Raw genomic sequence first — 55757 nt, 5'->3', positions numbered from 1 at the left:
TGCGGGGGAGCATCCCGGCGAGCGCGGGGCGGACCTCGGCACGGGCAGCGGCGTTGTCGCGCTGCTCATGAGCGAGAGTGCGCGCTTTGCCCACATGACGGGGCTTGAACTCCAGCCGGCCTACGCCGACATGGCGCGCCGCTCGGTCGAGGCAAACCGCCTCACCGAACGCATCACGATTGTACAGGGCGACTTGCGGCGCATCGACGAGTATCTGCCGGCGGGTGAATTTGACTTTGTCACCGGCAACCCGCCCTTTTACCCGGTGGGCACGGGCCGCGCAAGCCCCGATGAGGCCCGCCGCACGGCCATGACCGAATGCGCGGCCACCCTCGCCGACTTCGTGCGCGCCGCGGCTTTTTTGCTCGCGCCGGGCGGGCGGCTCTACCTTGTCCATCTGCCGGCGCGGCGCGCCGATGTGGAGACTGCCCTCGGCGCCGCCGGTCTTGCGCCGCGCCGGCTTCAGAGCGTTCTGCCCCGGCGGGGCGCAGCCGCCTCGTTTCTCCTGTTCGAGGCGATGCGCGGCGGCGGCCCCTGCCGCACAGAGCCGGAAATCATCCTCAACAGCTAGGAGGTCCCTATGGAAATTCTGCCCGGTACCCTGTATCTGGTCGGCACGCCCATCGGCAATCTGTCCGACTTCTCGCCGCGCGCGGTCGAGGTCCTCTCGGGGGTGTCGTTCGTCGCCGCAGAGGACACGCGCGTGGCGGTGAAGCTGCTCAACCACTTCTCAATCAAAAAGCCTCTCGTGAGCTACTACGAGCACAATCTTCGCGAGCGCGGCGCCGAGATTCTCGCCCGGCTGCGCGCCGGCGAGAGCTGCGCGCTCGTCAGCGACGCGGGCATGCCCGCCATCTCCGACCCCGGCGAGGATCTGGTGCGCCAGTGCCGCGAGGGGGGCGTCGGCGTCTACGCCGTGCCCGGCCCCACGGCCGTGACGACGGCCGTGGCCCTGTCGGGGCTGCCGTCGGGGCGCTTCACGTTCGAGGGCTTTCTGAGCACAGCGAAGAAGAGCCGCGCCGAGCACCTGCGCGAGATCGTCGGCGAGCGGCGCACCATGGTCTTCTACGAGGCCCCCCACAAGCTGCGCGCCACGCTTCACGATCTGTGTGAGACGCTCGGCGGGTCGCGGCGCATCGCCGTGTGCCGCGAGATCACAAAGCTCTACGAGCAGACCCTCTTCACCACCCTCCTCGAAGCTGCCGCCCACTTTGACGAACAGCCGCCAAAGGGCGAGTTCGTGCTGGTGATTGAGGGCGCCCCCGCCCCGGCCGAGGCGCCGCCCGACGAGGACGCGCTCGTCGGCCAGGTGCGCGAGCTTACGGCAGGCGGCGTCTCGCGAAGCGAGGCCGTCAAGACCGTTGCAAAGAGGGCGGGCGTGCCGAAAAATCAGCTCTATGCCCTGTGTCTGCAAAGAGATGCAATCGAAAAAGAGGACCGGCCTTAAAAAGGCCGGTCCTCTTTCTCTGTCTTAAAAGCTCCCGGGCCCGGCCAAAATCCCGCACGGCCCACAAAATCTTTTTCCAAAAGAGCCTTGACAAAGTAGAGCGATCGGTGTACTATTGTATTAATCGCTTAGTACAGTGACACAGTTTCTCCGGGAGGTGAGAATTTGAGCGACGGCTTCAACCCCAATCTTCCTATCTATTTACAGATGGTCAGCGACATCAAGCTGCGCATCGCTTCTGGGGCGCTTGCCCCGGGCGAACGGCTCGAATCGGTGCGGGACATGTCCAAGACCTACGGCGTCAACCCCAACACCGCGCAGCGCGCCCTGTCGGAACTCGAGCGCGAGGGTCTCGTCTACAGCGAGCGCACCAGCGGCAGATTTATTACAGAGGATGTGGTTTTGATCAAAGCGATCCGTGAAGATCTGGCCAACAGCCAGGTCACCCAGTTTTTAGACCAGATGGCAAGTCTCGGCTTCACCGCCGAGGAGCTTCTTGCCATCATCGAACGCAAACTGACAAAGGAAGGAAAGTAACATGAACGAGACACCAAAGACCAATGACCTTGTGGCCATTGAGGGGGTGAGCAAGGCCTACGGGCCGCTCAAGGCGCTCGACAATGTGTCGCTGCGGCTCGCCGGCGGGCAGATCATCGGGCTGCTCGGCCCGAACGGCAGCGGCAAGACCACCCTCATCAAAATACTGACCGGCCTGCTCACCGACTACCAGGGCAGCGTGCGCGTGCTCGGCGCGCCGGTCGGACCCCAGTCCAAGGCGGCCATCAGCTATCTGCCCGACCGCAACTATTTCCCCGACTGGATGCGTGCGCGCGACGCGATCGCCCTGTTTCGCGACTTCTATGCCGACTTCAGCGACGCCAAGGCCTTTGAGATGCTCACGCGCCTGGGGCTTTCGGCCGACCAGAAGATCAAGTCCATGTCCAAGGGCATGATCGAAAAATTTCAGCTCTGTCTTGTGATGAGCCGCGCGGCGAAGCTCTATGTGCTCGACGAGCCGCTCGCGGGCGTGGACCCGGCGGCGCGCGACTTCATCCTCGACACCGTGCTCACCAACTATAGCGAGTCGAGCTCCATTCTGATCTCGACCCACCTGATCGCCGACGTGGAGCGCATCTTCGACTCGGCCATCTTCCTCAAAAACGGTCAGATCGTGCTGCACGACAACATCGACGCCATCCGCGCCGAACACGGCAAATCGCTCGATCAGCTCTTCCGGGAGGTGTTCAAATGCTAGGCAAACTCATCAAATACGACTTGAAGAGCAACCTGCGCACTCTGTTCTCGCTCTATCTGGTGCTCGTGCTCATGGCGGTCGCCCTGCCCATTGCCATCAAGTGGGAGAATCCCTATGTGCTCGGCATTCTCGGCGTCGCGGGCAGCGGCCTTGTGGTTGCCATTTTCGTAATCCTGCTGGTCTTCATTGTCGAGGGCTTCAACAAGGCCTGCTTCAAGAGCCAGGGCTATCTGACCATGACGCTGCCGGTCTCGCCCGAGATGCTCGTGCTCTCCAAGGTGATCTCGGTCGTCATCTGGCTTCTCTGCTCGCTGGCGGTGCTCTTTCTGTGCGGCGGCATCGTATTTGGGCTGTCGGGGCTGCTCTTCCCCGGCGACCTCATTCGCTTCAGCTGGGGCGAGCTCTTCGAGGCGCTGGGCCGCTTTTTCCAGGCCGACATCATCGGCCCTCTGCTGCTCTCGCTGCTGCAGATGCTCGTGGGGCTCGTCAGCGGCGTCCTGCTGATCTACTTTTGCATCACCCTGTCCCACATGGGCCTCTTTCGAAAGGGGCGCACCCTCACCGCCATTCTCAGCTTCTTCGCTCTGAGCGCTCTGACGAGCTATCTGCAGATTCTGGTTGCGGGCGTTGTCTCGGGGGCGGTTCCCTTCGGCGACATCACGATTGAAACAGGGGCGAGCGTAGCCGTCACATTCCAGCGCATCTCCCTCGGCGCCACCCTGTTCGACCTTGCGATGATCGTGGTGTTCTTCTTCGGCACTGTCGCGATCATGCGCCGCAGAATGGAGCTCGACTGAGCGGCGCTCACAGAACAGTATGAAAAAAAGCCGTCCCGAGGACGGCTTTTTTCTATTCAAATCGGGTTTCGATGAGCTTTTTGCAGTTCTCCGGCGAATAGCGAAAGACCGACAGGCGGCCCTCGTCGATAAAGTAGCGGTTCTGCGGCTTTGCCGGGGCCGCGTCAAAGCTGTCGACGATGATGAGCTTGAGCTTCATCTTCTCGGGGATGATGTTTTTGATGTACACCGCGGCGGTCTGGCCGACCGACACGCCCTCGCGCCACTCGGCGAGACCCGCGAGATTCGGCATCAGCTCGACAAAGATGCCGTAGGGCTCCACGCTTCTGACGATGCCGGCGGCCGTCTGGCCGGGCGAGAAGAGCGCGGCGTTCTGCTCCCAGGTGCCGAGAAGCTCCTTGTGGGTGAGCGTGACGCGCCCGCCCTCGACGGACTTGACCACGGCCTTGATCTCGTCGCCGATCTGAAAGCGGTCGCGCGGGCTTGCAATGCGCGACACCGAGATGTTGTCGATGGAGATCAGCGATACAAAGCCGCAGCCGATGTCCACAAACGCGCCGAATGGCTCGATGTGGGTGACTTTCGCGTCGATGATGTCGCCCGGGCGCAGGCGGCTGACATACTGCTCAACGCACTCGCGCTGCGCCGCGCGGCGCGACAGCTGCGCGACGACCCCGCCGTCGGGCTGCTGGGTGAGGGAGAGCACCTTGAAGCACACATGCTTTCCGACCCGCGTGATGATGGCGATGTTTTTGAAGTCCTCCCCGTCTGCGCCGAGGGCGACCTCGCTCTTCTCGATCACGCCGGTGACGCCCGGCGAGAGCTCCACAACAAGATTGTGCCGCTCGTCGCAGAGCTTGGCGCGCGCCTCCAAAATCGTTTTGTTCTCCAGGGCTTTGGCGAGATCGGCGGCCGTCAGTTCCCCCCGCGGGAACGCCGACTTCGCGCTGCCCTCCGGCGTGTAGCCTGTGGCACCCATACCTTGACCTCCTTTTGTTTTACTGCCAATTGAAAGCTGTCCTTTTATATATATTAGAAAGTTTTTAAATGTTGACAAGGATTTGGGAAAACAGTATAATTAAATACTGTTCCTTGCCTCCTCCACCGTGAGGAGGCCACAAGTCCAAAAGGAGGTGTCGAAAAAATGGAAAAGATTGTTTCCAAGTATGAAACCATCTTCATCGTCAGCCCCGAGCTGAACGAGGAGGAGACCACCGCTCTCATTGAGAAGTTCAAAAAGCTCATTGAGGACAATGGGACCATTGATGGCGTCGAGGATTGGGGCAAGAGAAAGCTCGCCTACCCCATCAATGACCTGACCGAGGGTACCTACACCCTTATCAATTTCACGGCCGGTCACGAGTTCCCCGCGGAGCTGGATCGTATCTACAAGATCACCGACGGGATTCTCCGCTCCCTGATCATCGCCAAGGAGTAGGAGGGGCGCTATGCTGAACAAAGCTATCCTGATGGGCCGGCTCACCGACAGTCCTGAGCTCAAGTACACCCCGAACAACATTGCCGTTTGCAGCTTTACGCTCGCCGTCAACCGCAGCTATGCGCGCCCCGGCGAGGAGAGAAAGACCGACTTCATCGACATTGTCGCTTGGCGGTCGACGGCCGAGTTTGTTTCAAAGTACTTTGCCAAGGGCATGCAGGTGGCTGTTGAGGGTTCCATTCAGACCCGCACCTATGAGGACCGGCAGGGCATCAAGCGCAAGGCGTTTGAGGTCGTTGCCAATGAGGTCTTCTTCGCCGACAGCAAGCGTGATAACGCACGGGCAGTGGAGACCGCCGCGCCGACGTTCACCTCGAGCTCGGGTTCCGACTTCGAGGAAGTGTCCAGCGACGACGAGCTGCCGTTCTAAATTGATAAGGAGGAAAAACTCATGGAGAGAGATCGTGTTGTCCGCGGACGCCGCATGAAGAAAAAAGCATGCAGCTTCTGCATCGATAAAGTCGAGCACATCGACTACAAGGACGTTGCCAAGCTTCGCCGGTACCTGTCCGAGCGCGCCAAGATTCTGCCGCGCCGCATCACCGGTACCTGTGCCAAGCATCAGCGCCAGCTGACCACCGCCATCAAGAGAGCGCGCCACATTGCGCTGCTCCCGTTCAGCGGGGAATAAACAGACAGGCGGGCAGCCAAAAGGCTGCCCGCTCTTTTTTTATCAGGGGGGATATCCATGCCAAACAGCGGCGAATCCGTCTGCATAGGCGGCCGGACCTACCGGTTCTGCAGCCGCATAGCCGGCGAGCCGAAACTGCTCGAGAGCTTTCATGAGCTGACGCAGAGGACCTTTCAGATTCACATCGACAGCGTAGGCGGGGACTATGAGCCCCACGTTCTCGCGCAGGGAGACACCGTCTGCGCCAATGTCTCGGTCAACAAAATCCCCTTTCTCGACCGGGGCCGCCGCCGGTTTTACATCCAGCTCGGCACGGTCATGACCCGCGAGGGATGGCGCGGCCGGGGGCTGAGCCGGTGGCTGATGCAGGCGGTGCTCGCCGAGTGGGAGGGGCGCTGCGACGCGCTCTATCTGTTTGCAAACGACTCGGTTCTCGACTTCTACCCCCGCTTCGGCTTTGCGGCGCAGGCGGAGCATGAATTTGTCTACGAGAGGCCCGGCAAAACGGCTTTCGAGGGCGTGAAGCTGTCGATGGCCCGGCCCGGCGACGCCGCTCTCGCTATGGAAAAATACCGCCAGGGCAGCCTCTACTCGGATTTTGCCATGACGGAGAATCTCGATCTCTACCGCTACTATGCAAACGGGCTCCTGCGGGACAGCGCCTACCACCTCGAGCGCCACGGCGTTGTGGTCTTTGCCGACTTCGAGCCGGGGCTCGTGCGCTGCTACGACATTCTCGGGCGCAGCGGCAGCCCGATCGAGGCGATTCTGCGCTCCCTGCGGCGCGGGGCGGACGACCGTGTGATCCTCGGCTTCACCCCGCGGGACACGGCGCTCTTCGTCTGCCGCCGGCATGAGGAGCCGGACACGACGCTCATGGTTCACCGCAGCGGGGAAAACAGGCTCGCCGCGGCGCGGGGCATGTTCCCCTTTCTCTCGCGCGCATGACGCCAAGAGGTCCCATCCAATCGGATGGGACCTCTCTTTTTTACAGGGTTTCCTCCTTGAGGGCGTCGACGATGTTGACCCGCTTGAGCTTTCGCATGGCGTAGAACATGGTCGCGAAGACCAGCACAAACACCGCGGCCACCGCAAAGCCCACCTCGCCCCACGGGACGCTGAAAGGAATGCCGAAGTTTCGCGTGAAGACCAGGTAGAACCAGTACAGGCACGCAAAGCTGATGGGCAGCCCATAGAGCAGCGCCTTTGCGCCGTAGAAGAAGCTCTCAAAGAAGATCATGCGGTTGAAGCTGCCGGGGGTCATACCCACCGAGCGCAGCATCGCAAACTCGCGCCGGCGAAGCGCCACGCTCGTCGAGATGGTGTTGAAGATGTTGGCCACGCAGATGAGCGTGATGAGCACCAGAAAGCCCGTGGTGAACACCGTGATGACCGTGTTGAGATTGCGTTCGCTGCGCAGCGCGTCCTCGACGGAGAAGACGTTGATGCCGACGCTGGAGTAGCCTTTCGTCAGCGCGTCAATCTCCTCGAGAAGCCCCTCGTCGTCGTTCGTCTTGAGAAAGAGCGACACGCCCCACCGGCTCTGGTACCACGCGTCCTCCCCGAGGAGGTCGCACAGCGCCCTCTCCGGCACCACGACGATCAGGTTCCCCCAGAGATTGAGATCGGACATCCCGTCCGGCGGCTCGTTGGCCAGCTGCGCAATCCGCACGGTGAGCTCGCCCTGCGGCAGATCGTCGTCGATCACCGTCAGCTCGTCGCCCGGGCGCATCGTGGTCAACTGCGCATACTGATAGCCGGAATTCTCCCGGTAGCGGAAGCGGTTGACGAGCACCGCCTGCAGGCCCTCTGCGGCAAAGTCGGACTCCCGAAAGCCGCAGGCTTCAAGATAGGCGCTCCAGCTGCTGTCGTCGAGCGCCGTCAGGTTGACGCTGTAAGTCGCCTGGAAGGTCTCGTCGTCGGCCGCCGTCGGGTCGAGCCGCGCTGCCATGTCGTCGCTCATCTGGGCTCTGTCGAGTTCGGCATGACCGTCGAGCTCCGAGATCCGGGTGTAGGCTTCCACCTGGGACATCTGCTGGATTCTGTCGTAGATTCCGTCCACGGTGTCCGTATCCGCGTGGTAGCTCCACACCCGAACATCGTAGCCGAGATCCTCGCCGGTCATCTCGTAGGAGGAGCGCAGCATCTGGGTAAACGAGCTCACCGACAAAAACAGCACAATGCTGATGCACAGCGAAAAGATCGTCACGCGGTAGCGCCCGCGCTGGCGCTTGATGTTCTTCATGGCGATCTCGCCCTCGAAGCCAAACAGAGCCCTTGTCAGGCGGGAGGTCTTCACCGTGCGGCGGCTGAGCTTGATTGCGTCGCTCTGGCGGATGGCGTCAATGGGCGCAATCTTCGACGCGCGGCGCGCGGGCACCCACGCCGACACCAGAAGCGTCGCCGCGGCGACAGCCGCCGAGAGCAGCACGGCCGCCGGCGGGACCACCAGCCGCAGCGTGGCGTCGCCGGTCGCCATGAGGTCTCTGAGCATGGGGCCGACAAACCGGAATGTGATGCCGATTCCCACCGTGCCGCACAAAATGCCGATGGGAATGCTGATAAGCCCCACCAGGATGCTCTCATAGAAGACCGACCACCGCTTTTGGGCGCGTGTGGCCCCCACTGTCGCGAGCATGCCGAGGTCGCGGCTTCGCTCGGCGATCGAGATGGAGAAAGCGTTGTAGATCAGCGAGACCGACCCAACGAAGATAATGAGCATCAGGCTCCCCACCAGCAGAAACATGGTGGTGCGAATCGAGTCGTTGCGGGTAACGCCGTAGAACTTGAGCAGCCCGTTGTTGAAGTCGAGATCGTACTCTCTTCCTCCATTCAAGCTCTCCATGCCGATGTTCTCGGCGATGGTCTCCGCCTCGTCGTAGAGGGCGGTCGAGATGTGGTTGAGCGCAACTCTGGCGTCCACCCTCTCATCCGGCGCGAGAGCGGCCGCATCGAGGTAGCAAAGCAGGCTGTAGCCCGGCGAATAGTACTGCTCGCCGCTCGGGCGTTCGATGGTGCCGACAATGGTAAAGGTACCGCTGTGCTCGGGCACCAGATACTCACTTTGGGCCTCGCCGAGATACCATGTCTGGTTGAGCGCGCGCTCCTCGCCGCTGGACAGAACGCCTCTGCGCTCGCCCCAGCTGAGCGTGAGCTGCTCGCCGATGCGCACCGGGTCGTCTCCAACGCGGCGCGCCTGCACCGATACGACAGCCTCGCCCGGCGCCTGGGGAAAGCGCCCCTCGACAAGCTTGACGGGGAAGTTTTCAAAGCGGGCGGTGTTGTAGGCCTGCAAAAAGAAGTAGGGCTTTTTCTCATCGGCGCTCTCCGGGAATTCGGCGTAGCCGAGCACCCGCTCAAGTGCCAGGGATTTTGTGTTTTCGTGCGCGCCGACCGCCGCGGCCTGTTCCGCCGTGAGATCGTTGTAGCGCACATGCCACTCCCCGCCTGTCTCGACTTCGACGCGCTGCATCAGATCGAGCACGGAGAAGCCGATGACCGCCACCGCCGTGATCATCGCCACCGAGATGATGACGCCGACGATGGTGACAAGCGTGCGGCGGCGGTTTTTGCCCATGTGGCGGCGCGTGAGTCTTGAGATGACATTCATTGGCGGATCACCTCGTCGCGGGTGATTCGCCCGTCCTCGATGGTGAGGATGCGGTCGGCCTGCAGGGCGATGTTCTCATCGTGGGTGATGAGAATGAGCGTCTGGTTGTACTTGCGGTTGCTGTACTTGAGCAGCTCGACGATCTCGGCGCTGTTCTTCGAGTCGAGGTTGCCGGTCGGCTCGTCGGCGAGCACCAGCGCCGGGTTGTTGATCAGCGCCCGGCCGATGGACACGCGCTGCTGCTGGCCGCCCGAGAGCTGATTGGGCAGATGGCGCTTGCGATCCTGCAAATTGAGCGTCGCGAGCAGCTCCAGAAGCTGGTTTTGATCGACCTTTCGCCCGTCGAGCAGAAGCGGCAGGGTGATGTTCTCCTCCACATTCAGCACCGGGATGAGGTTGTAAAACTGGTAGATCAGGCCGATCTGCCGCCGGCGGAAGATCGCAAGCGGCGTCTCACTGAGCGAGTACACATCGGTTCCCGCCAGATTCACGCTGCCGGAGGTGGGGCGGTCCACCCCGCCCAGAATGTGAAGAAGCGTCGACTTGCCCGAACCCGAGGGGCCGGTGATGGCCACAAACTCTCCCTTTTGGACCGAGAAGCTCACATCGTCGAGCGCGCGCACTTCGGTCTCACCCGAGCCGTAGCACTTGGTCAGATTGGACACCCGCAAAATTTCCATAGTGGGTTTTCTCCTTTTTTCGTTTTCCCGCATCCGTCGCCGGATGCCCAAGTCTGATTCTATTACGCAGATGTGACGGCTGCGTGACTGGGCGCCTTACACTTTTGTCACATTCCACTGCGGTGAAATTTGATTGAGAACTCCGTGCCGCGGCCCACCTCGCTTTTGACCGAGAGGCTCGCGTCCTGCCCGCGCAGAATCTGCTCGGCCATGGCAAGGCCGATGCCCACACTGTCGGCGCCGGCGTTTTTGCCGCGGTAGAAGCGCCGGAAGAGATGGGGCAGATCCTCCCGGGCGATGCCCTCGCCGTTGTCGCGCACTGTGATCGAGACAAACAGCGGGTTCTGCTCGCAGGCGATCTCGATGCGCCCGCCGTTTTGGGTGTGCTCGACACAGTTTTTCACAAGGTTCATCAGCGCCTCGGTCGTCCACTCGCGGTCGGCGCAGACCACAACGTCCTCCCCGGCAACGCAGAGCGTCTGCTCGCGCAGCTCCATGGCGATGGCCAGCGGCGCGACCGCCGCCGCGATCAGCTTGCCGCAACGCACGTTTCGGCGCTCAAATTCCACCACGCCCGCGTCGAGCCGCGAGAGCTTCAAAAGCGCCGTGATCAGCCAGCGCAGCCGCTCGAGCTGGGCGCGCATATCGCGCGTGAACTCGGCGCGCTTGTCGTCGTCGAGCGTCCCCTGCGAGAGCAGATCGGTCATCACCATCATGGAGGTGACCGGCGTCTTGAGCTGGTGGGAGATGTCCGCCAGGGCGTCGGCCTGGGAGCGCTTCTCCCTCTCAAGGCGGCTCGCCTGCTCCGAGAGCATGCCGGTGACCTTGTAGATCTCGCTTTTGAGAATGCTCAGCTCCCCCTCGCGGCTGTCGCGGATGTCGATCGGCTCGCGGCCGTCGGCGACCTGCTTGAGATAGACGGAGAGCGCCGCGATGCGCCGGTAGCGCACCGCGAGCAGAACCGCCGTGCACACCCCTGTCGCGAGCAGCGCGCCGAGCACCGTGAGAGCGCAGGCGGCCGACTGCAAAGAGCCGAGCGCGGTGAAGAGCGCCGCCACCGCCGCCGCAGCGAGCACATAGAAGAGCAGCTCCCGATTACGAACCATAATTCCCTCCCAGGCGGTAGCCGAGCCCGCGCACGGTCTCAATGAGCCGGGGCTCGGCGGGATTTTCCTCGAGCTTGTCGCGCAGGCGCTTGATGTAGACGGTCAGCGTGTTGTCGTTGACAAAGTCGCCCGCCGCGTCCCAGATCTGGCTCAAGATCTGGTCGCGGCTGAGTACGCGCCCGCGGTTGTTGACAAAGCAGAGCAGAAGCCGGTACTCGAGCGCGGTGAGAATGATCTCCTGCCCGTCGCGGTAGACCTGGGCCTTGGCGAGATTGACCGTCACCCCGCCGCCGAGCGCAACCGGCGCGAGCGCACCGCCGCGCTGGTAGCGCCGCAGCACCGAGCGGATGCGCGAGAGCAGCTCCTGCAGGCGAAAGGGCTTTGTGATGTAGTCGTCCGCGCCGATGTCGAGCCCCATCACGACGCTGACCTCCTCGTCGCGCGCCGTCAAAAAGAGAACCGGCAGATCCCCGCGCGCCTTGACCGCGCGGCAGACGTCGTGCCCCGAGCCGTCGGGCAGCATCACGTCGAGCAGCGCCAGATCGTACTGCCCGGTGCGCGCCGCGCGCAGACCCTCGGCGGCGGTGGTGCACTCGATCAGCTCAAAGCCCTCCTGCCGCAGGGAGTAGGCAAGCGCCGACAGAATCATCCGATCGTCCTCCACGAGTAAAATCCGCATGGTTTTCGCCTCCTGTGCAAACAATACTTCTGTGAAACAACACTTTTATTGTACCATTTTTGCCGGGTGTTCGCGTGACGAATTTGTCACGCCAAAAACTTCCGTTTTCGAACAGATTATGCTATGATTGTCTGGTAGAACCTCGGCAAAGGAAAGACGGCGCGGTTTTTTGGCGAATGACAGCCGGCGACGGGTTTGCCCCACCGGGCGCGCAGTCTTTTTTACAAATGTTCCCAAAAGGAGCCCTCTATGAAAGTACTGATACTCTCCTGCAGCACCGGTCAGGGTCACAACTCGGCCGGACAGGCTGTCTACGAGTGCCTGCAACAACGCGGCGTTTGCTGTGAGATGCGCGACGCGCTCGGCTTCTCGAGCGGGCGGGTCTCCAAAAATGTCTGCGGCGCCTATGTGGGCATCACCACCCATGTGCCGGGGCTGTTCTCGCTTCTCTACTCCGCCGGCGGGCTCATCAGCACCTCGCGCATCAAATCGGTGGTCTACTACGCCAATACTCTCTACGCGCCCAAGATCGGCGACTACATCCGCGAAAACGGCTTTGACACCGTGGTGGTCAGCCATCTCTTTCCGGCTGAGGCGCTGACCTATCTGCGCCGCAAGGGCAGTCTGTCGGCGCGCTGCTACGCCATTGCGACCGACTACACCTGCATTCCGTTCTGGGAGGAGACCGAGCTTGACCGCTACTTCATTCCCCACGCGGATCTCACGGAGGAATTTGCGCGCAAGGGCATTCCCGCCGACCGGCTCACTGCGACCGGCATTCCCGTGTCGCAGCGCTTTGCACAGCGACTTCCGGCAGACGAGGCGCGCCGGCTTCTCAAGCTGCCGCAGCAGGGGCGGCTCTATCTCGTCATGACCGGCAGCATGGGCTATGGAAATGCCGGAGAGCTGACCGAACGGCTGCTGCGCCGCGTGGGTGCGGACGACTCCATCGTGATCTTCGGCGGCAACAATGAGACTATGAAGCGCGAGCTGCGTACGCGCTATGAGGGCGAGCGGCGGGTTCGCGTGCTCGACTTCACCAGAGACGTCCCCCTCTATATGGACGCCTGCGACCTGGTCTTCACAAAACCCGGCGGGCTCACGAGCACCGAGGCCGCTGTCAAGCGGGCGGCGCTGGCCCACACGGCGCCCATACCGGGCTGTGAGACCAAAAACGCCGCGTTTTTCAAGGACCGGGGGCTCTCACTGTGCGACCAGAACCTCGACGCACTCGTCGACCAGGCAGTGGCACTCGCAAACGACCCCACTGCGCGGCGGAGTATGGCCGAAGCCCAGGCCGCACACAGTAACCCACACGCGGCGCAGGACATCTGCGCGTGCATCGAGCGCGAGGTGTGCGGGGAGGTCGAACAATGAGAGTGGCGCTCTATGTTCTGCTCGGCTTTTTCTCGGGCAGCGTGATGTACAGCCGTCTTCTGCCGCTGCACCTGTGCGGCATTGACATTGTCGCCGCGAGCGACGACGGCAATCCTGGTACGGCCAATGTCTTCAAGCACGCGGGCGTGGGGCTCGGCGTGTGCTGTCTTCTGCTCGATATGGGCAAGGGCTTTCTGCCGGTCTATCTCGCGCGCCGGGCGCTTGCCATCGACGCGCTGCCCTTTGCGGCCGTCATCGCGGCTCCGGTGGCAGGCCATGCTTTCTCCCCCTTTCTGAAAGGCGAGGGCGGCAAGGCCATCGCCGCCTCGTTCGGGGCGCTGCTCGCGCTGCTGCCGCACAGCTACGCCGTCTTTGTGCTGGCGGTCTACTACCTGTTTTTCTCACTGGTAGTCATCATCCGTCCCAACCACCGGCGCAGCATCGTCACATACGGCCTCTTCTGCGCAACCATGCTCTGTATGGGCGCAAGCCCGGGCGTCAGTCTCGGGTGCATGCTTATTTCTCTGATTGTCATTGACCGCCACCTTCACGCGCGCCTTGCGGCTCGACGGGCCGCCGCGCAGACAGACTGATTGGAGCAGGTATGAAAAACACCTGGACAAAATACCAGCGCCTTGCGCTCGACGCCTCGTGCATCGGGTTTGCATCGAGGGGCGCGGATTCGTATCCCTATTTCTGCACACCCGTCGGGGCGCGCATTCTCGGCTGGGCCGGAGTGGACGGCATCCACTTCTGCTTCGTGCGCGGCTTCGGCGAGACGGTCTTTGCCGTCAGCCCCATGGCGGAGCCGGGCGACTATGTACACCCGGTGGCGGCCACATTTGCCGATTTTCTCCGGCTGCTTCTCGCCTGCGGCGACACCGCGGCGCTCGAGCAGGCCCGGCTCTGGGACGAGGCGCGCTTCGACGCCTTTCTGCGAGAAAATCCACCCTCGTCCGAGGCGCGCGCCGTGCTCGGCGCCATTGCGGACGGTCTCGGCCTTTCGCCCATGCCGCAGCCATTTGTCTATCTGCGCACGCTACAGGCCGGCTTTGATCCCGGCCGCATTCGATACAGCGAGGACTGTGAGCTGCTGGGGCCGGAACCCGCCGCACCGGAACCGCCGTGGCGGGTGAGCTTTGAGGGCAGCTTCTGGGGCCACAAGAAGGGCGCGCGGGCCGGGCGGGAAATTCCCCTCGGCATCCATTTCAACTGGTGCGGCCGACACTGGCTGGTCCCGGCGGTCTACGCCTGCGGCGCGGGCCTTGTGGTCGATCTCTGTGCCGAGGTGCCGCGGGAGCACATTCGCGCCTTTGTCGACAGGTGGAATCTGCGCGCCGACAGCGCGGCAGAGGACTTCTCCGACGAAGAGCAGATGACGCTCGACGCGGAAAATCCCCTGAATGTCTGCGCCGAGCTGCAGCTCAGTCTCAACGGCCGCACACTGTCTGCGTCGCACGGTTGCTCTCTCGCCTGGAATCCCCTGCCGCTCGGGGTCGATCAGACCGAGGCGCGGTATGTCATCGACCACTACGGCCTCGATTCCGCCAGCGGATGGGTGATTTCGCGCACCTGCTTTCCGTGGGCAGCAAAGCGCCGGCCGCCGATGCGGTCGCTTCGCCTTACCCTCAGGCAGGGCCCGGTCAGCCGGCCCGGGCCGCACTTTCACGCCGCGCCCGGCGACAAAGTTGTGTTCATTCGTCCGGCCACCGGCGAGCGCCACACGCTCACCGTGCACGAGTGCGAAAACCAGGTCATGGACGCACGGTACTTTGGCGGGAAAGACCGGGAGTATCCGACCCACTTCACCACCGTGACCTACACCCTCTCCCCCGAGCTGCCGGACGGCGTGCTGCGCATCGAGGATTGCGCGCGCAGCGATCACCCGCGGCGGCGCGCAGAAAATTGCTCCCGCGCAGAAAATTGCTCCCGCGCAGCGGGCGAGCCGGAGGCGGTCGAAGATGTCTGCGCGGTTGCCATCATCGGCGGGGCAGACGGCCCCACTGCCATTCTTCTTCCCGACGGCGGAAGCGAACGGCTTCACGCCGCCTGTTCCGCGCTGCACTTTTCGCCTGTCGGCGACGTCGAGTGGCGCATGGTCTTCTCTGAGAAATCCGGCGGAGACATCACGGTGACGCTTTGGGAAACGTAACAGAAATTTAATAGACGGATTCGTCTGTATGTGCTATACTAAAAACAGACGATATCGTCTATTATTTCTGAAAGGATGCGTTCTCCCCATGTGGATCACCGATTTGTTCAAGTTGTTCGCGGCCATTGCCGCCGCCTATCTGGTTGGAAAACTGGTCGCCAAAATCAAACTGCCCGCCATTTTGGGCTGGCTGCTCGTGGGAATGGTCTTCGGCCCCCACGCGCTCGGCATTCTGGGCGACTCTCTCATGGACGCGGCCTGGTATGTCACCGCGCAGAATCTGCTCGAGTGCGTCGTCGGTCTGCTCATCGGCACCGAGCTGATCTGGAGCAAGATGAAGCGCGCGGGCCGGCAGATCATCGTCACCACCATCACGGAATCGCTGGGGACCTTTGTCGTCGTCACCGCCGTCTTCGGCGTCATCTTCTGGTTTGCCGATGTGCCGCTGTATCTGGCCGCCATGTTCGGCGCGATCGCGCTCGCCACCGCGCCCGCGCCGTCTCTGTCCATCGTCAGTGAGATGAAGACCTCCGGCCCTGTCACCGGCACACTGATTCCCATGGCCGCACTTGACGACCTGGTGGCGGCGCTCGTCTTTTTCACAGTGATCGCGGGTGTCTCATCGGCCATCTCAGACGGCGGAATCCCCTTTGTGCTGGTGCTGTTTCTGGTCTTTCTGCCCGTGCTGATCGGTATGGCAACGGGCTTTCTGGCGGGGCTTCTTCTGCGCCGGGTCAAGTCGCCGGGTGCGTCTCTGGCCGTCATGGCGGGCATGCTGCTGCTCTCGGCGGGCATCGGGTTCTATTTGAACCACGCGGTTCTGCCGTCGCCTGTCATCAACTTTCTGCTCATCGGCATGGCCTACTCGGCGGTCTTTGCCAACATGATTGAGGCCGGGCAGCTCGAGTCCATCATGAGAGTGATGAACCCCATCATCGGCTTTTCGCTCATTGTGATGATTCTGAATCTGGGCGCGCCGCTCGACTACCACCTCATCTTTGGAGCAGGCGCCTACACGGCGGTCTACATCGTCGCGCGGGCCGTGGGCAAATACAGCGGCGCCTACTTTGGCGCGGCGGTCACCCACGCGCCCGAGAGCGTCAAAAAATACCTGGGCTTTACGCTGCTGCCCCACTCGGGTGTGTCGCTGGTGTTCACCGGCGTCGCGGTCTCGGTCCTCGCGGGGCCTGCGCCCGAGTGCGCGCAGATCATACAGGGCACCATTGCGGCGGCGGCTGTCATCAACGAGATCATCGCCGTGTTTATGGCGAGAAAGGGCTTTGAATGGGCCGGCGAGCTGGGCAAAAGCGCGCCGGCGGCCCATCGGGCATGAAAGGACTGACGGGGTATGACACAGAGCGAGCGCCAACAGCGAAGCAGGCGGGAAATCTATGAGGCTGCCCTTGCGGAATTCGGCGCACACGACTACGCCGAGGTGAGCATGGAGAGCATCTGCGGCACGCACGGCATCTCAAAGGGCATGATGTACCACTATTACACGGGCAAGGACGAGCTCTTTCTGCTCTGCGTCGAGCGGCTGTTCATCGAGCTTCGCGACTATCTTCAGCAGCACTTCACCGGCGACCCTGCGGACGGCGTGCGTGAATTTGTACAGGCGTTTTTCGACTGCCGCGAGCGCTTTTTCGCGGAGCATGCCGGCCGGCGCACCCTCTTTGAAAACGCGGTCATCCGACCGCCGAAGCATCTGCAGGAACCCATCTCGCAGCTTCGCGCCCCCATTCGGGAGTACAACCACGCCTTTCTCGAGCGGCTCTTTCCCCACCTCACGCTCCGCGAGAATGTCAGCCGCGAGGACGCCGCGCGCTACTTTGAGTGCGTCGAGAGTCTCTACTGGCCGCTGCTGCAGCGCTTTGGTCCGCAGGCGCGCTCGACGGACAGCGCCGCAAAAAAAGTGCTCGACATCATGCTCTTCGGCATCGCCCGGCAGGACCACCAGGAGTTTTTGTAAGATTTCACCGCAGCGACCATTTTTTCGCCCGGCGGACGCTTTTTCAAGACAATCCGGTCCCGAAAAAGACAGAGGATATCCCCCCGGCGCCGTTTCACGGTGTCGGGGGGATGTTGTCTCTGCAATTTTTCATAAAGTAATTTTTGGCTTTTTTAAGCCGTCATATTTTTTTGAGCGCGGCGAATACTAAGAGCGTACCATCCAATTTGAAAGGAGACTTTTGGAATGAAAAACCAGAATCAGAATAACCGTCAGCAGAACAAAAACCAGCAGAACCGCTTCCAGAACCAGCAGCAGAATCAGCAGCAGAACAAACAGCAGAACAACCGCTTTCAAAATCAGCAGGGGCAGGAGAACTGCGAGAATCAGCAGAACTTCTGATTTTCTCTGCGCAAAAGCGGGCGGCGTTTTACACGCCGCCCGTTTCTATTGCAGGATCGCGCGCTGCGTGGCGCGCCACGCCGAATGCGTGCGGTGTCTCGCCGCGGGCGTAAGAGAAAAAGGCTCTCCCTGCGGGAGAGCCTTTTTGCTGTGGATGTCACGGCCGCAGACCGGCCGGGCAGCGATCTTATTTTACTGTGGCGTCGAGAATCTTGAGCATGCCCTTGGAGCCGGCAGGGCCGTTGGCACCAAAGGCGATCTTGCTCGCGCCGGCGATGTTGACGGTCTTGGGCGTCAGGGCGTTCGGCGTCAGCTCAAACGAGGTGAGCACGTTGTAGTCCTGATCGTAGACATAGACTTTCGCCGCAATGTCGCTCCACGCGGTGAAGCTGATCTCGGTGTGGCCGCTCAGATCAAAGTAGAGCACGCGCTCCCTGCTGACCGAGGCGCTGCCGTTCCAGATTTTCCAGGCGATGCCGTTTTGATATTCCTGAATGCCGGAGTCGCCGGTGATCTTGAGCTCTTCGCTCTCACGGATGATCCAGGAGTACTCATTGGTGCCGCTGTTGGTCTTGCTGACCAGCGCAGAGGGCTGCTTCTCTGAGGTGCCGAGCAGAACGGTGTCCGTCGAGGAGTCAAAGTCGACCGGCAGACCCAGAAGACCCGCAACCGCGCGAACCGGCAGATAGGTCGTGCCGTTGTAGGTCAGCGGATAGACCGCGACGCCGTTGCCGTCTTTGAGATTCTGAATCTCGCCGTTGTAGGAGATTTTGACCTTACGGTTGAGAATCGCGCTGATGGTCTCGTTGCCGTCGGTTGCGAGAGCGCCGGCACAGAAGCCAAGGCAAAGGGTCAGAGCGAGCAGGATACCAATGGTTCTCTTTTTCATCTTTTGTTCCCTCACAATATGAATTTGGGTTCTTGCAAGAAGAGTATATCCCGCCGCCTGTCCTGCGTCAAGGCAAACAGATCGCAAAATAACAGGTTTTTTACGCGTGGCCGACACTCTGCCGGGCAGCTGAATCGGCTCTGCCATCCCATTCCACGCGCAAAACATGGCGTACGCCATCTGTGTTCCAGTCATGTGGCGGCGCGGGGGATTCTCCTGCCATGTGCTCCCCTTGCATGGCCGCCGGGGAACATGGTATTATAAGCCTGCGGCGCCCGCACAACAGGCGGATGCGCCAGGGAGGTGGCTATGAAAAAATACACGGTCTCGGTACTGCTTTGGCTGCTCTTTGAGGCGATTGCCGTCACACTGTGGCTCATGCTCGACAACCTCTTCTACCTGTTCAACTTCTCCTACATCGGCACCTGTCTCGCACTCGGCACCGCCTTTTACGCCGCACGTCTGCGCCATGCCCGCACGGTCGTACAGTTTGCCGTCGGGCTCTACATGCTAGTCTACCTCGGGATTCTCCGTGGAGAGAATATGCAGATTGAGGGCTTCTGGTACTATCTGTTTCTTGGCGTGTTCGAGGCGGCGGTCATCCACTATGTCGTCGCCAAGATACTCGGCCCGCTCTTCTTCGGTCGGGGCTGGTGCGGCTACGCCTGCTGGACGGCAATGGTGCTCGATCTGCTGCCCTTCAAGACACCCCGCGCGCCGAGACTTCGGCGGCTCGGCGTGGTGCGGTACCTGGTTTTTGCGCTCTCGCTGCTCTTTGTGGGGGCTCTCTTCGTGCTGCGGGTTCCCAACCTCGAGAGCATCATGTTCTGGAGCTTTCTCGCGGGCAATCTGCTCTACTATGCGGTGGGAATCGGCCTTGCTTTTGCGCTGCGCGACAATCGGGCCTTTTGCAAATATGTCTGTCCCGTTACGGTCTTTTTAAAACCCGCGAGCTACTTCTCCCTGCTGCGCGTGAAAAACGACACGGCGAAGTGCGTCGGCTGCGGGGTCTGTAAAAGCGTCTGCCCAATGGACGTCGACATGACAAACAACGCGCGAAACCGCCGCTTTGGAACCGAGTGCATTCTGTGCTTCTCCTGCATCGAGACCTGCCCCAAAAAGGCCCTGTACCTTTGAACGCAGAGCGCGCCCCAAAAAGGGGCGCGCTCTTTTGTCATGTTCAGCGGATTTTCAGATCTTTCATCGAGATCGCCTCAATGAAGAGCGTCACGCCGTCGATGAGAAGATAGCCTGCGATCACTGCGTGCAGCACCAGTGTCGAGAAAAACGGGGCGACGAAGAAAGCCACCGCACCCAGGACGTTCAGCACGCCGCTTGCGACCACCCAGCCGTAGCCGGTGACGGCAAAGTAACTCAGCTTGCCCGCGAGGGCGATCTTGTCGACGCCGAGCACCATCATCACAACGCCGAAGAGAAACGCAAAGCTCGAAATGGCAGCCCCCCTCGGGGAGCAGAGCAGCATGACGCCGAGCACGGCGTTGAGAATGCCGCTGACGAGCACACCGGCCTCGCGCAGATAGGCGGGTGCGCAGAAGTAGTCGACGCACTCATAGACGCCCAGCGCGATGATGACAACGGCGGCGAGTATCTCGGCCACGACTACCGACTGCACGGGGAAGACCATGCACAGCACGGCGCAGACCACCATCAGGACGCTGATGACAAAACTCGCAATGCGCACCGATTTGAGCTTTTTGTTCCACCGCGCGGCAATTTCACGCGCGAAGTCAAAGTTCGCTTCCACTCTCCGCATCCCCGGCGCCCCCTTTCGGCTTTCTCAAAACACCCGCGCAGACTCTCAGCTTATCGGCCAGAAGCATGCTGTCGGGAATGGTGATAACCGTGCGGCCGGGCTCCCGGTGCACCGCGGCAAATCTTTCTCTGAGCTGGTGCAGCGGCATCTGCTCGAGAGCCTGTTCTGCCTGCCTTGTCCGCCGCGCCTCGCGCGCGAGCGCCACAGCGCCCGCCGCCCCGGCGGCAGTGCCCAGCGCCATGAGGATTTTTCCGATTTTCTTCATAACCGACACTCCTTTTTCTCACTGGTTCCAGTGTAGCGCCGCGCATCCCGCCCTGCAATCGACAGCACCGTGCCGGTGTCAAAACTTTTGTCACACGGCCGAAATTGTATAAAAAATACCCGTGCGGACACCCGCCGCTGGCAAAAAAGAGGGGCGCTCCCGTGGGAGCGCCCCTCTATTAGAGAGTGGTCACTTTGCGATTTTCTCACAGAAGTTCATGAGAATCTGCGCCACCTCGGCGCGGGTGGCTGTGCCGGTCGGATCGAGTACGGCGTTTTCCCTGCCGGAGAGAAGTCCCGTACCGACGGCCCACTGCATCGACTCAACCGCCCAGGCGGAGGTCTCTGCGCCGTCGGCAAAGGCCGACAGATCGCCTCTCTGGCTCACATCATAGCCCTTGTATCCGGCATAGCGCAGCAGCGTTGCCGCCATCTGCTCGCGGGTGATGCTGTCCTCGGGGCCGAAGAGACCGCCGCCGTAGCCGCCCACGATTTGCTTCGAGGCGGCCCAGTTGACCGCGCTCGCATACCAGGCGCCCGCGGCCACATCGTCAAAGGCGGAGCCGGTGACTGCCGGCCTGCTCTCGAGGTTGTAAAGCACCTGGGCAATCATGCCGCGGGTCAGCGTCGCGTTGGGGGCAAAGGCGTCAGCGGCGACACCGTTCATCATACCCGCCTCGTAGACGTAGCGCACCGCGCCGAGATACCAGTCGTTTTCTCGGACGTCGGCAAAGGGCAGACCGGTTGCGCTGCCGTCCGGCGCAAAGACCGCTTTGACGGTGACGGCGCTGCCGGGCATGGTAAAGGTGTATTTACCGCCGTCGAGCTCGGTCAGCGACAGGGTGGTTCCCGCCCCGTCTACGGCGCTGATGCTCTTGAGGAAGTAGCCCTGATCAGGCGTGACCGTCAGGGTGACGGTGGTGCCTGTGACAGCGCTCGGAGAGCTCGCCGTCACGGTTCCGTGCTCGCTCTTGTCAACGGTGATCGCATAGGGCGCGACAATGGTGCCGCCACCGCCGCCGGAGGGCGGGGTCACGGCGGGTTCCTCTACGGCGCCTGCGGCCGTCCAGCTCGCTGTGCCCTCATAGCCCTCGATGCTCACATCCACGCAGAGCACCTGTGCGAGGTTGTCCTGTGTGACCGTGAAGACGGGCTCGGTGCCGAGCACCGCGTCGCTGCCCTCGTAGTGCCAGGTGTAGTGTGCTTTTTCATGGCGCGGATAGGACCCGATCTCACCCACGCTTGTGACGATGTTTGCCGTCAGCTTCTGACCGGCGACGGGGACGGTCACCGGGGTGTAGCCGTCGTCTCCGTCCACCACGTTTACACTGTCGACTGTGGGTTTCGGCACGGCGGCGGTTGCCTCCCAGGTCTTTGTCCCCTCGTAGCCGTCCACGCTCACATCCACACAGAGAGTCCGGTCGGCGTTGTCGCCGGTGACGGTGTAGGTCGGCTCCGTGCCGAGCACGGTGTCGCTGCTGTCCTTGTAGTACCATTTGTAGTGGGCCTTTTCATGGCGCGGGTAGGAGCCGATCACGCCCACGCTCGTGACGATGTTTGCCGTCAGCTTCTGGCCCGGCGCAGGGGTTTCCACCGGGGTGTAGCCGTCGTCTCCGTCCACCACGCTCACGCTGTCAACCGTGGGCTTCGGCACGGCGGCGGTCGCCTTCCAGGTCTGCGGGCCGCCTGTGAGGCCCTCCACGTTGACCTCGACGCAGAGAGTTCTGTCGGCGTTGTCGCCGGTGACCGTGTAGGTCGGCTCTGTGCCGAGCACGGTATCGCTGCTGTCCTCGTAGTACCATTTGTAGCTCGCTCTCTCATCGCGCGGGTAGGCGCCGATCACGCCGTCGTCAGTCTGGATGTTTGCCGTCAGCTTCTGGCCCGGCACGGGGGTTTCCACCTCGGTGTAGCCGTCGTCCCCGTCCACCACGCTCACGCCGGTGATTTCACTCGCGGCGGCGAGGGCCGTCGCCGGCAGTGCCGCGAGGAGCATACCCACCGCAAGCGCGCAGGCAAGCCACTTTTTGCATCTTGTACTCATGTTGCATTTCCTCCTCTTAGTCTTTTGGGGTCGTCTGTCACAGTGAGTGCCGCATCACTCCTCCCTCGGATTCAGGGGTGGACAAAATCAGAATTTTGTCCACTTCCCCGCTGGGCATCGCGTAAAAAACGCGAAAAAAAACAGCGGTTCCGCCAAAAAGAGCCGCTGAAAAACAACAAAACCAGACCGATGAAGATTCAAGCGATTCGTCGGCCTGGTTTCCTGCGTTCCAAACACAAAAATGATTGAATTCGAGGGGAAATCATGGTAATCTAGAGGTGTCACAAAAATGGATTTTCTATGTATTCTGCTATGGAAGTGGACAAAATTCTGATTTTGTCTATGAGATCAGTCTGAGCCGGTCGAGCGTTCTCTCGTGCTCCGCACCGGTTGAGACAAGGTAGATGCGCGTGGTCTCCACGCTGGAGTGACCCAGTACATCCGCGAGCCGGACGATGTCGCGGCAGGACTGGTAGAAACAGCGCGCGAACAGATGGCGCAGGTTGTGCGGAAATACCTTGGACGGCTCCACCCCCGCACGGCTGCACAGGCGCTTCATCTCGGCCCAGATCAGCTTGCGGGAAAGACTTCGACCGCCTCGGGTGAGAAAGATCTCGCCCGAGGCGATTTTTTGTCCCGCGGCATACCGCAGAAGCTTGCGCGAGAGCTTGCCGGGCAGCAAAATGGTGCGCACCTTGCCCTTGAGCGCAATCTCAGCCTTTCCGGCGCGCGCAGCTTCCACCGTGAGATACTTCACCTCGCCCACGCGCACGCCTGTGGCGCAGATGGCCTGCAGCAAAAGCCCGAGCCTCTCGCGCCCGGCATGGGCGGCCGCTGCGAGCAGCCGCTCGTACTCCCCGCGCGTCAGTTCCCGGCTCTGTTCGCGAAAGAGTCTGCGCTGGCGCCGCAGCAGCTTCACCCGACAATCGGGTCTGCCGATGTAGGTGAGATAGCCGTTGAGCGCCACCAGCATGGAGTTTACGGTGGCAGCTGCCCGGTGCGCGCAGAGCGCGCTCTTGAACGCGGCAGTGGCTTCTCTCGTGATCTGCCCGCCCTGCGGCAGATGCTGGTAAAACAGTTGAATGTCTCTGCGGTACTTTTCAATGGTGCTCTCGCTGCGCTCCATGGCGCGCAAATGCTCGAGAAAGCTCTGCACCTCGGGCGGATATTCCTTTTGGTTCATAAGGGCCCTCCGTTTCTCTTTTTCCCTAGTGTTTGCCATCCGGCTGTATCTTACACCTGTCTTACCCTGTTTGACGAACAGATAAAAAAAGCTCCCTCCCGGGGGCGCTTTTGAAACGACAGTTTGTCATTTGCTGTTCTTGTCGCCCTGGAAGCCCACCGACGCCCGCTTTGCGCGGCCGTCTTCGGCGGCGGCTTGACAGGACACACCTTTTGGTTTATAATATCATAAAATGATATCATAATACGATATCACCTACAGGGGGGATTCCCATGCCGCGCAGGGCGATGGAAGTGCTCACGGAATCCATGTTCTATGTGCTCATGGCCTTTCGCCAGCACGACATGTGCGGAACGGATGTTGCCGATTACATCGACCGGCACACCGGCGGCCGGCTCAAAATCGGGCCGGCGACGCTGTACACCATTCTCGCCAAATTCGAGCGGGAAAAATACATTCGGGAAATTGAGGTCGACGGCAGGCGGCGCACCTATTGCATCACACAGAAAGGCGCGGCGGCCTACCGCGAGGAGCTCGCGCGTCTGCGGCAGTGTGTTGCCGACGCCGAGGCTGCCGGCCTGTCGGAGGGTTGAAGATGGCAGACGAGAAGAGACGGCGAAAATACTGCCTGCCCCCCTGCCCCGCCTATGATGTCGAGGGCATGGAGAGCTGGCTTTGTGACATGGCGGGCCGCGGGTTCTTTCTGGCCCGGGATGGCTTTTTCGCCGGTGTGGCGGTCTTTGAGTGCGGCGAGCCCCGCCCCGCTCGATACCGCCTCGAGGCCGCCCAGAAGAGCACGAGCATGTGGGCGGACGACGGCGGCGAGCCGGACTTGCAGGCGGTGGAGCTGGGCGAGAAATACGCCTGGAGCTATGTGGCGCGGCGCGGGGGCTTTTACATCTACCGCACGTTTGAGCCCGGCGCGCGGGAGCTGAACACCGATCCCCTGGTGCAGGCGCTGGCGTTGGAGAGCGTGAAAAAGCGCCAGGCGGGCTCGGTTCTCTCGATTCTGTTCTGGCTGATCGTCTATCCGCTTCTCATGCTGCGCGGCGGGCTGTTTCTCACCATGATCAATGTGAAAACCTGGTTTTTTCTTCTGGGGGCACTGCTCGCCGTGTGGATGTTCGCCGATTCCCTGGCGGCCTTTCTCTCTCTTCGCCGGCTGCAGAAGAAGCTTCGAAGCGGCGGCTGGGAGACGGCAGACAGCCGCCCGAAGAGAGCCGGCCGCTACCATGCAAAAAACGCGCTGCAGCTCGCGCTGATTGTTCTGTTTGCCGCTCTTCTGCTGCGCGGGTGGAGCGTCGACGTCATGAATGGGGATAAAATTCCGCTCGAGGACTATGCGGGCGAGTTTCCCTTTGCCACCCTGCGTGATTTTGCCGGCCCCGACGGCGTCGGCTACCGTATGACCATGCGCGGCATGAGTCTCAACTTCAACTGCGTCAAGGAGTGGTCGGATCTGCTCGCCCCGCGCAATTTCGACTACGGCGAGCACGCGCAGATCACCGGCGCAGACGGCAGCGTTCTGCTGGACGGCGGGCTCTATGTCGACTACCACGAGGCGGCGAGCCCCTGGCTCGCCCGGCGGCTCGCGCACGAGTACCGCCGCATTGACAGCCGCGAAAAGGGCTTTGAGCTGATCGGCCCGCTCGATCTCGGCGCGGACTATGCGACGGCCTACTACACCGGGCTGCACTTTCCGACGGTTGTGATACAGGACGGCTGCGTCGTTGTGCATGTGCTCTTCTATCAGTCCGGCGGCAGCTCTCTTGCGCTCGAGCAGTGGGCGCAGCTCGTGGCAGACAGCATCATGGACTGACGGCTGCGCGGCCCGCGCCGGACCGGCGCCGCTCTCTCCGGCAGCGGCATGGACCCGACGCTGCTGCTGCACGCAGGATTTTTACACCGGCAAAGCGAAGTTTCATAAAATGCAGTCTCTGTCAGAGGGCACGCCCTATGCGGCCGACTGTTTAGTCTGCAGCCATTTTTTATGATGGAACGCTCCTATGTCAACCCGAAGCCGCACGGAAAAAACTCTGCCAGATCAACATTGGCGCAGGAAAAGGAGCAAGGCATATGTCAACCTTGCTCCTCTGGGCTGTACGTGCCGGTTTAGTGGCAGATTCACCAGCTTATTCTGATTTTCGCCAAAACAATCCCTCTGAGGCAGCGATTCGCTCAAACAGGATACACATTTCTTCGTCTGGATTATAAATGCTTATATTCAGGCAATCCCATCCAAATTGAAGCAGGGCATTTTTACTTGTGAATAGCATATTCATATCGCCTGAATGATTTTCCATAATGGTGTCAATGATTTCCGCCATCTGGTCAGGCAAAGGCTGTTCAATCCATCCGCCCCAATGAACGGATACTGGATAATAGCACATTGCTTTCAAAATAACACGAGTGTATCTTTCTCTCAACCCATAGCGCCCGTAATGGTTGAGCAAATAGTTTTCTACTTTAAAAAATTGTCCGCTCCCATCCTTTGGAGTCTGTCGAGGAAGAAAATCCATGATGTAACACGGTGCTTCCAAAAGCCTGTCAATGATCTGCATTTCATCACACCCCTTTGCCAAATACATTCTATATAGATGCAAAAGCTCTTAAGCTCTCTTTACTCAACTATACGATATCTCTCTGTATTTTTTCAATGCAGATTGCCTTAAACTGTTCGGGCCTTTCTTTCATAGCTTTTTAGCAGTGACACATGGCCGAATCGGGACAAATATTAAAATGAATCAATGCAACAGAGGAGGCGGCAATAATATATGTGGATATGCCCCAAATGCAAAAGAGCGTTTAAAAGAACAAATCAGGGACACTATTGCGGAAAAGCGCCTGAGACTGTATTGGAATACATCGCTTTGCAGCCGCCGGAAGCACATTCCCATTTGACAGAAATGATGACCACATTGCAAAGCAGCGCCCCATCTATCAATGAACGCATCTTGTGGAGTATGCCGTATTATGAAAAAGAGGGAAAGTCCGTCTCTTTTTCCGCCTGCAAAAACCACATCAGTTTTTATGCAGGGGCTGAAGCCATTGAAGCATTTGCCTGCGAATTAGACGGTTTTGTCACAGAGAAAAATGCAATCTACTTTCCCTATCGCAAAGCGCTGCCGACAGAGCTGATTGCAAAGATTGCAAAATGGTGTTTGGACTGAACCGGCCTTTCTCTGCGTTTTATAAAGCTCACTTCAAAATAAGAAGCGGACCCGCAGGGTCCGCTTTCTCTCTGTCTTTCTATGCGCGCAGGCTCTCGGCGAGGCTTTCGCCGAGCTGTGTAAGTGCCGCGAGGCTCTGCTCGTCGAGCGCCGACTTGAGCGTGACCACGGGCTCGAGAATCTGCATGCCCTTGAGTTCGCCGAGCATCGCCGCCATCTGCTTGCCGGCGGCGGGCGCCCACGAACCGTTCTCCACAAGGCCCACGGTACGGTTCTGCACATTCAGGGCTTTCATGTCGTGCAGCAGATTCGCCATGGCGGGATATACGCCGTTGTTGTAAGTGGGCGCGGCGAACACCAGATGGCTGCAGCGGAAGATCTCGGCGATAAGCTGCGAGACATGGGTGCTCGAGACGTCGTAGACCGCGATGTCCTGCACACCGGCCTGCGCGAGCTGACCCGCGAGAATATTCACGGCGTTCTCGGTGTCGCCGTACATCGAGCCATAGAACAGCGCGACGGCGCGCTCCTCCGGCTCATAGCGGCTCCAGAGGTCGTATTTGTTCAAAAACCACGCAAGGTCGCTTCGCCAGACCGGCCCGTGCAGCGGGCAGATCAGCCGGATGTCGACCCCCGAAAGCTTCTTGAGCGCCGCCTGCACCTGGGGGCCGTACTTGCCGACGATGTTGGCAAAGTAGCGCCGGGCATCGGGCAGCCAGTCGCGCTCAAAGTGGAGCTCGTCGTTGAACAGGTTGCCGCCGAGCGCGCCGAAGCTGCCGAAGGCGTCAGCCGAGAAGAGAATCTTCTCGCTGCGCTCATAGGTCATCATGACCTCCGGCCAGTGGACCATGGGCGTGAACGTAAAGCACAGCGTGTGGCGGCCCAGCGGCAGAGTGTCGCCCTCTTTGACCGTGACGGTGCGCCCCTCGAGCGGCAGATGGTAAAACTGGCCGATCAGGGCAAAGGTCTTGGCGTTGCCCACGATCTGAAGATTCGGGAAGCGCAGCATCAGCTCCTCGATGCTCGCGCAGTGGTCAGGCTCCATGTGGTTGACCACAAGGTAGTCGAGCGGGCGGCCGCCGAGCGTATGCAGAATGTTCTCGACAAACTGGCGGGTGATCGAGGAGTCGACCGTGTCGATCAGCGCCGTCTTCTCATCGAGAATCAGGTAGGAGTTGTAGGCGACGCCCCGCGGGATCGGAAAGAGATTTTCAAACAGCGCCAGGCGGCGGTCGCTGCCGCCGACCCAGTGGATGGATTCGGTGATGTTTCGCGTACAGTACATGGTAACGCTCCTTTCGTGGTCTCTCTGATATCGTACTCCAAAGTGCCGCGGACATGTGGCACAGGAAAGCTTTACCGGTTTCAGCTCGGCCGGCGGGTCACGGCGGCCGGCCTGCTTGTCCGTCAAAGTCTTCACCTGTTGTGCAGAACATGGCGCGAACAAATTCACTGACTGTGTTTTTCCGCCGCCTCTTTTGGTATTCCCAGAGAGTTCGTTTCACAATCTGATTCAAACAGAATTACAGCTCTGTAGCCTATTATATCATAGAGCGCGCGCCAGGCAAGATTATTTTGACTACTTTTTCACAAGGTCTCTTCAAACAGTGCGCTCCCACGGCCGCAAACCAGGTTGCGTCGAAAGTGTGCCGCCGGCAGACGAACCGATTGCCCGAGGCGCAAAGCGGATTTTGCTCCGACGTGGGTTTGCGTTACAAAAAAGATACCCGGTTCAAAATGAGAATCCCGGTTCGGCATGAGTCTATTCTCATTTTACATTGCGATTTAGATGCCCCATTCCCGCAAGAAAAAGGAGCTCTGAAAAGTTGAACTGAAGCTTGGGTTTCCAGCGTAGAAAAAGAGGCCGGAATTTGGATGTCTCATTTTGGGGTTCCAAATTTCGGCCTCGATACACATACTTTTATTTGATTAAACCGCTGTCTTTCAGTAAAAGCTCCAAATCGGTTCCTTTCACTTTTTTTATAACGAGCTTCAACAACTCTTTTTCTGCAAAGGGCAGTTCCGCCTCTAATAACGGCTTTTTGTCAATGGCATAATAGCAGGCTCGCAGAATTTCACGCACATCGTATTTGCTGCCCCAAACCTCCGGTACGCCGCGGTCAATATCCAGCAGGGTATAGACAGACTCCATACCCGTACGCATGGAATACTCGGTAGTGAAAATGGTATCCCGCGGTGTCTCGGCAAATTGACCGATAAATGCGAAATTCACAGCGCCCTGCGGCACTACCTTCGGGCGATCGGATTCTTTTCTCGGCTGGAAAAAGGCGTTGATATACGGCATAAAGCAGGTTGTGGTATTGCAGGCCTCCTTGGCGAGAGCATCAATTTTATCGGCCGGAACACCAATATGGTACAGCCACTCGCGGCAAACCTCTTCGCCGGTGCAGTCACGCATCGCTTTTTTTACATAGTTGCCCTCTTTATTCGTATTGAGCGAATAAAGCCATACCAAAACCATGCTCTTATCCTGGGACTTGAACTGTGGCTGACGGTTGATTGTCCAGGAAAGATACCAGTTATTGGTGCTGTCCTTAACGGTTACAATACCGCCGGTCGTTACCTTTCCAGAGCGTGGGTCGCGTTTGCAGACATTCATAATATGCCGGATGATTTCCTCGTTGGATGTCGCTACGGTTGCACTCATCCAGTTGGTGGCATCGATATTGCTGCAGAAGACATCCGGATTCCCGAACTCTCCATGCTCGGCTTGGGCGGCGATGGCCTTCCACATATCCCACGATTCGCCGCAGCCGTTGTGAATGGCAGACAAGTCCGGGGCGTGGGTCTGGTCGCCGTAACAGGAAGTATCGGTGCAGCAACCGTTGGTAATGAATACGAGATCATCCTCAATCAGGTCAATGCTCTGCTCCTTACCGTCTTTTACATAAAGGATCTGCTTTGCAATTTTCCTATCGCCCTCGGTTTGGATTATGACATTTTTTACGTCCATACCGTACTCAATTTGCACGCCGTGATTCTCCAGATATTTTACCAGAGGCAGGATCATACTCTCATACTGGTTGTATTTGGTGAAACGCAAGGCGCTGAAATCCGGCAAGCCGTCAATATGATGCACATAGCGGCAAAGGTAACGCTTCATTTCCAAAGCGCTCGACCAGCGCTGGAAGGCAAACATCGTCTGCCAATAGAGCCAGAAATTTGTGTTCCAGAAGGATTCGGGGAGCACATCGGAAATCTTTTTATTTTCCAAATCCTTTTCCTGTGTTAAGAATAGCTTGGATAAAGCCATCGCCGAGTCTTTATCCAGTAAAAACTTCTTGTCTGTATGGGCGTCTTCGCCGCGGTTTACTGTAGCACGGCAAAGAGAATAATTCGGGTCGTGCTTATTGAGCCAGTAATACTCGTCCAGTACCGAAACCCCTGGTGTTTCAATGGAAGGCACATCCCGGAAGGTATCCCACATGACCTCGAAGTGGTTATCCATTTCACGGCCTCCGCGCATGAAGAAGCCTTTTGTCACATCCTTGCGTCCGTCGCAGCTACCGCCGGCAAGCTCGAGTTTTTCAAGCAGATGGATATGCTCCCCCTTCATCTGTCCGTCACGCACAAGATAGAAAGCAGCGGTCAGCCCGGCCAGCCCCGTGCCAATAATGTAAGCGGATTTCTTATCTACATCCTTTGGTTTCTCGGGATGGGCAAACGATTCATAAGTTCCTGCAGAATAATACATAACGAAAACCTCCTGTTTTTTCTTTCTGTTTTCATTATACCTACTCCCATCAGGGGCACAATAAACAAAAAAAGCCCCGTGACAAAATTCTTATCATGGGACTAGAAAATGTAAAAAGTTTTATCAAAACCGTTAAAATGATAAAATCAGAGTTTGAATCTGGAAAGAGCTACCGACACAGAGCCTTTTATCAGCTTAGATAGCTTTTCCACAATCTGCTGCGGATCTTCGCGCATATCGTCCTTGATCCAGTCGAGCATCAGCCCGATAAACATATAAGAATAAACCTGTGCAATAAACTGCTTATCTTCGTCTCGAACCGTTATCCCGGCTGCCTCCTCGTTAATAACATTCAAAAGCAGTTGATCCACCAGCGGCTGCAGATATTTTTCAACCTGCTCTCGGTGAACACAACGGTAAACATTCAGAATAAACGGTTTGTTTTCCTGCACCGCTTTAAATATTTGTAAGAACCCCTGCTGCCATGTATTGTAGGTTTTCTTTTCCTCTAACGCCCGTTTGGCATCTTCAAGGCACGACCATTCGACCAAATCGTATATATCTTTAAAGTGATAGTAAAAAGTCATGCGATTGATTCCGCAATCCTCTGTAATGTCACCTACCGTGATTTTTGTAAGCGGCTTTTTCAGCAGCAGATTTTTGAGGGACTGCTCCAACGCCCGTTTTGTTACCTGGGACATTGTGATTTACACCTTCTAAAAAGTTTTTTCTTTAAGCCCACAAACCCACATGAATACTGAAAAAAATTGGGTGACATCTTTTTTGTCACCCAATCATGGTGCGGGCGACAGGACTTGAACCTGCACGGGAAGCCCACCAGATCCTAAGTCTGGCGCGTCTGCCAATTCCGCCACGCCCGCGTGACGCTACTCATTCTAGCACACGCCGGCGCGCCGTGTCAATCAGCGGCGCCCGCGCGGCGGGCGGCCGCGGCCCTTTGCAGCGCGCCCTCTTCCCCCTCGGCCGGGCAGATTGAGCGGCGCCTCGTGCGCGCGGCGGCGCGGCTCGGGCGGCACAAGACACTGCGCGCCAAAGCCGATGAGATCCTCCCGCCCGGCGCGGCGCAGCGACTCGCGCACCGACGCCTGATTCTGCGGCCGGAAGAACTGCAGCATGGCTCGCTGGGCCGCTTTCTCCTGCGGCGAGCGGGGCACATACACCTTCCTGCCGGTCAGGGGGTTGATCCCTGTGTAGAACATACAGGTCGAAATCGTGCCCGGCGTGGGGTAGAAGTCCTGCACCTGCTCCGGGCGCAGACCCGACTGCTTGAGATAGACCGCGAGCTTGATCGCGTCGCGCATGGTCGACCCCGGATGGGAGGACATCAGATAGGGCACGAGATATTGATCTTTTTTATACTCCCGATTGAACTTGTTATACATTTTACAAAATGTATTGAATGTGGCAATGGGCGGCTTGCCCATTTCGCGCAGCACATCGTCGCTCATGTGTTCGGGCGCGACCTTGAGCTGACCGCTGATGTGGTGCTGCACAAGCTCGCGGAAAAACGTCGTGTCGGGATCGAGAATCAAGTAGTCAAAGCGGATTCCCGAGCGGATGAAGACCTTTTTGACGCCCGGCAGCGCGCGCAGCTCTCGCAGCAGCTCAAGATAGTCGCTGTGGGTGACGCTCATGCCCTTGCAGGGCGTGGGCGCGAGGCACTTTCTGTCCTTGCAGACGCCGTATTTGAGCTGCTTTTGGCAGGAGGGCACGCGAAAGTTTGCCGTCGGCCCTCCGACATCGTGAATATAGCCCTTGAAGCGCGGGTTCTGCGTGAAGCGGCGCGCCTCCTCCACCACCGACTCGCGGCTGCGGCTGGTCACGGTGCGCCCCTGGTGAAACGCCAGCGCGCAGAAGTTGCAGGTGCCGAAACACCCGCGGTTGTGGATGATGGAAAACTCCACCTCCTCGATGGCGGCGACCCCGCCCTCGGCCTCGTAGCTCGGGTGGTAGTAGTACTGAAAGGGCAGCTCGTAGACCGAGTCGAACTCCTCGCGGGTCAGCGGGCGCATGGGCGGGTTCTGGCGCACATAGACGTCCCCGTGGCGCTGGTAGACGGTACGGCCGGTGACATAGTCCTGCTCGTCGTACTGGGTCTTGCAGGCGCGCGCGTAGGCCGCCTTGTCGGAGGACACCTCTTCAAGGCTCTCGCAGACGACGGCGTTTTTCAAATTCTTCGGCAGACGGTCGACCACGACGGCCGTGCCGGGGATGTCGGTCATGCTGGAGGCGGGCCGCCCCTCGGCAAAGCGGCGGGCGTACTCGCTGGTCTGCAGCTCGCCCATGCCGTAGACGAGAAGATCGGCCCCGCTCTCGAGCAGAATCGAGGGCCGCACGGCATCGTCCCAGTAGTCGTAGTGGGCAAAGCGGCGCAGCGACGCCTCGATGCCGCCGATGACGATGGGCACATCGGGATAGGCCTCGCGCAGCTTCTGGCAGTAGACGATCACCGCGCGGTCGGGCCGGCGGCCCGCCCTGCCGCCCGGGGTGTAGGCGTCGTCGGAGCGGCGCTTCTTCGCCGCGGTGTAGTGGGCCACCATCGAGTCGATGTTGCCGCTCGACACCACAAAGGCATAGTTCGGCCGCCCGAGGCGCATGAAGTCGCGCGTCGAGTGAAAGTCGGGCTGGGCAATGAGCCCCACGGCATACCCCTCGCGCTCGAGCCAGCGCGCGATCAGCGGCGTGCCGAACGAGGGGTGGTCGACATAGGCGTCGCCCGTGATGCACACAAAGTCAAGCGTCTGCACGCCGCGGCGCGCCATGTCCTCGGGCGAGACAATCAGATATTCCCCCATCTCACTGCTCCTCGTCGAGCTTGCGCATGGTCATCTCCTGCCACTGCAGCTTGGTGATGAGCACCTGCCGGGGCTTCGAGCCCTCGTAGGGGCCGACGATGCCGCGCGCCTCCATCTCGTCGACGATGCGCGCCGCGCGCGCGTAGCCGAGCTTGAGCCGGCGCTGGAGCATGGAGACCGAGGCCATGCCGGTCTCGACCACGCACTCGATGGCAGCCTGGAGCATCTCGTCCTCCTCGCCGCCCTCGTCTGCGCCGCCGCCCTTGCCGTGGCCGCCCTTGGTCTGCGCGGCCTTGAGCTCGATCTCGTCGATGACGGTCTGGTCATAGGTCACGGTGTCGTTCTTCTTGATGAAGTCGACGACGCTCTCGACCTCCTTGTCGTGCACAAAGCAGCCCTGCAGCCGCACGGGCTTTGCCGCGCCCACCGGGTAGTAGAGCATGTCGCCGCGCCCGAGCAGCTTCTCGGCGCCGCCCATGTCGAGAATGGTGCGCGAGTCGACCTGGGACGAGACCGAGAACGCGATGCGCGAGGGGATGTTCGCCTTGATGATGCCGGTGATGACGTCGACCGACGGGCGCTGGGTGGCGACCACCAGATGCATGCCCGCGGCGCGCGCCGCCTGCGCGAGGCGGCAGATGGAATCCTCCACCTCGCCCGGCGAGACCATCATCAGATCGGCGAGCTCATCGATGATGATGACGATGCGCGGCAGAGGCTCGGTCTCGTCGTCGCCGGCGGCGATGGCGTTGTAGCCGTTTAAGTCGCGCACGCCCTTTTCCGCGAAGAGCTGGTAGCGCTTGGCCATCTCGCCGAGAGCCCACGACAGCGCGCCCGCCGCCTTTTTCGGGTCGGTCACGACCGGGATGAGCAGGTGCGGGATGCCGTTGTAGGCGCCGAGCTCGACCACTTTCGGGTCGACCATGATGAACTTGACCTCCTCCGGCGAGGACTTGTAGAGAATGCTGATGATCAGCGAGTTCAAGCACACCGACTTGCCCGAGCCCGTCGCGCCCGCGATGAGCACATGGGGCATCTTCGCAATGTCGCCGACGACGCACTCGCCCGAGATGTTCTTGCCGAGGGCGAAAGTCAGCGGGCTCTTGCCGTCGCGAAAGCTCGCCGCTTCGATGATCTCGCGGATGTAGACGGTGCTGACGTTCTTGTTCGGCACTTCGATGCCGACGGCGGCCTTGCCGGGGATGGGCGCCTCGATGCGCACGCCCATCGCCGCGAGGTTGAGCGCGATGTCGTCGGCGAGGCCCGTGATCTTGCTGATCTTGACGCCCGCCGAGGGCTGCAGCTCGTAGCGCGTGACCGTCGGGCCCTTGGCGACGTCGACGATCTTGGTCTCGACGCCGAAGCTCTTGAGCGTGTCGACGATCTTCTGGGCGTTGAGCTTGAGCTCCTCGGCCGAGTCGGTGCGGCCCTGCTTTGCGTCCTTGTTGAGCAGAATGACCGGCGGATACTTGTACTCGGGCTTCTCTTGCTCCGCCGTCTGCTCGATGGTCTGGGCAATTTCGTTTTGCGCCTTGATGATGTCTTTCTTGGTCACCTCGACCATGTGCTCGGGCACGGGCAGGGGCTCCTCCCGCTCGAGCGCCGCGGGCGCGGGTTCGGCGGGCTTGTCCGCAAAGAGGTCCTTATTTTTATTGAAGAGACTGTCGATGTCGGGGCTGAAATGGGACACGGGCGCCGCGGGCGCAGGTTCGGCGGCAGGCGCCGGTGTGCTGACGGGCACGCCGTTTTCATCAAGTTTGACGTCGATGTCAAATTCCTTTTTGAGCTCGGGCGGCACCTGCGGCGGCCGGCGGCGGCCGAAGAGCGCGCCGGCAAAGCTGCTGGTGCGGTCGGGCGCCGGCTCCGGCTCTTTGACCGGTGCCTCCACAAAGGGGGCGTCGGCCTCGGGGTCCTCATAGTCCGTGTCGACCTCTTTCGGGAAGACGGCGCGGAGAATCTCCTCAAACGTGACGCCCGAGAGCACCACAAAGGCGATCACCCCGAGCAGAATGAGAATCAACCCGATGCCGATGTCGCCGAAGATCTTGACAAGGCCGCTGTAGAGAAGACCTCCGACCACGCCGCCGGTCTTCGCAGTCTGGCCGCCGATGAAGAGGCTTTTGACAATGTTCTCGGTCGGCATCTCGGTTTTGATGAACAGATGCACCGCGACGGACACCACCACAACCAGGCAGCAGGCGACGACAATCTTGAGCGTCGAACCCTTTTTGTTGCCCCAGACGCCGCTGACAATGGCGCAGTAGATCATGATGACCGGCGCGAGATAGCCCGCCGCGCCGAACAGGCCCAGCAGCGTCTCCTTGAGGAACCGGCCGAAGACGCCCGTCACATCGAAAAAGAGACTCACCCCGATGAAAATGGCAAGCGCAATGATGACCAGCGCCCAGACCTGGCGCGCGACCGAGATGGGCTTCTCTTTGGTGCGGGTCGTTGTGCGTGCGCGCGAAGAAGTCCCCCTGGCTGAGGTCTTTGTGCGGCCCGATCCCGCCGGGCTCTTTTTGGTTGTGGTCTTTTTCGTCGCCATGCTTCTACTTCCTTTGCCGATAAAAATACAAGATTATCATATCATAAAATTTCGCAAAAGGGAAACGCCTTGTCGCATACTGTCCGCCGCAGCAAAGCAATCGGCGGCCTCTGTTTTTGCCCGGCCGGCAGCGGCGGCAGGCACGCATCGGAATCAAGCGCGGCCGCTGCCATACGGCCCTTGTGCCATATGACCAAACTTTACGCCGTTTTTTCCGATAAATAATACAATGATACAATTTCAATATAATCTTGGCACTTTTCGCTTGTTTTTCCCCCTCTGGAATGGTAAAATGATTCCCGTGCACTGTTACGAAATTCACAATGGACAGGAAATGAGGGATTCAGGTAAATGAACAAGTATTTGGACTTATTCTTGACGTTCAACCGAATCGGCGCTCTGACCTTTGGCGGCGGCTACGCGATGATGCCGATGCTGCAAAAAGAGGTCATTGAAAAGAAGAAGTGGGCGACTGAGGAGGAGGTCATGGACTACTACGCGCTGGGCCAGTGTGCGCCGGGCGTCATCGCGGTCAACACCTCTGTCTTCATCGGCAACCAGGTCGGCGGCGTGTTCGGCGGCATTTCGGCCGCGCTCGGCGTGGTGTGTCCGTCGCTGATCATCATCATGGTCATCGCGGCTTTCATTCAGAACTTCATCCATCTCGACGTGGTGCAGTACGCCTTTGCCGGCGTGCGCGTGGCGGTCGCCGTGCTGGTGGTCAACGCCATACTCAAAATGTGGAAAGCCGGCGTCAAGGATCTGATTGCATTCTGTGTCTTCGCCGTCGCCTTTGCGCTGACGCTCTTCACTGACGTCTCGCCCATTCTCATTGTTGTGGGCTCGATTGTCATCGGCATTGTCGTCAAGGGCATTGCCTCGGGCAGAAAGGCGGGTGGCAGCAAATGAGTATCTATCTTCTGCTGTTCTGGGAGTTTTTGAAGACCGGGCTGTTCGCCATCGGCGGCGGCCTCGCAACGCTGCCGTTCCTCTATGACATTGCGGCGCGCTACGACTGGTTTGACGCGGCGATCCTGCCCGACATGATCGCCATCTCGGAATCCACTCCCGGCCCGATCGGCATCAACATGGCGACCTACGCCGGCTTCAATGTGGCGGGTGTGCTCGGCTCGATCATCGCGACCCTGGCCGAGATCATCCCCTCGATCATCATCATTCTCATCATCGCGAAATTCCTCGACAAGTTCAAGGGCAACACCATTGTCCAAAACGCATTCTACGGCCTGCGCCCGGCGGTCTGCGCGCTGATTGCGACGGCCGCGGTGCAGGTGCTCGAGACCTCGGTGTTCACCTTTGATGCGTTCAAGGCTGCCCCCGGCATCACGACGCTGTTTGATCTGAAAGCTCTGATTCTGTTCGTGGTGGTCCTTGTGCTCACCCATCTGCCCAAGGTCAAAAAGCTCCACCCGGTGTTCTTTCTCGCCGGGGCCGCGGTCGTCGGCATTGTCTTTCAGATGTAATTCGCAGAGAAAAAGCGGGGCCGGTTTAAAAACCGGCCCCGCTCTCTTTGTCGTGGGGCAATCAGCCGACCATATTGAGCTGGTCGTTTGCCGGGACGTCAGCCTTGAGAAGCAGGCTGTCGTTGGCCAGGCGGTCGCTGTAGAGAAACAGCACATCCGCATCCGTGAAGTCGACATACTCAGGCAGCAGGCTGCTGTGCATGTAGCGGAGATCGACCATGGTGATCTTCGAGTAGTTCTCGATCAGCAGAGGGGCGAGGCTGCTCGCGTAGGAGTCGCGGAAAATCACGAGCTCACGCTTCGCCGCGGCATTCGGATTCTCGATGACCGTCAGCGGCGTCGCGCCCGAAAGGAAGAGGTCGTAGGCAATGTCGGTGTCAAGGCGGGCCACGTCATAGACCTCTTTGAAAGCCTGGTTCGAGAAGTTGTCGACCACGGCGGCCTCGGTGGCGGAACTTGTCAGCCAGCGGACGGTCTCACCGGGCAGGTTTGCGAGCTTCTGGCGATAGGTTCCGACAAAGCCCTCGCGCGACTGGGTGGTGAAAGAGGCGCGGTTGACGGTGAAGCCCATCAGTTTGCCGAGCTCCTCGGCGACGGGAAGAAGCTCCTCCTGGCGCCAGTGGGGATCGGTGACATAGTAGTCATCGAGCGTGAGAAGACCGGTCAGATCCGCCGTCTTCCAGTCGAGAAGCTCGTAGGAGAGCTGCTCGACAATGGCGCTGTGGTTGATGTAGTCGGCGGTCAGCTCACGGGCGTAGTAGGTCTTGTCCGGCACGATGGCGTAGTAGACGTCGCTGTCCGCAAAGTAGGTGGCGCGCAGATTCTCCATCACCCGCGCAAGGCGGCTGACAGACTGCTGATCGACCGTCTCGCCGGCCTCCATGTAAGTCTCGCCGATCTTGATCATGCCCTTGGCATCGGGGGTGGCAAGCGAGCTGTCGAGCGCGCGGAAGTTGCGCGCGAGCTCGTCGGGAGCGCTGTTGTCCATGACCAGAAGAATGAGATTGCCGATGCTCTCAACGCGGATGTTCGACGGCGACACGCCGACGCAGATCCACTTGCGGGGGTTGACGTTTTCGCGGATGTCCGCCTTTGTCTTCTCGATGTCGGTGCCGTCCTTGACGCGCAGCAGACCGACCGAGTGGGCCTGCGCGGTCATCATGGGCTCGCAGGCAATGCCCTCGACAAAGGGGATGTTCTCAGCGCCGAAGTAGAACGAGAGGTTCTCTTCCGTGATCTCTGCGACGTGAAGCCGCGAGGGCTCCATGGTGTCGACGCCCGCATAGACCGCGCCCATGATGTCGATAAGAGAGCTCTGCGCTGTGACCTCATTGCCGGCGAGCGCGCGGGCCGTTGCGAGGGCGAGGCTGTTGAACGCCCCGTCGGCGAGCAGCTTGTCGGCAAGCGTCCCCTCGCCGCCCTGCACCTTGGCGTCAAGCGCCGCGTAGCAGATCACAACCGCGTCGCCGCGCAGGAATTTGTCCGTGTTGACGCCGTCCGGCAGGATGCCGGCGCTCTCGGCAAGGGTCTTCCAGTTGTCCCAGACGGTGCCGTCGGCGCTGTCCTTGTAACCGAGCGCACGCAGCACAAAGGTGACAAACACCTGGGCGCTCGCCCGCTCGTCGGGTTGGAACTCGGTGGGGGTGACGCCTGCGGCAAGGCCATTCTCATAGCCGTAGCCGACATAGCCGTTGACCCACTGGGGGATGTCGGTAAACGGGTGGGAGCGCTCTTCTCCGTAGAGCGCCTCGACCTCCTGCCCGATCAGGCGCACGAGAAGCACAAGCGCCTGGGCGCGGGTGAGTTCGCTGTCAAGATCATAGCCGCTGTCCGTCCCCTTGAAGAGGCCGAGCGTGTTCAGAGCGTCCGCAAGGCTGCCCGCCTCGGCGGCGTCATACGCAAAGGCGTTCGCGCCGAGCCCCAGGCACAGTACGAGCGCCAGCAGCAGCGCAGCGGCTGATTTCAGTCTTTTTCCCATTTTGGTTTCTCCTTTGTTTTGTTTTCTGTTGGGTGTTCTACCAGATATAAACGTATATCCGGCGATTTTGTTCCCATTTTTGACAAATTTGCACCACTTTTTTCGCCGCCGCAAAGTCGCCCGGTTTCTCTTGATTCCCGGGCCGGTTTATGGTATACTTGTTTTCACCATGCGGGCGTAGTTCATCGGTAGAATAGAAGCTTCCCAAGCTTCGGAGGTGGGTTCGACTCCCATCGCCCGCTCCACGTCGGAGCAAAGTCCGCTCCATTCAAAAGCGCCGCCCAAATGGGCGGCGCTTTCTCATTGCACTCCCTTGCTCCTCCTCTCCCCACGAAAACTGCGGTTTTCGTGGGGGCCCCGAGAGCAAAGTCCGCTCGTCGCAGTACGCTTCGCTCAGCTCCGCCGGCTCATCGCCGGCATCTGCCCGCTACGCGACTGCTCCTCTTCCCCAACGGAACTGTGGTTCCGTTGGGGGCCCAATTGCTGCCCCGCAAGGGCCGCCAGTGACCTGCCCCGCTGGGGGACCGAGGTGATTTTTTATGTCTGTATCCATCCAAATACGACCGCTGGAACCGGGCGACGACCGGCTGGCAGTCGGGCGCGTCTATGTCAAGAGCTGGCGCCACGCCTACCGCGGCATCGTGCCGCAGCCCTATCTCGACGCGCTCGAGCCGGACCGGTGGGCCGCCTCTCTCGACGCCCCGCCGCGCCGGTCTCTGGTGATGCTCGACGGCGGCCGCATCGTCGGCACAGCCTCCTTTGGCCCCGCGCGGCTCGACGGGATGGCCGGGTTCGGCGAGCTCATTTCCATCTATCTTCTGCCCGCGTATGCCGGGCGCGGGTTCGGCGCACAGCTTCTGCGCCGCGCGCTCGACGGGCTCAGGGAACTCGGCTTTCGCGAGGTCTATCTCTGGGTTCTCGAGGAGAACCGGCGCGCCCGCCGGTTCTATGAGGCCCACGGCTTTGCTCCGAGCGGCTGCACACTCGAGGATTGCATCGGCGGCAAGCCTCTGCGCGAGGTGCAGTACCGGTATCGGATTTCTTAAAAGAGCACGGTAGCCGGGTGACGGACTGCGCAATTTCAAAAAAAAGAGCGTACCGGGTGACCCGGTACGCTCTTTTCAACGTTGGTTATACGGTCAGAATCGACTCGCAGCAGCGGTAGTCTGTATCGATGTTGTGGGCGATCACTCTGGCCCGGAACTGACGGGCGTTGCACAGCGCAAGCGGCCGCTGTCCCGAGGTATCGAGATCCTCCGGCACCACGAATTTCACACACTTGACCAGCACGTCGCGGCAGGTCGGGCTGCTGTGGGCGGGAATGGTCATGGTCTTCATTCCGCGCTGGTGCTCAAGGCCGTTTTGATCGATCTCAGTGAGAATCACGGCGAGCGCCACCCTCTTGCCGGGACAGACGTTTTTGATCGTGACGTCGGCCTGCACAATTCTGCCCAGCGACTCCAGATAGGTGTCGCCGAGATCGACGACCACCGAGTCCGAACAGCCGTCCACGGTGAGATTTGTCGGAACCGGACAGGGTTCGGGGTTGACGACGATGCCGCAGTCCACATTGACGACCGGCTCCGGGAATGTGACCACGTTACCCTCTGTGTCGCTGTACTCGATGGACTCGTTGACCAGCTTCGTCCCCGAGGTCTGCCCCGTGTGGCGGACAATGAACTCAAGCGCCGCACCTTCGCCCGCATCCACGCCGAGCTCGGGAATCGTCCAGCGCAGCTCGCGGGAGTTGAGCATGGTGGCGGAGCCTTTCGTCGGCGCCAGAATGCTTGTGATGACGAAGTCCGCCATGACCGTTTCATCGATGACGATGTTGGTCGCGCCGGGCTTTGAGATGTTCGCCGCAAGGTCCTTGAACAGCTGTTCGAGTTCGGCGTCGTCCGGCGTCACCGCCACGTGGGAGGAGTTCGGGTCGGTCGCCTACTCGTTGAGCGTGTTGACGTCCACCCCATTGGCGCCGACCAGGCCGATGCAGTAGATGGTGATGCCGTCGGCTCGGGCCGCAGCGGCGACGGGAGCGGGCGGCGCGCCGGTGGTGGTGTTGCCATCGGTGAACATCACGATCACCTTATGGTTGGAGGAGCTCGGATCAAAGAGCTCCATGGCCTTGGTGAACGCGTCGGCGTGGTTGGTGTTGCCGCCGGCCGTCAGCGAGTCGACAGCGCTCTTGAGCGTGGCGACCGATGTGATCAGCGGCGTGTCGGCCACGGCGGTGGAGGCGAAGCTGACGATGCCGATGTGGCTGCCCGAGCCGATCACGCCGTCCTGCACGCCGTCGGTGGCCTCTTCGATGATGTCGATAAAGGTCTTCGCACCGGCTTTCATATTGGCAAGCGGCGAGCCCGCCATGCTGCCCGAGCGGTCGAGCACGAGCACGATGTCCGTCGGGTTTGACACGATGTCGGGCGCCGCCGTCAGCGCGAGTGTCACACGAAACGAGCCCTCGCAGTCGATTTGGGTCATGTTGACCGTTTTATTGGAATTGGTAATACCCATTCTATTCCCTCCTAATCATAGGGGAGAGATTCTTTCCCCACAACATCCTATGCCGGAATGACACCGGGGTTCCCCCGGGCGGAACGCTGTTGAAATTCTTTTAAATATGTCTGTATCCGGCCGTCTGTGGGAAAAAAAGCGCAAATTTCAAAAAAAGCGCCTCGGCCGCACCGCAGGGGAAAAATGCCGCGCTCTCACGCCGCCGGCCGATAAAAACAGCACATCTGATAAAAATTCTTGACTTGGAGTACACTCCAGATGATATTCTATTGATAAGCATACAGATTGGGAGTGAGTGTCATGATTTACCGCAAACTGGGAAAGACCGGGCTTTCGGTCAGCGAGATCGGCATGGGCTGCGAGGGATTTGTCGACCACGGCGGCGAGCTGACCGAGCCGCTTCTCGACGCCGCCGAACGGCTCGGCATCAACTACATCGACCTCTATCTGTCGAACCCCGACCGCCGCGCCCGCCTCGGGCGCGCGCTGCGCGGCCGGCGCGACAAATTTATTCTTCAGGGTCACCTCTGTTCGGTGTGGCGCGACGGCCAGTACCGCCGCACACGCGACATCGACGAGGTGCGCGCGGGCTTTGAAGAGCAGCTCGCACTGCTTGAGACCGACTTTCTCGAGGTCGGCATGATCCACTACGTCGACTCGATGGACGACTGGAACGCCGTGGCCAGCGGCCCGGTCATGGCCTATGCAAACGAGCTCAAAGCCGCCGGGCGGATCGGCCACATCGGCATGAGCAGCCACAATCCCGAGGTGGCGCTCGCGGCGGTCGAGAGCGGGCTCATTGAGGTGCTGATGTTCAGCGTCAACCCCTGTTACGATCTGCTGCCCGCCGACGAGGACGTCGAGGCTCTCTGGGACGACAAAAACTACGAGCGGCCCCTGCTGAATATGGACCCCGCCCGCCAGGCGCTCTACGAGGCCTGCGATAGGCGCGGCGTCGGTGTGACGGTCATGAAAGCCTTTGGCGGCGGCGATCTGCTCGACGCCTCCCTCTCCCCGGCGGGCGCGGCGCTGACCGCATTCCAGTGCATCCACTACGCACTGACCCGCCCGGCGGTGGCAACCGTTCTCGCGGGGGCGCACACGGTCGCCGAGCTCGAGGCGAGCGCGGCCTATGAGACAGCGCCCGCCGCTGAGCGCGACTACGCTGCCGCTTTCGCCGCCTTCCCCAAGATCAGCTGGCGGGGCCACTGCATGTACTGCGGCCACTGCGCGCCCTGCCCGGTGGGCATCGACGTGGCGTCAGTGACCAAATTCTATCACCTCGCACGTGCCCAGGGCGCGGTGCCCGAGACCGTGCGCGAGCACTATGCGTCCCTGCCCCATGGGGCGGGCGAGTGCATCGGGTGCGGCGCGTGCGAGCGGCGGTGCCCCTTTGAGGTGCCCGCCGTGGAAAATATGAAAAAAGCGGCCGCCGTCTTCGGCCGCTGAGGGAGGGATTCATCCATGACCATAGCGGAAGTGAGCAGAGCTTATGACATCTCGGCCGACACTCTGCGCTACTATGAGCGCATCGGCTTGATTCCCACCGTGCCCCGCACGGCGGGCGGCATACGCGACTACGGGGAGGAGGACTGCCGGTGGGTGGAGTTCATCAAGTGCATGCGCGCCGCTGGCATTCAGGTTGAAGCGCTCATCGAGTATGTCACCCTCTTTGCGCAGGGCGACAGCACGACCGGCGCACGGCTTCAGCTTCTCCTTGAGCAGCGCGAGCTGCTGCTCGGCAAAATGGAGCAGATGCAGCAGACTCTCGAGCGGCTCAACCACAAGATTGAGCACTATGAGCAGTGCGACCGCGCCATGCGCGATCTGCGCCCCGCCTGAGAAAGCCGCAATCTCGACGCAAGACGCCCCGCCGGGCTGAGCCCGGCGGGGCGTCTGTCTTTGTGTCTCTCTTCAGCGCGGGAGTCTGCCGTCGAAATCCTCTGTGTTCTCCGGCTCAAGCGGAAAGCGCACCGGGCGGTGGTCGCGCTGTGAGCGGTAGATGGCGGTGAAGAGCTCGACCGCCCGGCGGCCGTCCTCAAGCGGTACCATCGGGCTTCGCCCACCGGCGACGGCGTCGAGAAACTCGCCAAGCTGCAGACGGTGAAAGTGGGTTGTAGCGTCCACCGACTGGAAGAGCTCCGTGTCCTCGCGCACCCACTCGTCGAGGAGCTTCTCCTCTCCCGGCACAGTCCAAAGGTCGTTGAGCGGCGGCTCGGTGACCGAGGAGACGCCCGCGATGAACATGGCCCCTCCGTCTGTCTGAATCCCCACCGAGGCGCCGTTCGAGCCGTGTACCCGTACCCGGCCGAAGAGCGCCGGGTTCTGGGAGTTGCTCGCGACGATGCTGCCGAGCGCCCCGCTTTTGAAGCGGATAACGGTGACCGCCGTGTCCTCCACTTCTAGCTCGGGGTGGTTGAGCGTATCCCACATGCCGTAAACCTCCTCGATCTCGCCCATGAACCACAAGAGCAGATCGAGCTGGTGCACCGCCTGGTTGACGAGCACACCGCCGCCCTCGCCGCTCCAGGTGCCCCGCCAGGGATCGCTGTGGTAGTAGGCCATATCCCGCCAGCCGAGCATGTTGACGCTGCCGAGAATGGGCCGGCCGAGCCGGCCCTGCTCAATGGCGCGCCGGATGCGCAGCGACCCGGGGTAGAGTCTGCGCTGACAGAGCATTCCGCCCGTGACGCCGGCCTCTCTCACGGCTGCGAGCATCCTGTCGCAGTCCTGCAGCGACGAGGCCAGCGGCTTTTCCACCATCACATGCAGCCCGCAGCGAGCGGCCTGCACCACCTGCTCGGCGTGCGCGGGGTGCGGCGTGCAGATGCTGACCGCCTCCACCCCCGTGGCGCGGGCCATCTCCTCGATGGAGCAGAAAGCCGGCACGCCATACTTCTGCGAAAAGGCCTGCGCCCGGTCGATGTTGTGGTTGCAGACCGCGACAAGCTCGCTGTTCTCCAGCTCCCGGTAGGCCGCGGCGTGAAAGTCGCCCACTTTTCCGCAGCCGACGACTGCGGTTTTGATCTTTCTCATCCTGTCCTCCTACTCCATTGTCAAAACGATCTTGTAGAGCCCGGGCTCGCGGCGATAGACCCGCTCGATCCACTCGGCGCCCTCCTCGAGCGGCACCGCGGCGCTGATGAGCGCGTCGACGTCGACCTGGCCGCCCGCAATCAGCGCAAGGCACTTGTCGTATTCGCCCGCCGAGGCGCAGCTGCCAAACAGACTCAGCTCCCGCGTGACCACCACCTGGAGCGGAATCTCGATGCGCGCGGCGAGATTGCCCACAAAGACCACCTGTCCGCCGAGCACGGCGGCGTTGACGCAGAGGTCCGCCGTCGCCTGAATGCCGGTGGCGTCCACCGCCACATCGACGCCCTCGCCTCCCGGCGTGAGGGCGCGCAGTCTTTCGAGCGCGTCTGCCTCGCGGGAATTGACCGCGTGGGTCGCCCCGTTTTGCAGCGCCATCTCAAGGCGCTTCTCATCAATGTCGACGGCGATGACCGTCGCCGCTCCCATGCTCTTCGCCAGCTGCAGCGCCATCATGCCGATGGTGCCGACGCCGACCACTGCGACGGTGGCGCCGGGGCGAATTTCGGCGCGGGTGACGCCGTGGTAGGCGATGGAGAGCGGCTCCACCATGGCCGCCTGGCGGAACGTGACGTTGTCGGGCAGGCGGTAGAGAATGTATTCGGGCACCGCAATGTACTCCGCAAAGGCCCCATCGCGGCGGTACTCGTCACAGGATACCCCCAGCACCCGCCGGTTTCGGCACAGGTTGACCCGCCCGGCTTTGCACATCTCGCACTCGTTGCAGTAGACGGTGGAGTCAAAGGTGACCCGATCGCCCGGCTTGTAGTTCTTCACCTTTGCGCCGACTTTCTCAATCACGCCCGACGCCTCGTGTCCCATGACGATGGGAGGGATCCGTCGGCCCGTGCTCCCATCGTAGCCGTGCACGTCGCTGCCGCAGACCGCACAGCACTTGAGCCGGATCAGAACTTCACCCTCGCCGCAGTCGGGTGTGGGAATCTGCTCGCACACGAGCTTTTTGTACTCTTTCAATACCAGTGCTCTCATACTCTCGCCTCATTTCTGACAATTCTGAAATCTGAAATATCAGATTTTGCCTTGTTTCTATCCTATCGGCTCCCATCACCGTTGTCAAGAAACAAACTGACAGAAAATGGACCTCCCGCGTTGGGCAAAATCCCCAATGGCGAAAAAAAGCCGCACCTTTCGGTGCGGCTTGCGGGTTCTGCCGTCAGGCCTGTGCAAAGGCGCTCAGCGAGAGCACCCGGTAGTCGCCCACCGTGCCCTGAACGGTGAGCTTGACGGTCTTGACCGCCTCGGGCCGCGGGCCCTCGGCGTGCTCATAGGTGTCCTGCGCGGCCGAGTCGATGTAGTCCATGACCACCTCGTAGACACTGTTCTCGAGCGGCGTCACCGAGCGGATGCGCGGAAGGTTCATGTTCTCCATGCCATAGATGGGCATCTCATAGCGCGCGTTCTCGGCGTTGTAGGTAAAGTCCCCGTAGATGGAAACCGACTGATGCACGATGGGCGGCGCGCCGTCAAAGACGGCGGCGATCTCCTGCTCGACCGCCTCCTGGGGGACCATGATGCTCTGCTCGCCGTACTCGACCTGCTCGCCGCTCTGCAGCGCCTGCCAGATGCCGAATGTGACAAGGTGGGCCATGTCGGCCTCGGCCGGTGAGGCAAAATAGGGGAAGTCGACAAACACCAGCACGCTCAGAAAATCGTGGTAGACCACATCGTCCTCTTTCAGCGCGGCGATGTCGAGCGGCTCCTCCTCCTCAACGGGGTCGTCATCGACGCCGATGACATAGTCCGGGTCGAGCATGCCGCCGCTGCCGGGGTCGTTGTTGTCCACCGGCGGGGTGGGCTCGCCGCCGCGAAAGCGCGACACGACAAAGACGATCCCCCCGATCACCAGAGCCAATACCACCGCCCAGGTGGCGCAGCCCATCAGGAACGTAAGGCCCGTCTGGTTCTTCTTTTTTCCGGCGGGCGCCGGTTTTCTCTGTCTCTCTTCCACTGGGTTCCTCCCCGCCTACTGGGCGGCAAAACGTGTGCCGGCGGGCTTTCCGTCGAGCACATCGTACAGAATATCGGGGTTTTCGGCCGAGACGATGACCATGTCGATGCCCTGCGCGGTGACGGTTTTCGCCGCTGTGAGCTTGGTCAGCATGCCGCCGGTGCCGACGGCGCTCGCCGAGCCGCCGCCGAGGGCCATGATCTCATCGGTGATCCGCTCGACCCGCTCAATGAGCCGGGCGCCGGGATTCGTATGGGGGTCGCTGTCGTAGAGGCCGTCGATGTCGCTCATCAAAACGAGCAGATCGGCGCGTACCATTGTGGCAACCATCGCCGAGAGGGTGTCGTTGTCGCCGATTTTGATCTCGTCGATGGAGACGGTGTCGTTCTCGTTGACAATCGGAATGGCCCCGAGCCCGAGCAGTGTGTCAAAGGTATTGACGGCGTTTTCGTTCATCTCCGCGTTCTCGACCACGTCGCGCGTGAGCAGCACCTGAGCCACCGCGTGGCCATACTCGGAGAAGAGCTTGTCGTAGGTGTACATCAGCTCGCACTGGCCGACCGCAGCCGACGCCTGCTTGCCGGGGATGTCATGCGGCTTCTCGGGCAGGCCGAGTTTGCGAAAGCCGACGCTGATCGCGCCGGAGGAGACCAGCACCACCTGCACGCCGCTGTTCTGCAGATCGCTGAGCACGCGCACCAGACGGTCCATGCGGCGCAGATTGAGTTTTCCATTTTCATAGGTCAGCGAGGAGGAGCCGATTTTGACCACCACGCGACTCGGTTTTTCCATGGTTCTTCCATCCTTTTCTTTTGCTTCTCTTCTATCTTAAGAGCAAAGGCCCGCAAAGTCAAATCAAATTCCGCAGGGCTGCGGCTTTTCTTACGATATTCTTAAAGCTTTGCCGGCTGGGACAAAAAGTGTGGTATTTTGCGGAGAAATCCGCTATACTTTTGCATGTATGCCGCATTGCGGCAAATCTGTTTTCCCATAAGGAGGCAACCCATGCCAGCCACTCCCACCTATAAGATCATGACCGAGACCAACTCGGATCTTCCCTTTTCCTACTTTCAAGAGCACGACATCAGCCCACTTCGCATGAACTTCATTCTCGACGGGGTCACCTACTACGAGGGCCCCGACTGCGGCATGTCCACCAGGGAGTTCTACGACAGGCTGCGCGGCGGCATTCTGCCGACGACGGCGGTCGCGAACACCGCCGAGATGGACGCGGTGATGGAGCCCGTGCTCGCGGCGGGGTACGATCTGCTCTATGTCGCTTTCTCCAGCGGTCTGTCCGGCATTTACAACACCGCCATGCTCGCCGCGATGGAGCTGCGCGAGAAGTATCCCGAGCGCCGGCTCATCATTGTCGACTCGCTGTCGGCCTCGCTCGGCGAGGGGCTGCTTGTCGACTTTGCCGTGCGCAACCGCGACGCGGGGATGTCCATCGAAGACAACGCCGCCTGGCTCGAGGCGAACAAGCGCAGGGTCTACCACGCTTTCACCGTCACCGACCTGTTCCATCTGCAGCGAGGCGGCCGCCTGTCAAAGGGCACGGCCATCATGGGCTCCATGCTCGGCATCAAGCCCATGCTCAGCTTTGACAACGAGGGCAAGCTCGTGCCCATCGGCAAGTGCCGCGGCCGCCAGGCTTCGATTGAGGCGCTGGTACAGACCGCGATCGACCGCGGCGAAAATCTCAAAGACCAGAGGGTCTTCCTCGTCCACGGCGACTGTGAGGAGGACGCCAACACCCTCGCGCAGCTCCTGCGCGAGCGCGCAGGTGTGCGCGATGTCTTCATCAACACCGTCGGCACCGTGCTCGGCACCCACGCCGGCGCGGGTGTGCTCGCCGTCTTCTTTATGGCGGACCACCGCTGACACGTCCTCGCAAAGTCCTCTCCCCACCGAAACTACAGTTTCGGTGGGGGCCCCTTTATTTTGATGTGCGGCGACCCGGGAAACCCGGGCCGCCTGGGCGCTGGCGCGCCAGTTCGCGCTGCGCACTCACTCCACCGAAACTACAGTTTCGGTGGAGGCCCCTTTATTTGAATCTGCGGAAGCCCGAAATCAATTCGGGCTTCCTAGGCGCTGGCGCGCCAGTTCGCGCTGCGCACTCACTCCACCGAAACTACAGTTTCGGTGGGGGCCCCTTTATTTTGATGTGCCCCTCCGGCGGGGCGGCTTCGCCGCTTACACCGCCTACGGGACTAGGCCTGCGGGCCGTCGCGGCCTATTCCCGCTAGCCTTATCTGATCTTATCCCGCCACGCCAGTTCGCGCTGCCGCGCATCTCCGGCCCAAGAGCCGCCACTTCGTGGCGGTTGGCCTCCGAAATGCGGCTGCGGCCGCGATCACTCAACCGAAACTGCGGTTTCGGTGGGGGCCCAATTGCTGCCCCGCTAGGGGCCGTCACTTCGTGATGGTTGGCCTCTGAAATGCGGCTGCGACTGCGATCACCCAATAGCTTCCTCGCAAGGTCCGCTCGGTCCTGTGTGCGCTCCTTTTCCCCGGCGAAACTGTCGTTTTGCCGGGGTTTTCAATAGCTGTCGCGCCAGCGACCTGCCCTGCAAGGGGCCTTCTGCTGCCCCGCAAGGGGCTTTCTTGACACGGCTCCCGCGAGCCTTTACAATGGGTAGAGAGGTGATCCCATGACGACAAGAGAGATGGCGCAGCGCGCCAAACACGACTTCATTGCCCTGCAGGCCCTGCCCCATGAGACCAAAAACGCGGCGCTTGGCGCGATCGCCGACGCCCTGCTGCGGCAGGAGCAGGCCATTGTCGAGGCAAATCGTCTCGACCTCGCCGAGGGCGAACGCACGGCCCTCGCGCCCGAGCTTCTGCGGCGGCTCAAATTCGACCACGCCAAAATCGCGACCTGCGTCGAGGGCATCCGGCAGCTCATCGCCATGCCCGACCCTGTCGGCCGCACACTCTGGGCCTCGGCCCTCGACGAGGGGCTCGAGCTCTACCGCGTCGCCTGCCCCATCGGCGTCATCGGCGTCATCTTTGAGTCGCGCCCGGACGCGCTGGTTCAAATTCTCTCGCTGTGTCTGAAAAGCGGCAACGCCGTTCTTCTCAAGGGCGGCAGCGAAGCGGCGAACACCAACCGGGCCCTCGCTGACGTCATCCATGCGGCCGCGGTCGCCGAGGGCGTGCCCGACGGCTTCATGCACCTGCTGACCTCCCGCGGGGAGGTCGGCGAGATGCTCGCGCTCGACGAGTACGTCGACCTGATCATTCCGCGCGGCTCAAACGCCTTTGTGCGCTACATCATGGATCACTCGCGCATCCCCGTCATGGGCCATGCCGACGGCATCTGTCACGTCTATATCGACCGGGCCGCCGACCCTGCCATGGCAGTGGACATCACGGTCGACTCGAAAACACAGTATGTCGCGGTCTGCAACGCGGCGGAAACGCTGCTCGTCCATGCGGATGCGGCGGCGGCTGTTCTGCCCCGGCTCAAAGCGGCGCTGGAGGCGCGCGGCGTCGAGCTTCGCGGCTGCGCGCGCACACGCGCTGTCATCGACTGTTCGGCCGCGACCGAGCAGGACTTTCACACCGAATATCTCGACTACATCCTCTCCATCAAGGTGGTCGACTCGCTCGACGAGGCAATCGATCACATCAATGCCTATGGCTCCCATCACACCGACTGCATCGTGACCGGCGACGCCGGCGCGGCCGAGCGCTTTTTGCAGCTGGTCGATTCGGCGAACGTCTACCACAACTGCTCCACGCGCTTTGCCGACGGCTTTCGCTACGGATTCGGCGCGGAGGTCGGCATCAGTACGAACAAACTCCACGCGCGCGGCCCGGTGGGCCTTGAGGGGCTTCTGACCTACAAGTACCTGCTGTGCGGCCACGGCCAGATCGTAGCCGACTACGCCGAGGGGCGCCGACACTTCCGCCACACGCCGCTCGACAAGCCCTACCGCTGAACACGGAGCCGACCGGCCGGCTCAACATGCGTGCGGAAACAGGCAGCACCATCCTTTTGCTCAACCGAAAAGCGACGCTCAGGAATACTCCTGAGCGTCGCTTTTTTCAATCTGTATCATTCCTGTAAATAACGCTTTCACTCTGTCACAGGGCCGTTTTGCATTCTCTTTCCCAAAACAATATCCGAAAGCTCATGAAAGGCGATGATAGAATAAGTGGCCTCGTCATTCCCGCAGGCATCTCCCATGCCCGCGCTGTGAAAGCCTCCGTCGTGCGCGGCCCGGATGCCCGCGTCGGCGTCCTCGACCACCAGACACGCGCTGGGAGCCAGACCCAGTATCCCGGCGGCTTTGACAAACACCTCGGGATCCGGCTTGGAACGGGTGATATTCTCGCCGTCGGATATGGCGTCAAACCAGTCAAAAATGCCAATCTGGCGCAGAATGGTCTTGGCGTTACGACTGGAAGAGCCGATGGCGATCTTCACCCCGGCATCTTTCAGCTGCCGCAGGGTGGCAGCCACGTCCTGTGACAGATCCGCCGGGCTCATATTCATCAGAAGCTGGCGGTAGATCTCATTTTTCTCAGCGGCCAACGCCTCTTTTTCCGCCGCCGTGTAGGTGCGCTGCGCCCGCTCCAGAATGATTTCAAGGCTCGCCATACGGCTCACGCCGCGAAGACGGCTGTTGATGCTCTCATCAAAATAGATTCCCTCGCGGTCGGCCATCTGCTTCCACGCCTGATAATGATAGTTGTCCGTGTGGCAGATCACCCCGTCCAGGTCAAAAATTACCGCTTGATAGTTCATTCGTATCTCCTTTCAACGTCTTTGGTTGGAGCAGGGGCCGCTCATTTGGCAGATGTGGAGCCCCGGACAATCAGCTCGCAGTTGAACACGATGTTGTTGGGCTTGGTATCGGGATTGGTGACACAGTCGTACATCATTTCGCCGGCGGCAAAGCCTATCTCATAGCGCGGCTGATTGATGGTGGTGAGAGAGGGCCGCGTGATCTCCGACATTTCCAGATTGTCGAAGCCGACGATCATCACATCGTTTGGGACGCGGATGTGGGAATCCTGTGCGGCGTTGAGCACCGCAATGGCCGCGACGTCGGTGATGGCAAAAATACCGTTGGGGATGCGATCCCGGTTAAAGAGCTGCTTTGCCGCCGAGTATGCCGCCTTATAGTTGATGTGTGGAATGCGCAGAAGCCAGTTCGGGGGAACCTGGATTTTTGCCTCGTCCGCCGCTTCCATAAAGCCCGCCACGCGGTTTGCCGTAATTTTGGACACGCCGCTGTGTGCAAAGACGGCCAGCCTGTCGCAGCCCATTTGAATCAGATGCTGCGCCGCCACTTTCGCAGCCGCTTTGTCATTGACGCAGACATAGGGGATCGAGGGGCTCTCCGGCTGTGAACAGCACTGAACGAACGGAATGCTCTTGCTGATTTCATCGGAGACAGCATCGTCGATTCGATAGAGGGAAATGATACCCACCGCACGGATGAAAGCGGCGTATTCCAGCAGCTTTTTGTAATTGTAAAGGCGCAGATGAGAGGTGTAGACCATCGGGACATACCCCTTGGACTGGACAGAGTCGCTGATCCCGGCAATGATCTCGCTGTAAAAGGGATTGTTGTTATTGTCCGGCACGGCAATGATTACAGTGGGAAAGGCCTCCCTCTTTTCACCGCCGTCTGACTGCGGTGCCGGCAGGACGATACCGGCCTGTTCCACCTCTTTGAGAACGGCAGCTGTGGTCCATGCGCTGACATTTCCCGTCTTGTTCAAAACCCTTGAAACCGTTGCCGGCGACACGCCGGCTCTGCGCGCAATGTCTCGGATGCGAATACTTCTGTCGATCAATGCTACACCTCCTAAGAGAGATCCTACTGCGGGAAATTATAGGGAAGTCAGGGAAAAAAGTCAATAGATTTGGTGCAGAAAAAATGAAACAATATGAAATATTTGAAAAATATGCGGCGATTATTGTTGAATTGTCTGAAATATCGGCGAAATATATGTATATTTCATAGAATATGCGACATTCCACGAAAATTAGATTGAAAATTTTGCAATGTTTGCTTATACTTTTTGCAAAGGCGGAGAACAACGCCAAATTTAGTACGTAAGGAAGGCAACTGCAATGAAAATGAAAAAAGTATTTGCTGTCGTTCTGGCCCTGGCCATGGTCTGCTGCTTTGCTGCATGCAGCCCCAAACCAGCCGAAAATGTAGAAGGGCCGACCTCCTCCGGCGATCCCGATGTTACCACCTACAAGATTGGCTATGCTTTCAACGCTGTGGATGAGAATACGCAGCGCTCCCTGGCCGGCTGGGAGGCCGCCGTGGAGAAGTGGAACGCCTCTCACGAGGACGTCAAAGTGGAATTCTTCTACACCGACGCGCAGTCCAGCGTCGAAAAACAGCTGTCCAATGTTGAGACGATGCTGCTTGAGCAGCCCGATCTGATTATTCTGGCCTCCTGTGACACCGAGGGCTGCATCCCTGCGGCCGAGGCCATCCACGAGGCCGGCGTCTTCTGTCTTGAGACCCGCGGCATGGACAGCGACGCCGTGGATCTGCGCTGGACCGGATTCGATGAGACCTCCATGTCGCAGCTCAACGCCAAGTACTACGAGGACTATCTCAACGCCGATCCCGCCAACACGCTCAACGCCGTCATCATTCTCGGCAATCCCGCGCAGGCCAACCAGCTGCACCGCGCAGACGGTTTCCGCGAGTTGGCCGAAAAGTATCCCGACCGGGTCAACATCCTCAGCGAGAACTACGCCAACTGGGATACCGAACAGGCTCAAAAGCTCATGGAGGACTGGATTCAGATTCACGGCAAGGAGCTCAACGCTGTCGTCGCGGCTTCTGACGCCATGGCCCTGGGCGCCATCAACGCGCTGGAGGCAGCCGGCTTTGCCCCGGGCGACGTCATCATCACCGCCGTGGACGGCACTGAGGCCGGTCTCAACCAGGTCAAGTCCGGCTGGCAGACCGCCACTGTCAAGATGCTCATGTCCAGCCAGGCCGAGGGCCAGCTGGAAATGGCCGTGAAGTGTCTGTCCGGCGAGTATACCGACCCCACTTTCAACGGCGGCGCTCTATACGCCGTGCCTGTCGACAGCGGCAATGTGGATGAGTATATGACCATCGACTGACCGACTGCAGCTTCATTCTAAAAACTGGTCCGGGCCGGAATTTTTCCGGCCCGGACTGCTGAGAGGGGATGCGCTATGAACGAAGTGCTGCTGGAAATGAAAGGGATCACCAAGGTGTTTCCCGGCGTAAAGGCCCTGGATAACGTCAGCCTGGAAGTCCAAAAGGGAGAGATCCACGCGCTGATCGGTGAAAATGGGGCCGGAAAATCCACTCTGATGAAGATCCTGATCGGCCTTTACCGGCGTGACGGCGGATCGGTGATATTCAAAGGGCGGGAAGTCAATTTTGAATCCCCCTGCGACGCTCTGAATGCGGGGATTTCCATGATCCACCAGGAAATCAGCCTGGTTCCCACGCTGACAGTTGCGGAAAACATCTGGCTGGGGAGAGAAAAAAAGTTCACCAGACGCGGGCTCCTCAAGCCGGGCGCCAGAAACGCAGCCGCCAAAGAGCTGCTTGAGCAGATCGGACTCTCCCATCTGGATCCGAAAGCCGTTGTCTCAAATCTGAGCGTGGCCAACATGCAGCTGGTCGAGATCGCCAGGGCGGTGTCCTACCACTCTGACCTGATTATCATGGACGAGCCCACCTCGGCTCTGACCAATGTCGAAGTGGAGCTGCTCTACAACATCATTCGCAAGCTCGCCTCCGGCGGAACGTCAGTCATCTTCATCAGCCACAAGCTCGAAGAGCTGTTTGAGGTGTGCGATCGTCTGACAGTGTTCCGCGACGGAAAGTACATCACCACAAAAACAACCAAAGAGATCGATCAGAGCGGACTGATTCAGTACATCGTCGGCCGGGAACTCTCCGCTCTCTTCCCGAAGCTCCCCGCACAGATCGGAGATGTCGTTCTCGAGGTGCGCAATCTCAAGCGCGCCGGAGTCGTCAATGACGTGAGCTTTTCGGTGAGAGCCGGCGAAATTCTGGGCTTTTCCGGGCTGGTCGGCTCCGGCCGCACAGAAATTGTGCGCGCCATCTTTGGCATCGACAAAAGGGACAGCGGCGAAATTTTCATCAACGGGCAGCGGCTGAACATCCGCGACCCGAGAGATGCCGTTCGAGCCGGAATCGGCATGATTACGGAGGACCGGCTTCGCATGGGCTCCATCCACAGCCTGTCGGTGATGAGAAACACCACCATTGCCAAATTTGACAAAATTGGCAATCGTCTCGGCTTCTACTGTCCCTCCAGGGAGAAAGCGGAGTTTGACAGCATCACGGGAAAGATCGACATCAAGTACTCCTCGCCCAACGAGGCTATGAGTCAGCTCTCGGGCGGCAATCAGCAGAAAGTCATCATATCCCGGTGGCTGCTGACAAACTCCAAGGTTTTGATTTTGGACGAACCTACAAGGGGAATCGACGTGGGGTCAAAATCCGAGATACACCGGCTGATCAGTTCTCTTGCCCAGCAGGGGATCGCCATTATTCTGATCTCTTCCGAACTGCCCGAAATTCTGGGAATGTGCGACCGCATCGCCGTCATCCGCGGGGGGCGTATCGCCCATGTATGCGACCGCAGTGAGGCAACGCAGGAAAATCTGATGGCCTACGCCTTTGGCACCAAACATCATAAGGAGTGAATTGATATGAACAGGGGTAAATCCATACTGAACAGCGTCC

Annotated in this window: 54 protein-coding genes and 2 tRNA genes (2 of these 56 cut by a window edge); 30 read left to right on the top strand and 26 right to left on the bottom strand. The window is 60.2% G+C overall.

What is annotated here, in order from left to right; all coding sequences use genetic code 11:
• From H8695_RS10915 to H8695_RS10895, 5 genes are all read left to right on the top strand, one after another.
• Positions 1–571 carry the 3' portion of a tRNA1(Val) (adenine(37)-N6)-methyltransferase gene (locus H8695_RS10915; RefSeq protein WP_249301614.1) on the top strand. Its footprint begins 110 nt before the window's first position, so the window shows 571 of its 681 coding nt (coding positions 111–681); the start codon falls outside the window, past its left edge; the stop codon is at positions 569–571.
• A gap of 18 nt (positions 572–589) precedes the next feature.
• A complete protein-coding gene (gene rsmI / locus H8695_RS10910) occupies positions 590–1447 on the top strand; it encodes a 16S rRNA (cytidine(1402)-2'-O)-methyltransferase (protein ID WP_249301691.1) in 858 nt (285 codons plus the stop codon).
• Positions 1448–1612: 165 nt separating this feature from the next.
• Entirely contained in the window at positions 1613–1984 is a 372-nt protein-coding gene (locus tag H8695_RS10905) for a GntR family transcriptional regulator (protein ID WP_249301609.1), read from the top strand.
• A gap of 1 nt (position 1985) precedes the next feature.
• Positions 1986–2702, top strand: coding sequence for an ABC transporter ATP-binding protein (locus H8695_RS10900; protein ID WP_249301604.1), 717 nt, complete (start codon positions 1986–1988; stop codon positions 2700–2702).
• A complete protein-coding gene (locus H8695_RS10895) occupies positions 2696–3499 on the top strand; it encodes a hypothetical protein (protein ID WP_249301601.1) in 804 nt (267 codons plus the stop codon). The genes H8695_RS10900 and H8695_RS10895 overlap by 7 nt, the downstream gene beginning before the upstream one ends.
• Positions 3500–3551: 52 nt before the next feature.
• Here the strand turns inward: H8695_RS10895 and H8695_RS10890 are convergent, their stop codons facing one another.
• Positions 3552–4478, bottom strand: a complete 927-nt coding sequence (locus H8695_RS10890; RefSeq protein WP_249301599.1) for a S1 RNA-binding domain-containing protein — start codon at positions 4476–4478, stop codon at positions 3552–3554.
• A gap of 165 nt (positions 4479–4643) precedes the next feature.
• On the opposite strand from H8695_RS10890, the gene rpsF reads away from it, so the two are divergent.
• Genes rpsF through H8695_RS10870 form a run of 4 tightly spaced genes read left to right on the top strand, consistent with a single transcriptional unit; the run spans position 4644 to position 6576 of the window.
• Positions 4644–4937: a 30S ribosomal protein S6 gene (gene rpsF / locus H8695_RS10885; protein ID WP_249301596.1), complete on the top strand. Its 294-nt coding sequence runs from the start codon at positions 4644–4646 to the stop codon at positions 4935–4937.
• A 10-nt stretch (positions 4938–4947) separates the two neighbouring features.
• Complete coding sequence (locus H8695_RS10880; protein ID WP_249301593.1) at positions 4948–5367, top strand: single-stranded DNA-binding protein; 420 nt, start codon at positions 4948–4950, stop codon at positions 5365–5367.
• 21 nt (positions 5368–5388) lie between these two features.
• Positions 5389–5628, top strand: coding sequence for a 30S ribosomal protein S18 (rpsR, locus tag H8695_RS10875; RefSeq protein WP_249301590.1), 240 nt, complete (start codon positions 5389–5391; stop codon positions 5626–5628).
• A gap of 57 nt (positions 5629–5685) precedes the next feature.
• Positions 5686–6576 carry a GNAT family N-acetyltransferase gene (locus H8695_RS10870; protein WP_249301588.1) on the top strand — a complete coding sequence of 297 codons (891 nt, stop codon included), beginning with the start codon at positions 5686–5688 and terminating at the stop codon, positions 6574–6576.
• Positions 6577–6616: 40 nt separating this feature from the next.
• Here H8695_RS10870 and H8695_RS10865 read toward each other — a convergent pair whose 3' ends face one another.
• The 4 genes from H8695_RS10865 to H8695_RS10850 all read right to left on the bottom strand — a co-directional run bounded on the left by H8695_RS10865 (position 6617) and on the right by H8695_RS10850 (position 11703).
• On the bottom strand, positions 6617–9238 hold the full coding sequence (locus H8695_RS10865; protein WP_249301586.1) for an ABC transporter permease: 2622 nt from the start codon (positions 9236–9238) through the stop codon (positions 6617–6619).
• Positions 9235–9918: an ABC transporter ATP-binding protein gene (locus H8695_RS10860; protein ID WP_249301577.1), complete on the bottom strand. Its 684-nt coding sequence runs from the start codon at positions 9916–9918 to the stop codon at positions 9235–9237. The genes H8695_RS10865 and H8695_RS10860 overlap by 4 nt, the downstream gene beginning before the upstream one ends.
• A gap of 107 nt (positions 9919–10025) precedes the next feature.
• Positions 10026–11024, bottom strand: coding sequence for a sensor histidine kinase (locus H8695_RS10855; protein ID WP_249301575.1), 999 nt, complete (start codon positions 11022–11024; stop codon positions 10026–10028).
• Complete coding sequence (locus H8695_RS10850; protein WP_249301573.1) at positions 11014–11703, bottom strand: response regulator transcription factor; 690 nt, start codon at positions 11701–11703, stop codon at positions 11014–11016. The genes H8695_RS10855 and H8695_RS10850 overlap by 11 nt, the downstream gene beginning before the upstream one ends.
• Before the next feature lie 249 nt (positions 11704–11952).
• Here H8695_RS10850 and H8695_RS10845 point away from each other — a divergent pair, with 249 nt between their 5' ends.
• The 6 genes from H8695_RS10845 to H8695_RS10820 all read left to right on the top strand — a co-directional run bounded on the left by H8695_RS10845 (position 11953) and on the right by H8695_RS10820 (position 17582).
• The gene (locus tag H8695_RS10845) at positions 11953–13080 is read left to right on the top strand and encodes an MGDG synthase family glycosyltransferase (RefSeq protein ID WP_249301571.1); all 1128 of its coding nucleotides are present in this window, start codon (positions 11953–11955) and stop codon (positions 13078–13080) included.
• Complete coding sequence (locus H8695_RS10840; protein ID WP_249301568.1) at positions 13077–13673, top strand: glycerol-3-phosphate acyltransferase; 597 nt, start codon at positions 13077–13079, stop codon at positions 13671–13673. The genes H8695_RS10845 and H8695_RS10840 overlap by 4 nt, the downstream gene beginning before the upstream one ends.
• Before the next feature lie 11 nt (positions 13674–13684).
• Positions 13685–15232: a sodium ion-translocating decarboxylase subunit beta gene (locus H8695_RS10835; protein WP_249301565.1), complete on the top strand. Its 1548-nt coding sequence runs from the start codon at positions 13685–13687 to the stop codon at positions 15230–15232.
• Between the two features lie 88 nt (positions 15233–15320).
• Complete coding sequence (locus tag H8695_RS10830) at positions 15321–16565, top strand: cation:proton antiporter (RefSeq protein WP_249301563.1); 1245 nt, start codon at positions 15321–15323, stop codon at positions 16563–16565.
• Between the two features lie 15 nt (positions 16566–16580).
• Complete coding sequence (locus H8695_RS10825) at positions 16581–17201, top strand: TetR/AcrR family transcriptional regulator (protein ID WP_249301554.1); 621 nt, start codon at positions 16581–16583, stop codon at positions 17199–17201.
• A 225-nt stretch (positions 17202–17426) separates the two neighbouring features.
• Complete coding sequence (locus H8695_RS10820; RefSeq protein ID WP_249301551.1) at positions 17427–17582, top strand: hypothetical protein; 156 nt, start codon at positions 17427–17429, stop codon at positions 17580–17582.
• A 187-nt stretch (positions 17583–17769) separates the two neighbouring features.
• Here the strand turns inward: H8695_RS10820 and H8695_RS10815 are convergent, their stop codons facing one another.
• Positions 17770–18471 (bottom strand): stalk domain-containing protein, encoded by a 702-nt coding sequence (locus H8695_RS10815; protein ID WP_249301549.1) that lies wholly within the window; start codon positions 18469–18471, stop codon positions 17770–17772.
• Between the two features lie 309 nt (positions 18472–18780).
• On the opposite strand from H8695_RS10815, the gene H8695_RS10810 reads away from it, so the two are divergent.
• Complete coding sequence (locus H8695_RS10810) at positions 18781–19608, top strand: 4Fe-4S binding protein (protein WP_249301547.1); 828 nt, start codon at positions 18781–18783, stop codon at positions 19606–19608.
• 43 nt (positions 19609–19651) lie between these two features.
• On the opposite strand, the gene H8695_RS10805 is transcribed toward H8695_RS10810, so the two are convergent.
• The 4 genes from H8695_RS10805 to H8695_RS10790 form a co-directional block, all read right to left on the bottom strand.
• Positions 19652–20245: an HdeD family acid-resistance protein gene (locus tag H8695_RS10805; RefSeq protein ID WP_249301545.1), complete on the bottom strand. Its 594-nt coding sequence runs from the start codon at positions 20243–20245 to the stop codon at positions 19652–19654.
• On the bottom strand, positions 20220–20510 hold the full coding sequence (locus tag H8695_RS10800; protein ID WP_249301543.1) for a hypothetical protein: 291 nt from the start codon (positions 20508–20510) through the stop codon (positions 20220–20222). Before H8695_RS10800 ends, H8695_RS10805 begins: the two co-directional genes overlap by 26 nt.
• 189 nt (positions 20511–20699) lie before the next feature.
• Positions 20700–22550, bottom strand: a complete 1851-nt coding sequence (locus H8695_RS10795; RefSeq protein WP_249301541.1) for an S-layer homology domain-containing protein — start codon at positions 22548–22550, stop codon at positions 20700–20702.
• A 340-nt stretch (positions 22551–22890) separates the two neighbouring features.
• Positions 22891–23733: a tyrosine-type recombinase/integrase gene (locus tag H8695_RS10790; protein ID WP_249301540.1), complete on the bottom strand. Its 843-nt coding sequence runs from the start codon at positions 23731–23733 to the stop codon at positions 22891–22893.
• A 272-nt stretch (positions 23734–24005) separates the two neighbouring features.
• Between H8695_RS10790 and H8695_RS10785 the strand changes: the two genes are divergently transcribed.
• Positions 24006–24326, top strand: a complete 321-nt coding sequence (locus H8695_RS10785) for a PadR family transcriptional regulator (RefSeq protein WP_249301537.1) — start codon at positions 24006–24008, stop codon at positions 24324–24326.
• A gap of 2 nt (positions 24327–24328) precedes the next feature.
• Positions 24329–25552, top strand: coding sequence for a DUF2812 domain-containing protein (locus H8695_RS10780; protein ID WP_249301534.1), 1224 nt, complete (start codon positions 24329–24331; stop codon positions 25550–25552).
• A gap of 313 nt (positions 25553–25865) precedes the next feature.
• On the opposite strand, the gene H8695_RS10775 is transcribed toward H8695_RS10780, so the two are convergent.
• Positions 25866–26294 carry a hypothetical protein gene (locus H8695_RS10775; RefSeq protein WP_249301532.1) on the bottom strand — a complete coding sequence of 143 codons (429 nt, stop codon included), beginning with the start codon at positions 26292–26294 and terminating at the stop codon, positions 25866–25868.
• A gap of 294 nt (positions 26295–26588) precedes the next feature.
• Here H8695_RS10775 and H8695_RS10770 point away from each other — a divergent pair, with 294 nt between their 5' ends.
• A complete protein-coding gene (locus tag H8695_RS10770; RefSeq protein ID WP_249301530.1) occupies positions 26589–26903 on the top strand; it encodes an iron chaperone in 315 nt (104 codons plus the stop codon).
• Positions 26904–26982: 79 nt separating this feature from the next.
• On the opposite strand, the gene H8695_RS10765 is transcribed toward H8695_RS10770, so the two are convergent.
• From H8695_RS10765 to H8695_RS10740, 6 genes are all read right to left on the bottom strand, one after another.
• Complete coding sequence (locus tag H8695_RS10765; RefSeq protein WP_249301529.1) at positions 26983–28188, bottom strand: FprA family A-type flavoprotein; 1206 nt, start codon at positions 28186–28188, stop codon at positions 26983–26985.
• 636 nt (positions 28189–28824) lie between these two features.
• The gene (locus H8695_RS10760; protein WP_249301526.1) at positions 28825–30618 is read right to left on the bottom strand and encodes an oleate hydratase; all 1794 of its coding nucleotides are present in this window, start codon (positions 30616–30618) and stop codon (positions 28825–28827) included.
• 146 nt (positions 30619–30764) lie between these two features.
• Positions 30765–31319: a TetR-like C-terminal domain-containing protein gene (locus H8695_RS10755; protein ID WP_249301521.1), complete on the bottom strand. Its 555-nt coding sequence runs from the start codon at positions 31317–31319 to the stop codon at positions 30765–30767.
• A 96-nt stretch (positions 31320–31415) separates the two neighbouring features.
• A tRNA-Leu gene (locus H8695_RS10750) sits at positions 31416–31499 on the bottom strand.
• Between the two features lie 42 nt (positions 31500–31541).
• Positions 31542–33434 carry a YgiQ family radical SAM protein gene (locus H8695_RS10745; protein WP_249301519.1) on the bottom strand — a complete coding sequence of 631 codons (1893 nt, stop codon included), beginning with the start codon at positions 33432–33434 and terminating at the stop codon, positions 31542–31544.
• 1 nt (position 33435) lies between these two features.
• On the bottom strand, positions 33436–35979 hold the full coding sequence (locus H8695_RS10740) for an FtsK/SpoIIIE family DNA translocase (RefSeq protein WP_249301517.1): 2544 nt from the start codon (positions 35977–35979) through the stop codon (positions 33436–33438).
• A 351-nt stretch (positions 35980–36330) separates the two neighbouring features.
• On the opposite strand from H8695_RS10740, the gene H8695_RS10735 reads away from it, so the two are divergent.
• Together H8695_RS10735 and H8695_RS10730 are read left to right on the top strand one after the other, a co-directional pair.
• On the top strand, positions 36331–36888 hold the full coding sequence (locus H8695_RS10735; protein WP_249301514.1) for a chromate transporter: 558 nt from the start codon (positions 36331–36333) through the stop codon (positions 36886–36888).
• Positions 36885–37460, top strand: a complete 576-nt coding sequence (locus H8695_RS10730; RefSeq protein WP_249301511.1) for a chromate transporter — start codon at positions 36885–36887, stop codon at positions 37458–37460. The genes H8695_RS10735 and H8695_RS10730 overlap by 4 nt, the downstream gene beginning before the upstream one ends.
• Positions 37461–37521: 61 nt before the next feature.
• On the opposite strand, the gene H8695_RS10725 is transcribed toward H8695_RS10730, so the two are convergent.
• On the bottom strand, positions 37522–39438 hold the full coding sequence (locus H8695_RS10725; RefSeq protein ID WP_249301509.1) for a DHHW family protein: 1917 nt from the start codon (positions 39436–39438) through the stop codon (positions 37522–37524).
• 171 nt (positions 39439–39609) lie between these two features.
• On the opposite strand from H8695_RS10725, the gene H8695_RS10720 reads away from it, so the two are divergent.
• A tRNA-Gly gene (locus H8695_RS10720) sits at positions 39610–39683 on the top strand.
• Between the two features lie 294 nt (positions 39684–39977).
• Positions 39978–40484: a GNAT family N-acetyltransferase gene (locus H8695_RS10715; protein ID WP_249301507.1), complete on the top strand. Its 507-nt coding sequence runs from the start codon at positions 39978–39980 to the stop codon at positions 40482–40484.
• Between the two features lie 85 nt (positions 40485–40569).
• Here H8695_RS10715 and H8695_RS10710 read toward each other — a convergent pair whose 3' ends face one another.
• Positions 40570–41352, bottom strand: coding sequence for a hypothetical protein (locus H8695_RS10710; protein WP_249301504.1), 783 nt, complete (start codon positions 41350–41352; stop codon positions 40570–40572).
• A 24-nt stretch (positions 41353–41376) separates the two neighbouring features.
• A complete protein-coding gene (locus H8695_RS10705; RefSeq protein WP_249301502.1) occupies positions 41377–41952 on the bottom strand; it encodes a vWA domain-containing protein in 576 nt (191 codons plus the stop codon).
• A gap of 300 nt (positions 41953–42252) precedes the next feature.
• On the opposite strand from H8695_RS10705, the gene H8695_RS10700 reads away from it, so the two are divergent.
• Both H8695_RS10700 and H8695_RS10695 read left to right on the top strand, forming a co-directional pair.
• Positions 42253–43401, top strand: a complete 1149-nt coding sequence (locus tag H8695_RS10700) for an aldo/keto reductase (protein ID WP_249301500.1) — start codon at positions 42253–42255, stop codon at positions 43399–43401.
• Positions 43402–43416: 15 nt separating this feature from the next.
• The gene (locus tag H8695_RS10695) at positions 43417–43794 is read left to right on the top strand and encodes a MerR family transcriptional regulator (RefSeq protein ID WP_249301498.1); all 378 of its coding nucleotides are present in this window, start codon (positions 43417–43419) and stop codon (positions 43792–43794) included.
• A gap of 72 nt (positions 43795–43866) precedes the next feature.
• Here H8695_RS10695 and H8695_RS10690 read toward each other — a convergent pair whose 3' ends face one another.
• The 4 genes from H8695_RS10690 to proB form a co-directional block, all read right to left on the bottom strand.
• The gene (locus H8695_RS10690) at positions 43867–44988 is read right to left on the bottom strand and encodes a Gfo/Idh/MocA family protein (RefSeq protein WP_249301496.1); all 1122 of its coding nucleotides are present in this window, start codon (positions 44986–44988) and stop codon (positions 43867–43869) included.
• Positions 44989–44997: 9 nt separating this feature from the next.
• On the bottom strand, positions 44998–46035 hold the full coding sequence (locus H8695_RS10685) for a zinc-dependent alcohol dehydrogenase (RefSeq protein ID WP_249301493.1): 1038 nt from the start codon (positions 46033–46035) through the stop codon (positions 44998–45000).
• A gap of 184 nt (positions 46036–46219) precedes the next feature.
• A complete protein-coding gene (locus H8695_RS10680) occupies positions 46220–47014 on the bottom strand; it encodes a hypothetical protein (RefSeq protein ID WP_249301491.1) in 795 nt (264 codons plus the stop codon).
• Positions 47015–47029: 15 nt separating this feature from the next.
• On the bottom strand, positions 47030–47806 hold the full coding sequence (gene proB / locus H8695_RS10675; protein ID WP_249301489.1) for a glutamate 5-kinase: 777 nt from the start codon (positions 47804–47806) through the stop codon (positions 47030–47032).
• A gap of 213 nt (positions 47807–48019) precedes the next feature.
• On the opposite strand from proB, the gene H8695_RS10670 reads away from it, so the two are divergent.
• Both H8695_RS10670 and H8695_RS10665 read left to right on the top strand, forming a co-directional pair.
• Entirely contained in the window at positions 48020–48898 is an 879-nt protein-coding gene (locus H8695_RS10670; RefSeq protein ID WP_249301487.1) for a DegV family protein, read from the top strand.
• Between the two features lie 769 nt (positions 48899–49667).
• Positions 49668–50960, top strand: coding sequence for a glutamate-5-semialdehyde dehydrogenase (locus tag H8695_RS10665; RefSeq protein ID WP_249301484.1), 1293 nt, complete (start codon positions 49668–49670; stop codon positions 50958–50960).
• Between the two features lie 137 nt (positions 50961–51097).
• Here H8695_RS10665 and pgmB read toward each other — a convergent pair whose 3' ends face one another.
• Together pgmB and H8695_RS10655 are read right to left on the bottom strand one after the other, a co-directional pair.
• Positions 51098–51769 carry a beta-phosphoglucomutase gene (gene pgmB / locus H8695_RS10660; RefSeq protein WP_249301482.1) on the bottom strand — a complete coding sequence of 224 codons (672 nt, stop codon included), beginning with the start codon at positions 51767–51769 and terminating at the stop codon, positions 51098–51100.
• A gap of 41 nt (positions 51770–51810) precedes the next feature.
• Positions 51811–52827 (bottom strand): LacI family DNA-binding transcriptional regulator, encoded by a 1017-nt coding sequence (locus H8695_RS10655; protein WP_249301475.1) that lies wholly within the window; start codon positions 52825–52827, stop codon positions 51811–51813.
• A 286-nt stretch (positions 52828–53113) separates the two neighbouring features.
• Here H8695_RS10655 and H8695_RS10650 point away from each other — a divergent pair, with 286 nt between their 5' ends.
• The 3 genes from H8695_RS10650 to H8695_RS10640 form a co-directional block, all read left to right on the top strand.
• A complete protein-coding gene (locus H8695_RS10650; protein WP_249301473.1) occupies positions 53114–54130 on the top strand; it encodes a sugar ABC transporter substrate-binding protein in 1017 nt (338 codons plus the stop codon).
• A 75-nt stretch (positions 54131–54205) separates the two neighbouring features.
• The gene (locus H8695_RS10645; RefSeq protein ID WP_249301471.1) at positions 54206–55717 is read left to right on the top strand and encodes a sugar ABC transporter ATP-binding protein; all 1512 of its coding nucleotides are present in this window, start codon (positions 54206–54208) and stop codon (positions 55715–55717) included.
• Positions 55718–55723: 6 nt separating this feature from the next.
• A protein-coding gene (locus H8695_RS10640) for an ABC transporter permease (RefSeq protein ID WP_249301469.1) crosses the window boundary here: on the top strand, positions 55724–55757 show its beginning. 944 nt of this gene lie beyond the right edge of the window; 34 of the gene's 978 nt are visible here — the first part of the coding sequence; it begins with the start codon at positions 55724–55726; its stop codon lies beyond the right edge, outside the window.

The sequence above is a fragment of the Feifania hominis genome (genome assembly GCF_014384765.1).
Lineage (GTDB): Bacteria > Bacillota > Clostridia > Oscillospirales > Feifaniaceae > Feifania > Feifania hominis.
Note: the sequence above shows the minus strand (reverse complement) of the source record. Positions and strands in the feature narration are given on the sequence as shown.

What these genes read in the sequence shown, in the direction of transcription:
- rpsR (WP_249301590.1), top strand. Translation starts at nt 5,389, where the DNA reads ATGGAGAGAGATCGTGTTGTCCGCGGACGCCGCATGAAGAAAAAAGCA.
- H8695_RS10810 (WP_249301547.1), top strand. Translation starts at nt 18,781, where the DNA reads ATGAAAAAATACACGGTCTCGGTACTGCTTTGGCTGCTCTTTGAGGCG.
- H8695_RS10705 (WP_249301502.1), bottom strand. Translation starts at nt 41,952, where the DNA reads ATGGGTATTACCAATTCCAATAAAACGGTCAACATGACCCAAATCGAC.
- H8695_RS10790 (WP_249301540.1), bottom strand. Translation starts at nt 23,733, where the DNA reads ATGAACCAAAAGGAATATCCGCCCGAGGTGCAGAGCTTTCTCGAGCAT.
- H8695_RS10860 (WP_249301577.1), bottom strand. Translation starts at nt 9,918, where the DNA reads ATGGAAATTTTGCGGGTGTCCAATCTGACCAAGTGCTACGGCTCGGGT.
- H8695_RS10840 (WP_249301568.1), top strand. Translation starts at nt 13,077, where the DNA reads ATGAGAGTGGCGCTCTATGTTCTGCTCGGCTTTTTCTCGGGCAGCGTG.
- H8695_RS10700 (WP_249301500.1), top strand. Translation starts at nt 42,253, where the DNA reads ATGATTTACCGCAAACTGGGAAAGACCGGGCTTTCGGTCAGCGAGATC.
- H8695_RS10845 (WP_249301571.1), top strand. Translation starts at nt 11,953, where the DNA reads ATGAAAGTACTGATACTCTCCTGCAGCACCGGTCAGGGTCACAACTCG.
- H8695_RS10820 (WP_249301551.1), top strand. Translation starts at nt 17,427, where the DNA reads ATGAAAAACCAGAATCAGAATAACCGTCAGCAGAACAAAAACCAGCAG.
- proB (WP_249301489.1), bottom strand. Translation starts at nt 47,806, where the DNA reads ATGGAAAAACCGAGTCGCGTGGTGGTCAAAATCGGCTCCTCCTCGCTG.
- H8695_RS10880 (WP_249301593.1), top strand. Translation starts at nt 4,948, where the DNA reads ATGCTGAACAAAGCTATCCTGATGGGCCGGCTCACCGACAGTCCTGAG.
- H8695_RS10780 (WP_249301534.1), top strand. Translation starts at nt 24,329, where the DNA reads ATGGCAGACGAGAAGAGACGGCGAAAATACTGCCTGCCCCCCTGCCCC.
- H8695_RS10645 (WP_249301471.1), top strand. Translation starts at nt 54,206, where the DNA reads ATGAACGAAGTGCTGCTGGAAATGAAAGGGATCACCAAGGTGTTTCCC.
- H8695_RS10835 (WP_249301565.1), top strand. Translation starts at nt 13,685, where the DNA reads ATGAAAAACACCTGGACAAAATACCAGCGCCTTGCGCTCGACGCCTCG.
- H8695_RS10900 (WP_249301604.1), top strand. Translation starts at nt 1,986, where the DNA reads ATGAACGAGACACCAAAGACCAATGACCTTGTGGCCATTGAGGGGGTG.
- H8695_RS10855 (WP_249301575.1), bottom strand. Translation starts at nt 11,024, where the DNA reads ATGGTTCGTAATCGGGAGCTGCTCTTCTATGTGCTCGCTGCGGCGGCG.
- H8695_RS10685 (WP_249301493.1), bottom strand. Translation starts at nt 46,035, where the DNA reads ATGAGAGCACTGGTATTGAAAGAGTACAAAAAGCTCGTGTGCGAGCAG.
- H8695_RS10850 (WP_249301573.1), bottom strand. Translation starts at nt 11,703, where the DNA reads ATGCGGATTTTACTCGTGGAGGACGATCGGATGATTCTGTCGGCGCTT.
- H8695_RS10890 (WP_249301599.1), bottom strand. Translation starts at nt 4,478, where the DNA reads ATGGGTGCCACAGGCTACACGCCGGAGGGCAGCGCGAAGTCGGCGTTC.
- H8695_RS10785 (WP_249301537.1), top strand. Translation starts at nt 24,006, where the DNA reads ATGCCGCGCAGGGCGATGGAAGTGCTCACGGAATCCATGTTCTATGTG.
- H8695_RS10815 (WP_249301549.1), bottom strand. Translation starts at nt 18,471, where the DNA reads ATGAAAAAGAGAACCATTGGTATCCTGCTCGCTCTGACCCTTTGCCTT.
- H8695_RS10765 (WP_249301529.1), bottom strand. Translation starts at nt 28,188, where the DNA reads ATGTACTGTACGCGAAACATCACCGAATCCATCCACTGGGTCGGCGGC.
- H8695_RS10670 (WP_249301487.1), top strand. Translation starts at nt 48,020, where the DNA reads ATGCCAGCCACTCCCACCTATAAGATCATGACCGAGACCAACTCGGAT.
- H8695_RS10755 (WP_249301521.1), bottom strand. Translation starts at nt 31,319, where the DNA reads ATGTCCCAGGTAACAAAACGGGCGTTGGAGCAGTCCCTCAAAAATCTG.
- pgmB (WP_249301482.1), bottom strand. Translation starts at nt 51,769, where the DNA reads ATGAACTATCAAGCGGTAATTTTTGACCTGGACGGGGTGATCTGCCAC.
- H8695_RS10760 (WP_249301526.1), bottom strand. Translation starts at nt 30,618, where the DNA reads ATGTATTATTCTGCAGGAACTTATGAATCGTTTGCCCATCCCGAGAAA.
- H8695_RS10800 (WP_249301543.1), bottom strand. Translation starts at nt 20,510, where the DNA reads ATGAAGAAAATCGGAAAAATCCTCATGGCGCTGGGCACTGCCGCCGGG.
- H8695_RS10740 (WP_249301517.1), bottom strand. Translation starts at nt 35,979, where the DNA reads ATGGCGACGAAAAAGACCACAACCAAAAAGAGCCCGGCGGGATCGGGC.
- H8695_RS10695 (WP_249301498.1), top strand. Translation starts at nt 43,417, where the DNA reads ATGACCATAGCGGAAGTGAGCAGAGCTTATGACATCTCGGCCGACACT.
- H8695_RS10775 (WP_249301532.1), bottom strand. Translation starts at nt 26,294, where the DNA reads ATGCAGATCATTGACAGGCTTTTGGAAGCACCGTGTTACATCATGGAT.
- H8695_RS10715 (WP_249301507.1), top strand. Translation starts at nt 39,978, where the DNA reads ATGTCTGTATCCATCCAAATACGACCGCTGGAACCGGGCGACGACCGG.
- H8695_RS10735 (WP_249301514.1), top strand. Translation starts at nt 36,331, where the DNA reads ATGAACAAGTATTTGGACTTATTCTTGACGTTCAACCGAATCGGCGCT.
- H8695_RS10825 (WP_249301554.1), top strand. Translation starts at nt 16,581, where the DNA reads ATGACACAGAGCGAGCGCCAACAGCGAAGCAGGCGGGAAATCTATGAG.
- H8695_RS10745 (WP_249301519.1), bottom strand. Translation starts at nt 33,434, where the DNA reads ATGGGGGAATATCTGATTGTCTCGCCCGAGGACATGGCGCGCCGCGGC.
- H8695_RS10865 (WP_249301586.1), bottom strand. Translation starts at nt 9,238, where the DNA reads ATGAATGTCATCTCAAGACTCACGCGCCGCCACATGGGCAAAAACCGC.
- rpsF (WP_249301596.1), top strand. Translation starts at nt 4,644, where the DNA reads ATGGAAAAGATTGTTTCCAAGTATGAAACCATCTTCATCGTCAGCCCC.
- H8695_RS10830 (WP_249301563.1), top strand. Translation starts at nt 15,321, where the DNA reads ATGTGGATCACCGATTTGTTCAAGTTGTTCGCGGCCATTGCCGCCGCC.
- H8695_RS10665 (WP_249301484.1), top strand. Translation starts at nt 49,668, where the DNA reads ATGACGACAAGAGAGATGGCGCAGCGCGCCAAACACGACTTCATTGCC.
- H8695_RS10650 (WP_249301473.1), top strand. Translation starts at nt 53,114, where the DNA reads ATGAAAAAAGTATTTGCTGTCGTTCTGGCCCTGGCCATGGTCTGCTGC.
- H8695_RS10895 (WP_249301601.1), top strand. Translation starts at nt 2,696, where the DNA reads ATGCTAGGCAAACTCATCAAATACGACTTGAAGAGCAACCTGCGCACT.
- H8695_RS10690 (WP_249301496.1), bottom strand. Translation starts at nt 44,988, where the DNA reads ATGAGAAAGATCAAAACCGCAGTCGTCGGCTGCGGAAAAGTGGGCGAC.
- H8695_RS10795 (WP_249301541.1), bottom strand. Translation starts at nt 22,550, where the DNA reads ATGAGTACAAGATGCAAAAAGTGGCTTGCCTGCGCGCTTGCGGTGGGT.
- H8695_RS10725 (WP_249301509.1), bottom strand. Translation starts at nt 39,438, where the DNA reads ATGGGAAAAAGACTGAAATCAGCCGCTGCGCTGCTGCTGGCGCTCGTA.
- H8695_RS10805 (WP_249301545.1), bottom strand. Translation starts at nt 20,245, where the DNA reads ATGCGGAGAGTGGAAGCGAACTTTGACTTCGCGCGTGAAATTGCCGCG.
- H8695_RS10730 (WP_249301511.1), top strand. Translation starts at nt 36,885, where the DNA reads ATGAGTATCTATCTTCTGCTGTTCTGGGAGTTTTTGAAGACCGGGCTG.
- H8695_RS10870 (WP_249301588.1), top strand. Translation starts at nt 5,686, where the DNA reads ATGCCAAACAGCGGCGAATCCGTCTGCATAGGCGGCCGGACCTACCGG.